The following is a 54444-nucleotide window of genomic DNA, read 5'->3' as shown; positions in this document are numbered from 1 at the left end:
AATCATGATAACATTAGACATAGGTTCGGTACCTTTTTGTGGAAGTTGGTAAAGCTATTCAAACTCCCAAAGAGTGTGCCGAACTTTTTCTCGTTAACCAAGCCCGCTCATAGTTTCTCCGCGAAAGTAGCGGATTCGCTACTTTCGCGGAGCGAAAGGCGACTATAAAAAGTCGCACGTTCCTTAGCTTGTCTTGCCGCCGGGCAAGGTGATCGCTGGGGCGTTGGGATCTGTTTCGTTTCATCGTCGGTAGTTTTTAGCGATTGGCGCGGAGATTCTGCTGCAGCGTCAGTCTTTTCTGAAACGGTTTGTGAGATCGCTTGCTTCTGCTAAATCGCAGACCTCGAAAGTCCTATTAATTTCGGCGCAAATCGTCACAACTAAAGTGACGATAGCGACCATCGTTGTGCCGACCGAGCACACATCGCGTTGATGAACGCTGTGCAATTGTAAAACCTTGCGGGTTGGGAAGATAAGGTTGGCAGCGACTTGGAACACTACGTGTCATTGAGTGGACGTCCGAAATCCCAGCTAGGAAGCAACCGCAACTCACTAATAGGCGCACATGAGTTTGCGATCAGCTTCGAGTACAACCTACATGCGCCCAATTGAGAGAACTTGAAAGATGAAAAAAATAGGGCGAAGACTCATCAAGGTTGCAGCCGTACTTTTGGCAACCACTAGCATCAGCGCCGCTTCGGCTGGCGATCTCTTTTGCGACAACGCATGTGCGGACCAGTGTGACAGCATTGATCTTTGCGAGTCCAGTTGCTTCGATTCAGAGTGTTGCGATTCAAATTTCTGCGACCCCAGTTGCTGCGATTCTGGCTGCTGCGATCTCGGATGTTTGGACTCGATCACGGCTTCGTTGAGAAAAGTTATTCAGCCGAGCGATCGGTGCTTTGATGATTTCATCAGCCCGATGATCGACTTCGTACACTTCGAAGATCCTCGCAACCTAACCGAGCTGCGTCCGATCTTTGTGACCCATCAAGTTCCTGACACCCTTGGCCCTGGCAACATCCCCGCCGGTGGTAGCTTGCAGTTGTTTGCAATGCAGTTTCGTCTTGCTCTTACCGATCGGCTAAGCCTGATTGGTGTCAAAGACGGTTACGTGATCGATAACAGTGAAGGGGCTCTCGACGGTCTGATCGCATCGGGCTGGGCGGACATTACCGCAGGCCTGAAATACAATCTTCTTCGCAACACGCAAACAGGAACTCTACTCAGTGGTGGGTTCACCTACGAAATCCCAATGGGCAGCGAGCAAACTCTGCAGTCCATCGGCGACGGCCAGTTCAATTTCTTTGTGACTGGTGGTCAACGATTAGCCAACGGCAACGCTCACATCCTCAGCTCCTTTGGTTGGCAACTTCCCGTGGATCAGGAAGTCCAGACGACGACAGTTCGCTGGAACAATCACTTTGACGTGAAGGTCACTGACACCGTTTACTTGTTCACCGAAAACTCCTGGACTCACTGGGTCAAGGATGCAGACGTTGGGTCGGCCTTCGGTGTTGGCGGTCAAGATCTTTTGAACTTGGGTGCAACTGACGTGGAAGGCAACAACTTGGTCACGCACAATGTTGGCACCAGGTACAAGCCCAGCCGACGCTTTGAAGCTGGTGTGGCTTACGAATTTCCGCTGACGGAGTTCAAAGATATTATCGAAGACCGCGTCACCCTGGATATGATCTTCCGCTACTAAGACGCTTAGCATCGCGTGAACAACTGGCGTAGTGGATCTTTCGTAGCTGGGCCCGCCAGGGTTCAGTCGGGTACAGCTCTGGATGGACTGAACCCTGGCGGGTCCAGCTACGGGAAACCGGGAAGTTATTTCGGGACAGCTCCTTCTTGTTCCCGCGATCATTAGCTAACGAAAAAACGCAGCACGGTTCTGGAAACTAACGTTTTCAGAACCGTGCTGCGTTTCTATTTCACTGCTGTTCGATCTGAACGATCACTCTACCTGAACGATCAATCGATCAAAGATTCTATTGTGGCACCGCGGGCGACGAGGGTTGCGGTGCTACGATCGGAGGATTTTCGTCATCGTCGTCGGCTAAGGCTGCGACCAAAGCAAGGCCAGCGATTCCGCCAAGAGCGCCACCTCCACCACCACCGAAGGGAATACCGCCTCCGCCACCACCGGCTGAGTAACCTCCGCCGGGAGCGAATCCGCCTGCGGGTGGACCAAATGGGCCGCCCGTGAATCCATTCAGTCCTGACACGGGAGCATCAACGCCCGAGGGTACCGCTTCGGTACGAAGAAGCGGATAACGTTCTTCCACTTCTTCGATCACTTGTTCGGTCATCGTTGGCGGAATCAGCACGACGGGAAGCTGTTCGTCACCCTGCAAAACAGAGACAAACGTTTGCTGGAATACGCCGTTTGACTTCGCGAGTTCCGACGTTTGCTTGGCCTCGAAAGCAAACGCTGCAAAACCGGCTCGTCCCGATGCCACGACACCGTGAACGCCACCTCGCAAGCCCTTGATTTGGAAACTTCCACCGGGGCCTGCCACAGTCGATCCAACTTGTTGACCCGCGTAGAAAATTGTGACCTGAGTTCCTTGCGTTGGGATCTCTTTGATCAGACTAATCACGCGACCGGACAAAACTCCGTCGGGGCCCAACGTCACGCTGTAGTTAAACGAACCGCCGACGCCCACGCTTGCAGGTGGTGCGTATTCAGAATTGACGTAAGGACGAATGCGATCGATCGAAGGGCGTAGGTTTTCCGGATCGATTTGAAGCATCGTCAATTGCTTCACTGGTGTGGGAGCCGCTAGGCCTGAATCCAGTGCGTCGCCATCTTCTTGCTTCTCGTCAAAGTAAAACAAAGTCGAACCATGCGATCCCTCGCCCGACGCAACAACCGCGTGAGGTCCAGGTTGAGCATTTTCAATCGTGACCTTACCGTCGATGTCAGGTTTGACTCGAGTCGTCTTTCCGTCGGGTCGAATGACCGACACCATGACATCGTCAAGGTCAGTCGCAGCCGAAGTTGCCGCCAACAAATCAAGCTGCAATTGCACTTCGCGGGTCGCAGTGAAGTAAGCCGTGTTGTCTTCAGGCAACTCGTCGATTTCGTCCTGCAAGAGGGTGCCGACAAGCTGCTGACCGACAGCCGCATTGCTGCTTTGATCGGCTTGGGCAACTGAACTGTTGCTAGAGCCGCAAATAGCAACGGCACAGATTCCAGACAGAATCACGAGGGGAGAGGGCAAGCTAATTTTCATGGTTGGATTCCCGTTGGTTCGGCCAACGTTGGCGAAGTGTTGAGGTGCATTGCCGGCGAGGCGACCCACCCGATTAGTCCAAGATTAACCGAGGCCATGATTCAGTCAACGATTTGAAAGCAAATGATTCAGAAAAACGGCTCATTTCTGGCTTCCGGCACCGTTTTGGTGTTCAGAAGAGCACTCGCGTGCTTCGTCGAGTTTTGGGGCCGCGGCAGCCGTAGAACGGAATTCATTCCGTTAAATGAAACCAACGTAAGAAGATACAACGGAACGAATTCCGTTCTACGTCGATTCGTCGATTCGCAGGCAACTCGATTAGTCCTGGTAATGAACTTTTCCTGAACCGGCAACGATCTTCCCGATCGGAAATGCTTCCACCCCAGACGAATCAAGAGTGGTCAGAACTTCCGCTGCATCGTCATCGCTGACGACGGCGATCATTCCGACACCCATGTTGAAGACACGACGCATCTCTGATTCGGCGATCTCGCCAGTCTGCTGCAGCCAATCGAAAATCGCGGGCCGTTGCCATGAAGACGCATCAATCATTGCATCGACGCCAGAGGGCAAAATGCGATCGAGGTTTTCTTCAATTCCACCACCGGTGATGTGCGCGAGTCCGTGCAAGACATTTTCACTGCTGCCCGGCTGACCATGCTGTGTTTGACCAGATTGGCCTAACACCTTGCGGATCGCCTTGGTGTAGATGCGAGTCGGTGTTAAACAAACTTCGCTGAGTGATTGACCGCCAAGCCCTTGCGGTGTATCGCCCCAGTTCAAACCGGCATCGCTAATGACTTTGCGAACCAGTGAATAACCGTTGCTGTGCAGTCCATCGGACGCCAAGCCTAACACCACATCGCCTTCGCTGATTCTCTTGCCATCGATCAATTTTTTTCGATCGACCACGCCAACAGCGAACCCGGCCAAGTCATATTTTTCATCGTCGTAACAATCCGGCATGATCGCCGTTTCGCCACCCAACAGAGCCATGTCAGCTTCAACGCAACCATCGCTGATGCCGCGAACAATTTGCTCCAACCGCGAAGGATCGTCTTTGCCCATCGCCACGTAATCGAGAAAGAACAAAGGTTCGGCACCCGTACACAACAAGTCGTTGACACACATGCCAACCAAGTCGATGCCGACGGTTGCGTGATGCCCGGTTTGCTGAGCGATGATCAACTTGGTTCCGACGCCATCGGTGCCACTGACCATCACAGGGTCTTCGTAATTCCTGGAAAACAACTTGCCTGCAAAGTCCAATGAAAACAGACCAGCAAACCCGCCGTCGCTTGGAATCACTCTTGGCGAGAACGTTCGGTGCATTAACCCCGGCAAGCGGCTCATTGATTCGGCGTAAACGTCCAAATCAACGCCAGCATCTTTGTAAGTCGCAGCCATTACTTAGGTACCTTTGCAGTTCGCAAGAACAGTTCTTCGAGTTGAGCCTTATCGACACCGCCTGGCGCTTCGGTCATCAGGTCCGCAGCCTTTTGCGTCTTGGGGAACGCGATCACTTCGCGAATGTTGTCTAGCCCGGCAAACAACATCACCCAGCGGTCAATGCCCAATGCAATCCCACCGTGTGGCGGAGCACCATACTTCAGTGCGTTGAGCAAGAAACCAAAGCGGTCCTCGGCCGTTTCCGCATCGATTCCTAGCAGGTCAAAGACGACGGATTGCGTCGCTGGATCATGGATTCGGATCGTTCCACCGCCTGCTTCGCTGCCATTGATAACTAGGTCATACGCCTGAGCACGGCATTTTGATGGATCGTCTTTTAGCAATTCCAAATCGCTGGCAAGCGGTGCGGTGAAGGGGTGGTGCATCGCGTTCCAGCTACCCGTTTCCTCGTCTTTGTCAAACATTGGAAACTCAGTCACCCAACTGCAATTAAGTGCTTCGGGGTCGATCAATCCAAGTTCGCTTGCAAGTCGGCGGCGAAGGCCGGAAAGTCCCTTGCAAGTGGTTTCCCAAGTGTCGGCCAAAAACATCAGAAGGTCACCGGGCTCGCCAGCCATCAGCGTCTTTATTTCTTCCAAGTGCTCAGGCTCAAGATTCTTGCTAATCGGACTCCAAAGCGTCCCATCATCTTCGACTCGGAACCAAGCCAAACCTTTTGCACCAAAATCATTCTTCACGTATTCCGTCAGCTCATCGATCTGGCGACGCGAATACTTCGTCGCTGCATTCTTGACCGGAATGCCTCGCACGAAATTGCCAGCGTCGGCGGTACCACGGAAGACTCGGAATTCGGTCTTCGCGGCGACGGAAGTGATGTCAACAATTTCCATGTCAAAACGCAAGTCCGGTGCGTCGTGACCGAATCGACGCATCGCTTCTTCGTAAGTGATTCGCGGCAGCGGCAGTTGAACTTCCTTGCCAAGAATTTCCTTCGCCGTCTTCGCCACCAAACCATCGATCAACCCAATGACATCGTCGCTATCGACGAACGACATTTCCAGGTCCAGTTGCGTGAATTCGGGTTGCCGATCAGCTCGCAAATCCTCGTCACGGAAACAACGAGCGACTTGGATGTAGCGATCGAATCCAGCCACCATCAAAATCTGTTTGTAAAGCTGCGGCGACTGCGGCAGTGCGTAGAACTTGCTGGGGTGAACGCGGCTGGGAACCAGGTAATCACGAGCACCTTCGGGAGTGCTTCGGCCCAAAATTGGTGTTTCAACATCGATGAAATCGTGCTCGGCAAAGTAGTCTCGCATCGCTTTGACGATGCTGCTGCGAAGCACCATCGCTCGCAACATTTCAGGCCGACGCAAATCAAGGAACCGATACTTCAACCGCAAATCTTCGCCGGGAAGATCGCTTTGGCTGGGCGTGAACGGCGGCGTTTCGCAAGTGTTCAGGATTTCAAAGTGGACGGACCGGACTTCGATGTCACCGGTGGGAAGCTTTTTGTTGGTTTTGCCTTCCAAGCGATCGGCGACGTTGCCGCGAATTAGAATCACGCTCTCGGTGGAAACGCGGCCAGCCTGATCGATCATTGCCGCATCGGCTTCGGGCGGCCCGACGACAACCTGAGTCAGCCCATAACGGTCGCGAAGATCGATGAAAACAGCTCCGCCGTGATCTCGCTTGCTTTCGACCCAGCCGCACAGCGTGACTTCAGTTCCGACGTCGGTTTTGCGGAGTTGACCGCAGGTATGGGTGCGTAGCACGAATGATTTAGGGGGCTAAACGATGAATGAGATGAATCTGAGAAGGGGAACCCCCTTTTCAAGGCATCAAATTCTAGCCAACGAACTTCAACCCAACGAGGGGCGGGCAACGAAGCCGCGATCGGTGCCAGCTTGGGGTGCCAGCCACGCTCGATCGTCGTGACATTTTGTTTAACCGCGTGGGCATCGCCCCGCGCGTTCGGTGCCGCACGACGCGCGGGGCGAAAAGTAGCATGGCGGCCCCCCGCCGTGGACTCACCCCGCGCGCTGTGGTGCCGCACGACGCGCGGGGCGATGCCCACGCGGCTAAACGAACTAATCCGTTTTTTCGGGGACCAAAACTCTTCACGGCGTTGGGTGTCAGCCCCAAGCGACAGCGAAATTTTGTTAGGCCCAGGATGTAGGCCGGCAACGAGCCGCTTCGGCGCTGTTCCGGCATGCGGTGTTGGTAGACAGCTTCGGCGCGGATTGCCGGAACTGCGTCGAAGACTCCTTGTTCCGGCATGCGCCGTTACACCACTTCGATCCTGTTGACAATTCGCATGCCTTGTGCCGACGGTCGCACGGATTCTTGTGCAAGCTGTTTCAAGTAAAAACTTTCCACACGCCCTTGCAACAGCACCGACTTGTCTAGAACGACGACCTCGATGACCCTTAATTTTTGGCAACCCGAATTTGCCAATGCTTCGGTAAATCCCAGCTTTTTTCTTCGGAACGACTCAGCCGTCCGCGTTTGGACCCAGCGTTTGTGCTGAACGGTGATCGAGTTTGCCGCAATTCGGTACATTCGACGGTGATCGTCAATTCTGTGCATTGCTAATCGCATCAATCGATCCTCGGCTGTTCGGAAGAAGGGGGTTACTTAAGATTCTCCGGTGACTCAAAACTCTGCGTTGATTGTCCCACTGTTTGACCGCTTTCGGATAACAAATGTCCCCATCGGTCGCATTGCTGATATCCGGTTTCTCGATCGCTCGTCTCTAAGTTGGCAAAACCTTGATGATTCGCAGGCAGCTTGTGCGAAAGCGCCGAAACATAACTGGTTCGGGTTTCCACATCATCAAACATCACGGGCCGATTTCGTTGCAAGTCTTGCATCGATTCAAGATGATGACGTTGCAAAAATACGATCAAGCCATCGATCATTGTTCGTACAATGTCGGGACCGGACCGATAGAGTTCCGAGGTCAACATGGCGACGTCCGCTCCCGCCAACAAAACTTTTGCAACGCCTTCGCAAGTTGATATGCCGCCGCTCGCAGCGATCGACATTGCAGGACATTGCAAGTGCAATCGCATGATCGGTTCAATCAATTGATTCGAAGTTTGAGGCGGACTTAGATTCCATTGAGTGCATAACCCCAGGTTATCTAAACAGATGTCTACATCGGGACTTCGCCCGTGCAAAACCATTCCCGAAACGCCAGAACAGCAACGCCTTGCCAGGTGCGGCAGACTGACACCGCCGCGATCGAACTTGACGAACAGAGGAACCGAAATCGATTGGCTGAAAGCCTCCATCGCCTCCACTAGCGAGTCTTCGATTTCACCCGAGCCAAAGAATTCGCGATCGTGACCAGGCTGAAGATTGATCTCAATGCCGGCGGCCCCAGCTTCTTGCAACTCACTGGCGTACTCAACACAGCATTCCGATGCACCACCATTGATACTCGCAATCACGGGAATCATTAGTTGGTTACTACTGCGATTGACGAGCGCCAAATAGGTCTTGGCGTCGATTGAATCGACAAACATCCTGCGGCGTTGCTCGCGAAAGAAACACCGATCGTCACGTTCATCATCAATCCAATTTGAAACTTGTTCCTCAAAGATCGATGGCAAAACGATCGCGCCCGCTCCCGCCGATTCAAGACTCAACCGAGTCTGGTCGTCCATCGTCATCGGGCATGCCCCAACCACGATGGGTGAATGCAGAAACAGGCCGCCGTAATTGACGGACAAATCAAGACTCATCGGATTATCCGGTGAAAGAGGAGAAGCGTTGGTTTTATAAGAGGGCGATGCTGGCTTCATTCACCCATTCGTGAATGAAGCCGCAATCACCTTTGCTTCTAGAAGTCGAGTCCGAGTTGCTGATTGACGACGCGGTGCAATTTCAGGGCCAATTATAACGGCAAATCACCAAGGTCTTATCACAGCAACAAGTTACGAACATTAGCTTCGCCAGCTGAGCTCAATGGCGCGTGCATCGGTGTCCAGATTTGGGACCGTTTTGTCTCAGACTGTGCATGTTTTGTGCAAGCATCTGTAAGCCGCGAAGCAATCATGCCAAGTGCACCAAAATTGATGCACTTGCCTGATCAGCAACGTCACCTATCAGCAACATCACCTATCAGCCGTCGCGACCGGCGATGTCGCTGCTTATCGCGGCAGATCTTGCCGGCAAAGGTTTCACGGCACCATTCTTCTTGGGCGACTTGGTGTAGTCGCTTTGGTAGTAGCCGTAGTAGCCGCCTTGGACGTTGAACTTCTGGCCGGAGCCGAAGGCGTTGAGCACGCAGCCGACGAAGTTGCCGCCTGAGGCTGCGATTCGTCGCATCGTGTTGATCACTTCGTCGCGACGAACGTTGGCAACGCGGACCACCAAGACTCCGCCGTCAAGACGTGACATGACTACGATTGGATCGGAGACCGCAAGTACGGGCGGCAAGTCAACAATCACCAGGTCGTACTGTTCTTTCGCCTGACTCAGAATCTCGTCAAGTTTCTCGGACTGCAGAAGTTCGGCGGCCATCTTGGGTGATGAGCCAGCGGTGATGACGGAAACATTTTCCGCGTCGGTTTCCTTAATCACATCGGCGAACTCGGCACGACCTTCTAGCACATCGCACAAACCGGCACCTTTAGCGACGCTAAAGTATCGGTGAGCACTGGGGCGACGAAGGTCGGCGTCGATGACCAGGACTCGCAGTCCAATCTGCGAGAACGAGACTGCGAAGTTTGAACATACGGTCGATTTACCATCGCCTTGCATGGGGCTGGTGAAACCAATCGTCCGCAGTTTGCCTGACCGCACTTCAGGTAACAGCACGGTCCGGCCCAATCGGAAAGCTTCCGCGTTGGGCGAATTTTCGACTGCGATCAATCCAGAGATTCCATCGCGGATCGAGTTCAGTTTGCCGACCATTCCAAGGTTTGGAAGGCCGATTGCTTCATCCAATTCAGCAGCCGATCGGAAACGACGATCTCGGAATTCATTGGCGACGGCAAAGAACAATCCGCCGAAAGTACCGAGCATCAATCCACCCAAACCACAAATCGGAAGCTTCGGCCAGGACTTTTCGCCCAGGCGTGGCACTTCCAAGAATTCGTAGAGATAACCGCTTAGTCCGCTGGCAGTGTCCAAGTCGCGAAGTTGCTGAACGACACCATCAAAGAGTGCTTCTTGGCGTTCAATTTTCTTTCGCAGGACCATGTCGTTAAGTTCGTACTCGATCAAATCCTTGGCTTTGGTTTCAGCGTCCGCGGCTAAGAAATTTAGCTCTTTGCGCTGTTCGCCCAGGGTTGCGAGGTCATGGTTCAAGAACCCAACATAAGCCTTCAATAACCCTGTTGCCGTCAGCGTGCTTTCGCCAAACATCGAAGCGGATTCGGCAAGGTTTTCATTGCTTTGCAGGAACTCCTTGACGCCTTCGATTTGTCCTTGAATGTCTTGCACCTTTGGGTGACCTGGTCCAAAGACCGCAGTCAGCCGTTGCTTTTCGCTGTTGAGTTGCAGCAGGTGCGTGATTTCAGCACGAGCTCCTTCCATCTTCGCAGGCATCGCCGATTTAAACTCGGCGGTGTTGCTGGCACTCATTTGCAGCCCAGCAAAGACGCCCAAGCGTTCAAGACTTTCGCTATCGATCAGAGCCAGTTTGTCGAGTTGATCAACAGCACTAGTGTTCGTTTCGTCAATTTCGTTTAGCGTGACTTCCACTCGCTTCAAACGAGTCTTGATCGACGATTCTTGGATGTCGATGTCAAGCAATTGCTCTTGGAGAGAACGGAATCGATCCTGGTAGATATTACTACTGCCTTCGCCTTGAAAAAACAGCGGCGCGTTCTGGCGAGCGGTCAGGTATTCTTGCTCCGCTGCAACAAGCTCTGTTTCCACCTCGTTCTTGGCTTGGTTGACCATTTGGTTGGCTTGGCCAACGACCTGTTCAACCTGACTGATGATGAATTCTTCGTAGCGTTTTAGAATAGCTGTTAAGACTAGCTGTGTATCTTCAGCGTCGGTGTGATCAAACAATACCTTCAAGCTGCGAGCAGTCTTTGCGGATCCGTCACCGCCTTTGACGATCGACAAATGCTCGATGACGTAATCAACCGAGTCTATCTTTTCGTTCAGGTGCGGCAGGATTGAATCCAGCTCAAGGAGACCGTTGGCCTCCAACGCTTCCCCGACAATCAATCGGCTTTGCAGCAGTTCGATGTGGTTCGCCAGGATGTCTTCATCGACGACGTTCGTCGCATTGCCCTCGGAACCCAAGCCAGCCGACCGTTCATTGATCAGTACTTTGGCCTGCGACGAATACCAAACCTCTGCGGTGAGTGCATACGCAATGCCGGCGGCCAAGCCCGCGAGCGACAAGGCAGCAATCAACCAACGCTGACGTCCAAGGATGGCGAAGACGTCAAGCGAGTCCTGCTCTTCCTCCACGCTGGGTCGAGCGTTTTGCCGGACTCGGGATGCTGAAATTTCGTTTGTGTTAGCCATTGAATTTGTTCGGGAAATTTACTGGGTACGCAGGAAGAGTTCAGATATAGGTTAATCAGGTGAATAATCTTCGCTTCAAAATTTGCCATCAAGAAACGTAAGCGACATCATGCAAGAGTCCAGCGGTACCACCAATGGAAATCCTGTAAGGATCAAAGGCTCCCCGCCAATCCGGCGATAGCATCGGAAAAACCGTTGTAATGGTAACGCACCCCCGCCGCAAAAATGAATTGACCAGCATTCGGCGGTCATGTGGCGATCCGTACCTGCTTTTGTCGCCTTGTCACGTTAATTAGACATTTGATGGCAGCAAGAATGCGAGACAAAATTCGACTTTGTCGAAAATTGCAGTGCAAATCCTGCCTTTTTTGCGTCCCCCCCTGATCGCAGAACCGCAATTTATCACCAGGGTTGCCACCGGAATCTGGCGACGCCGTGAATGCAGATTGGCGTGGAAGGGCTCGCGAGGTATACTTCGTCGCAGTGAGATGCTGAGCCATTTGGAGAGCCATTTGGATCAGTTGAACACGATCGAAGACGGGGGTGACCTGGATTCGACCGGATGATGAGAAGCGCTGACCTGCGTGTCGTGGTTGATCAGTTGGCCACGTAAAAAGCTGATCAAAATTTTTTAGTTGATAACGAAAGTTTCCAACTGGCAGCCTAATTACAGGCAGCCCGGGTTGATGGGGGCCACCAAAGTCGCCTGAATACCCGTCACAATTTTGGTTCGCTCACCGTCCTACGCGAGACGCGGTGAGTTAAAAAAGATTCGGTGTTAGCGGAACTGGGAGCCTGTCAGGCAGCGCCCAGCGAAGCGAAAAGGTTCTCCAAGCCAGCAATGGACTGAGTGAACTACAAATAGTCTGACTACACATCGTAGACGGTCACGTGGACGCATCGCGGGACGCGGGTTCAATTCCCGCCGCCTCCATCAATCGCCGCTTGCTGCCGCCCGCTAACGGGCGGTGACAAGCGGTGTCAGAAACGCCGCTTCTCGCGGCGTTTTTTTGTGCCTATCCGCTCGCCGGTTGTGCTTCCCAGTGTCACTCAATGAGTGTCACCCAATGAGTGTCACCCAATGAGTGTCACCCAATGAGTGTCACCCGATGACTGCTCGCGATTACTACAGACGCCCATTTTCCAGACAATTCTCCTGACACTTTTGGGATGGCGGAGCAGGCAGGGTAGCCAGGGCCTGGGCTGCGCAACTGAGTGCCTGATTGGGTTGAAATTGGTATTGGTGATTGTGGCGAGATTGGTTCTGTTATTTGCACTTTTTCCCGATCAAGGAGGTGCCCGTCATGCCAGCCAAAGAAATTGAGTTTAAGTCGCCTCAGTACAAGTTGCTTCACTGTGCTCGTGTTGGCCGCCAGAAATGGAAAGCCAAATGCATCGACGTCAAGCAGTCGCTCAAAGCGACCAAGCAGAACCTCGCCAACGCTCGCGATAGCCGAAAGAGATGGCGAGACGAGGCACGGCAACTACGCCAAGAGGTCACCCGACTCCAACAGCAACTCGAAGAATTAAAAAGATCAGACTGAACCACCAGAACCACCACCGAGTCCCGCTGCGGAGCACCTTCTTCCGGCACTGCCGCGCCACCGATTTTCCGTCAGCATCATCGAACTAACCTTGAACTGGGTGTTCGATGCGGTCGTCAGCTACCGGGCCTGCCCGAAAATCCTCACCACGCTTCAGCGAGTTTGTCCATCGCTCTGCCAAGCACCCGTGGCCAACACGGTTCAAAATTGGGTTCTGCGAATCGGGCTGCATGAACTGACTCGCCCCAAGGAGCAAGCCGACGACTGGGTGCTGCTGATTGATCACACCATTCAACTGGGCAACCAAAAATGTCTGGTGATCGTGGGAATTCGATTGTCGCACTGGAAGGCACTCGCGCGACCGATCCGGCTGAGTGACTTGTCGATGATCTTGATCGAGGTCGTCGACACGTCCAATGGCACCGTCGTTGCCGAGCAACTCGCTCGCGCCAGAGCATTGGTCGGGGGCGTGGTGGGAATCGTTTCGGATCAAGGTTCCGATTTGACTGGGGGAATCGCGCTGCTTGAGCAAAACTCGTTGCCCGAGAAGCCCAACGCGATCGGCTTGACCGACATGTCGCATCGAGCGGCGACGGCGCTGAAGCACGTGCTCGAAAAAGACCCGAATTGGAAATCGTTTCTCGCTCACTGCGGCACCACTCAGCCCAAAGCCAAGCAGACCGAATTGGGCTCGCTGCTGCCACCGAAGCTGAAAGTCAAAGCACGCTACATGAATCTGCAAACGCTTCTGGGCTGGAGTGAGCGGATGTTGGCTTTGTTGGATCAGCCTGCCGAGCAGCGTCCGAATGCTCAGCGACTGGGACGCTTGGACGAGAAGTTCGGTTGGCTGCTTGAGTATCGTCAGTCGATTGCTCGTTGGAGCCGATTGATGTCGATGGTCAACACGACGCTGGACCATGCTCGTCGTGAAGGCTTTGCCGCCGGTGGAGCGGAGCGTTTAGCTGGGCGTCTGGCAAACGAGGCAATCGACGATCAGACAAAGCGTTTTCGTGATGAAGTCGTCGAAGCGATGCGATCGAACATCGCCAAGCTTCCCCCGGGAGTTTCCCTGCCGGCGAGCAGCGAGATTCTCGAATCGTTGATTGGGAAGGGGAAGCAGCTTGGCGGTCAGCATTGCCGTGAGGGTTTCACACGGAATGTCCTCTCGATGGCTGCCACGGTTGCCTCACGCGACGAAGCGACGATTCGAGAGAGCTTCCGCAATGTCACGACCAAAAAACTGTCCACTTGGGTCGACAAGCAACTTGGAACGACCCTGACCGCTTTCCGCCGCCAAGTCCTGCCACGTTCGATAGGAAGCGATCCGGCCTAAATAACAAAAGCCCCATCAGATCCCAGTTGCGCAGCCCAGGCGATGCCCAACGCGGCTAAACGAAACAATGGTTTTTTGCCGGATAAAATCTCTTCACGGCGGGGGACTCCACGCGGCCTACAGAATCAAGTTCGTGGTTGCTATAGTTTGCGGCATGCTAACGACTCAAACTGCTGAAGTAATCTTTCTAGGAACCGGGACCAGCGTCGGGGTTCCGGTGATCGGTTGTGAATGTCCCGTCTGTCAAAGTGATGATGCACGCGACAACCGAACGCGATGTTCGATCGTGGTTGAGATACCTGCGACCGACAAATCCGAGGGCGGAACGCTCTTGATTGACACGCCGCCCGACTTGCGAATGCAGTTGCTGCGCGAGAAAATTCCGCTGGTCCATTCGATCTTGTTCACTCACGAACACGCGGACCACATTTTTGGCTTGGACGATGTGCGGCTATTCCCGTTTCGTCTCGGTGCTCCGGTGCCGCTGTTTTGCGAAGCCAAAGTTGAAGAACGAATTCGGCATTCCTTTGACTACGCATTCATGAATCGCAAGCCAACTCACCCAGGAGCAACACCGCAGCTCGTGTTTCACTCCATCGATTGTGAGAATGATTTCGAGGTGCTTGGCACCACCGTCACTCCGATCCGTTTAAAACATGGTCCGCACTTTGAGGTGCTAGGATTCCGGATCGGAGATTTCGCGTATTGCACCGACACGAACGAGGTACCAGATTCATCGCTCGCTAAACTGCAAGGAGTCAAAACGCTTGTGCTCGGAGCGCTAAGGCATGAAACCCATCCGACTCATTTCAACGTCGAAGAAGCGATCGAGCTGGGCCGCAAAGTGGGCGCGGAGAAGACGCTGTTGACTCATTGCGGGCACAATCTGGGTTACGCCGAAACCATGGCCGACCTGCCCGACGGTGTCGAATTGGCTTACGACGGGCTGCGATTAAACGCGACGATTTAGGCTGGGTTTTGCAGACTGTTCTCCGCCGCTTTCCACCGAGGTTTTGTCAAAACCGCGGAGGAAAAAGGCGTTTACAGTAGACGATGGACTGCTATGGCAGTCGTCGATTGATTTTGTTCACATCCAGGTGAGGCGCGGTGCCAACCGAATCTGGCAGACGCGCTTCCCAGGGCCGGCAGTTACGCTGCAATGCGCCATGGTAAAGCGGTTCGCTGGTTCGTTGCAGTTCGATTTCGGATCTTTCGTCAACAATACAATCTTCGGCAATGTGGCACGTTAGAGCAACAATAATCTCGGTGCGTTCGCGAGTGACGCGTCGTCGTTGGAACAGTTTGCCCGCGTACTTGATGTCACCAAGCCAAGGAAGTTTTTGAATCAGTGTTGTGTCTTCTTCGCGAATCAGACCACCGATCACCAACCCTTGATGATTGTCCAACAGCACCGATGTTTCGACCTCGCGAGTGCTCTTTCCGGGAACGCTTCCCGTTTCGCCGCTAAAATCTGGATCGCTTACTTCGGGTTTGACAAACAGCAAAATTCGATTGTCGCGGCTGATCGTCGGAGTAACCTCAAGAACGACACCCGTGTCAAGAAACTCGACCGATTCGACAACCGCAGCCTGTGTGGCGGTGGCGACGGTGTAACCGGTCTGCTCGCCAACCTGGATCCGTGCGTTTTGACCATTGATCACTTGGACGCGTGGTGATGCCAGCGTTTTGGAATCGTTGGTGGTTTCCAGGAAATCAATCAACGCGTCAATTTTTGATCCGCTAACGCGAGCGAAGAATAACGGATTGGTTTCATTGATCACGGGTGGCGTTGAAATGTCACCAGCGCCGATCGAAAAGTCACCGCCCAGGATCGATCCAAAGTCCACGCCGTGTCTTAAGTTGTCATCCAAGGTGACTTCCAAGATGTTTGCTTCGATCATCACTTGCCGCGGTGCGCGATCTGCTTGGAAGATGTATTTTTGTACTTGCAAGATTGCGGTGGGAATATCCAGGACAACGATCGTTTCCTGTGATCGTAGATTGTCGTTCGCGTCGACTTTGGTGATGAACGCGCTTCCGACGGGCGACAACAATCCTTGAACCGTGGGTTCAAGGATTTCTGCTCGAGCGAAATCGAGTTCAAACACTCGCAATTCGCGTGCGTCGGATGGCAACTTGGTGTCTGGGTAAACGTAGATCAATGTGCCTTCGCGTTGCAGGTTCAAGTTGCACATTTTCACAATGCCATCGAGCGTTTGCTCGGGTGACAAACCTTCGACGTTGGCCGTCACGGTGCCTTTGACTTCGGGTGCAACCAGAATGTTCATCCCGTAACCGCGAGCCAGCATTTCGATCACGCCTCGCACGTCGGCTTTGTCGACGTTTAGCGAAACGCCGTTGTTTTCCGGTTTCGCTGTGCCCATTAGATTGCCAGCGAGCAGTTCGCCAGCGTCGATGGGCCATTTTGCAGCAACGTGTTCAACCGGAGAATTTCCGTTGGGCTGTTTCTCTTCAGTAGATGCGGCCGGTGTGGTTTCTTCTACGCTGGCAACCGTGGTGCGGATGTTGGTGGCGATGACCGGAGCATTGATGGTTGGACTGTCGGTTGGTTCGTCTTGCTGAGGAACGATGACCGGTTTTGCGGCGGCGCGAATGATGTGGGCGTCGGCGACGGTGACGGTTTCAAGTTGATCGTTCGACTGAACCTTAGGAGTCGCCTTGAACGCGGCTACTGCGTTCTCCTTGGTTTTGATCGGCCGAGTCGCGGAGGTGTTGTTGGATGGGACATCGACGTGTACCGGAGACATCCATTCTTGAAAACTGTGAACGACTTGCTGGACCAACTGGGGGAGTTCATCGTATTCGATCTCAGCAGATTCGGCCGCGGGAACACCTGCATCGACAATTTGGTTTTGATCGTTTGGCTTTGCGATCGTTGCTGGAATCACGGTCACGGGATTCTTGGTGACTGAATCGGTTGCGACCGAATCGGTTGTGACTGGATTGTGTTGCGATATCTTTTTGGCAATTTCCTGGCGCGTCGCGACAGTTCGCCGTTTCGATACGGTTTCTTTTTTTGCAGTTGCGATGACAGCTTGGAAAGCTGGACGCAGTTCACTTTCGCGTTGAATGCGATCAAATTCTTCGATGCCAGCGTAGGCGATTGCAAATTCCGTTTCTTGTTGTTGCCACTGGTCCATCATTGATGGAACAACGATCGTTGAATTCACCAAGTCTGGTTCAGCCCCATCGGCGGTCACTTCAAAGACCAGCGACCCAACAATCCAAGCAATCGCAATCCAGACCACGGCAAACAAGTGTTGGTGATCAGTGAATTGCTGATGGCCGGGCCGATTAGATGAGCCCGTCGCAAGATCATGTTGTTCAATAAGTTCAGTCTTCATAGAACGCTCAGGCAAACAGCCAATCGGACAGTGTCGTACCAGAGGAATCGGTCGATTGGGTGGGGCCTGATAAGCCGCAAGTTCCGAAGTAACCGGAGGTAGGGGTCGGGAGGGCCAATGTTCGGAATTACACTACCAAACCCAAGTATCGGCAAAGAAGACGTAACCGGTACGGATTACCAGACGCAAAACAAAACGTCACGCTGATCGCCAGCAGGTAGCAGCCAGTAGGTAGGCCGGAACAAGCCGCTTCGGCGCAGTTCCGGCAATCCAGCGATGTTCATTGCCATTGCCGGAACTGCGTTAAGCTTGTTCGGTCCTACAAGAGCTAGTTTCCAAAAGCACGGCGGAATGCCGCGAAGTCGGACAAGCCGACGCTGCCGTTTCGATCGTAGTCCACTTCGTCGGCATAGTCCGCGTCGCCGTCGCTTTTACCGAACGTCGATCGGAACCTTGCAAAGTCAGTCAGCCCGACGTCGCCGCTGGCATCGTAGTCGCCATACTTAGCATAGAAACCGTCAACGATTTCCATCTCGGTTCCCATCGCTGATCCATCCTCGCTAAAGATCATGTCGCCACGAATCCGAAGGCGGTAAGCGCCGTCTTTCAGCGAACCATATTCGTTGACGAATTCAGACGAACCTACCGTGAAACCAAGTTCCACCACCGTCTTTCCTGCAGTATTCATAGATGAGGTCATGTTGACAGGGATTAGCGTGACTACTTCGCCTTCGATTCGTTCCACCTCAATGGCACCTTGGCTGATCGTTGCGACGCCATCGAGTTCTATTTGAACTTTTTCGATGACGGATTGGCTGGCCGGTGGCGTTGCGCCCGCGGGAGTGTTACCGAACTGCACCGATTCAAGTTCCAACTGCTCAGCAACTTGAATCCGAACCGTTGCAACATCCCATGAACCATCGCCACCGATAACGCGATAAGTAAAGGTGTCGGTTCCATGGAAATCGTCATCAGGGGTGTACGTGAACGTTCCATCGGAACCCAGGTTTGTGACCGTTCCATGGCTAGGCGTTGGTGCAAATCCGGGCGAAATGTCAACTGAAATGGGGCCCATCGATTGCATCACGTCATTGCCAAGCAGCCCCGGTGTTGTAACGACCAAAGGGGTGTCTTCAACGGTGTCAAAGAAGTCATCAACTGCGATTGTCGTGCCTTGAGCTACTTCGTTGTCCAGGATCTCAACTTTTTCTTGCAACACGAATGCGTTGGCTTGAAACTCAGTGTCTTCGGTGACCACGCTATGTGAGATAAACGCGCTGTGGTTTCCCTCCGAAAGCGAATCATCAACGGCGGTCACTTTGACTCGCTGCGGCACGTTCCAATTGCTCGCCGTAAAAATAAGAGACGATGTTCCGGTAACGTTGTTTTCAGCAACAATCTGCCCAGAAGTATGATTTAGATCAATCGAAACAATCTGAGTTGGCGGATGGGTCAAGACAATATCGTAATAGTCGGCTGCGCCATCTTCGCTGACGACCGTCTCGCCCCCGGTCGGAAGAATCATGACACCAGGAAGATCGTTATCGATCACGCCTACTGAAACTCTTGGCATGCCCACGCCATCGTAATTGGGGTCCGCACTGCTGCTTAAGTTACGAATAAACGCACGTCGGTAATTCTCTACTGCAGAATCATCTAAACCTCTGACGCGTACTGTTTGCGTTTGGTCCCAGTTGCTGGTCGTGAAGGTGATGAATTGATTTGCTGGGTTTGCACTATCAAATGCAGCGACCTGTCCATTGTTGCCTTCAAACGTCACCGTGACGTCAGCGGTCGGTTGAGTATTGAGCGAGATTTCATAGGTATCATCATGCCCGACAATTTCGCCGACGATCGTGCTGCCTGCACTCTCGATGACCGTCGCACCGAAACCGACAGGATCAACTTCGGTCAAGAACGCCGGATTGAGATCGAAATGGACCTTTCCTTGTCCCGTTGTTTCGTAGCCTCGGAAATCCAAGTGCGATTGAAGCAAGTAACCCGCGTTACCCGGCACGCCAAAGTTTTCGATCCAACCGCTGGTCATGTTGTCGAACCCGAACACACCGTCAATTCCTTCGTAGATATCCAGAATCAACCACTGCAAGTCTGTCCAAACAAGGTCGGGCCCTTGGTCGGTCGGGATGTGAACTTCATCGATTAAGAAGACCGGCGTGTTGGTCAATCCGCCAACACCGGTTACCTGTTCATTGCGCGCGAATGCGGCGTCTAGTTCGTTAAGCTCGCCGTCTTGATTGGAATCCAAACCCAAATCAAACGCCATTCGTGAACTCAAGATGCTGACTTGCGCACCCGTGTCAAACAACAAATTGCCCGACGTCACCAGATCATTGTTCTTCAATTCGCCGGTTAGGAAGGGAACGTCAGCCCACATCGGCGCGTCAAGTTCGGGATTTCCTGCTCGGTCCAAACCGTCTTGAGGATCAAAAGAGATACGATTGTCAACGCTGACGGTGTAACGCACTGCCGCGTTCTCACCCGTCGGATCATTGGCGGGTTGCCAGGGATCGGGCAACGTGTCGGTAAAGTCAGTTTCCATCAGGAAGTTAAAATCGCTGAGGTCCAACCAGGGCGTGAAGTCCAGCGTGGTCACTCGCTCAGTCATCAGCGGCATTCCCGCGATGCCGTAAGGGCCGGCAATGCTAACGTCGCGCGTCGGATCGCTGATGATTCTCGCATCGGTCAAACGAAGTCGCTCATTGGTCTTCGTTCCAGCAAAGTCGAACGTGTAAGATTCGCTGATATCGAATTCCTGAAAACCACCCACACCGATTTCAAAAAACTTACCGTCTGTTTCGTATACAGGCTCAGCATTCTCCATATCCTCAACGGCAGTTTGAAACGCCAGCGTCGTATTGGCCCCGGTGTCCAACAACCATAGATTGACCGTGTTGGGGCCCACAATGTTGGTCGAATTGGGTTCTTGAGTTGGGTCAAGATCGCCCGTCAAGAACTGAACCGTCACACGAGGTTGATCCCAGGCAACGTTGTCCGATGGGCCGACATCGACAAAAGGTTTTCCGCCAATCGAACTCGCTGAAAGCGGCAGCCGCGGTTCAAGCGATTCCATGCGGGAAACACGGTTAAGCCCTCGGTGGAGACGTTTTCTCTTGGAACCTTGGCGTGAACGCTTTCTTGAAGGAATACGCAATGGATACCGCCTAGCAGATTGAAAAGTACGAAGAGAAGAAGAGAGCTGCCGCAATCGCCAACAGCTATCTTCGGCCCGAACAACGGAATCCCGCTGTGGAACGTGCCGTAATGTAACGCACTTAGGACGCGTGTAAGGAAAGAAATACGCGCATTGAAATTTAAATAGGCTCGCAGGCCACTCTCTGGAGTGGGTGAATTATTCCTGGGACTCGTCCGCAGGACTCTCGAAACTCTGCTGCACCGATCGGTAGTTCTCCATCATCGATTCGAGCTGTTTTTGCAGTCGATCTAGGTCGCGACCGTTGTCGATCGATTCTTCCATGATCGGCCGCAGCCATTCCTGCATCAGATGGAATTGGCCTTTGACCAAGTCGGCCAGCACGCGAGGAACTTTGTGCTGGACCAGGACTTTTTGATCGGGCGGATTGGTGGCTTGCTGCTTCGCGATTGCGGCCAACTGATCGCTGGTTGATTGCAATGCCGATCGAACCGTATCGATGCGGGCATCCATGCGGTCTTCGGATGATGTGTCGGTGACCGAGACCGCTTTGCTGATCACTTGGCGAATCGATTCCAGGCCGTCTCGCATCGATGCCAACTGACGCATCAATTGGCCGGCCTGGTCGTCGCTGTCCAAGCCCGACATGCGAACGCTTTCCAGATACGCATATTTGATCGCGTCCCAGCGTTCCTTTTCCTCAGCCGACAAAATGCCCACCAACTCTTTGAACTTCAACACGTTAGCTTCGTTGTCAGTCGTCAACGTTTGAGCGTCCTGTTCATAGGCACTGACGATCAACGATTGCAATTCGGACTCGTTCATCACCGCGGCGACCTTCTCGGCCATCCGGTTCATGTTTCGATAACTACCCTGTAACTTAAACGGCGGTTCAGTGCGATAGGCGTCGGCTTGAGCGGCCGAGCGGATGTAGGCACGATTGACCTTCAGCACCACGTCGCGAACGCGAAGTAGTTTCCGCATCACTTCAAACATCTCGCGAACTTGATCGAGCGACAGGTTGCTTTCCAGTTCGATGCCTTCGATCGAATCTCGCATCGCAGCTTGAATAATCGCCCGCGCGTCTTCGGGCGGACAAGTCGATAACGGCGCGAGCGTCGGGTTGCTGGTAAGACTGTTTTCCAGGTAGCTGATCTCGAACGCTTCGGCCGAGTCGCCGATGATCTCGCCAAGATTGTAAACGTCGGCGCGGTTGGAAAGCATGTCGGGAACTTGGAAGCGTTCGCCACTTTCGGTGTACGGGTTGCCCGCCATGACGACGGCGACACGTCGGCCTCGCAAATCGTAAGTCCGCGTCTTTCCGTTTCGCACGCCTTCGATCTTTCGAGTCGCATCGCATAGCGAAATGAACTTCTGCAAAAATTCAGGGTGCGTGTGTTGAATGTCATCCAAGTACAGCATCACGTTATCGCCCATTTCGAGCGCCAAGTTCAAACGCTGGACCTCTTCACGCGCAGCCGCGTTGGGTGCTTCGTCGGGATCGAGCGACGTGACGCCGTGACCGATCGCCGGGCCGTTGATCTTCATGAACACGATGCCAAGACGGTTGGCGACGTATTCCATCAACGTTGTCTTGCCGTAACCCGGCGGAGAAATCAGCAACAACAATCCCATCCGGTCGGTGCGTTTGCCTTCGCCCGCCGCACCCATTTGCTTGGCCAAGTTGTCACCGATCAGCGGCAAGTAAACTTCATCGAGCAATCGGTTGCGAACAAAACTCGTCAACACTCGCGGCTTGAACTCTTCCAGCCGCATTTCAGTCCGAGCCTGATCGACGATGCGAGCCTTGGCATCATGCAACGCCCGAAACCGCGGCACCACGTCGGCCAAGTAACCGCGAACCCGCGAAAGCATTTCGTGATAGTTGATCATCATGCTGCCGGATTGGATTCGCGAATGATTCCCCGCCAACTTCTCCAACGTCGCCGAAACCGAAGACTTGACGACGTGGAAATTATTCGCAGTCGATGCGATTCGCCACGCAAGTTCGTCGCGGTACGACTGGGCCGGATCCGAAGTATCTTCGCCAGCGTGCTTTTGGAAGAACGCATCGGCCCAGTTTCGTGCGAGCACGAATTGCCGAACGGGTGACGATTCCTTTTTGATCGCTGCATCCAGCAACTTGCTGCGGTCCGATTCAGGCAGCGATTCACAAAACTGCTGATACAACGTCGCCGCTCGGCCGCTGAGTGTTGCGTAGCGATGCGGTGCAATCAGTTCATCAAACAAGTAATCGCTGACGGTCGCGGGAGTGACCTCACGCGGAAACAATCCGTCAAAGCCTTCCCAGTCATCCGTCGCCAGTGATTCCAGGCGATTGCGAAACTCTTTGGCCGGTTCCGCATGGGGGAAAGCGGAGGCGAGTTTCGCAAAGCCGCCAATCCAATCCGTCATCTGCTTGCGAACTTTGGTGTCCAGAATCGAATCGAACCATAACCGGGCGGCGGCGCGGACCGATGGGGCATGCCGCAATAGGCCAATCTCACCATCCATTTGAATCAGCGTTTGATAAATCAAATTTGCATCGTGATCGTGAACCCCTTTGGCGTAACCTTCGTCAAACCGTCCATCGATCGTGGGCGATTCACCACGCTGAAATGCATCGACCGCTAGAAATTCGGACCGGTAAAGATCAGCGTTCTCGCTAACCCATTCCTGGTCCCACAAATCCTTTGCCGCGATCAACGCTTCGTCGTGAAGCGGTTCAAAGAACTGGGTGCCCGTCAAATGCAGACACATTTCGCCGCCGCGTAGCACCGTGGTCAGATCAAGCGGTTGAGTGTTGACGGCGAATTTTTGGTTTCCCAAACGAATGATGTCGCCGCCGTCTTCGTACAGATCTTGCCGGTCACGCAGTTGGCGGTTGGCGTCTTCGCGAATCGTTTTCAGCCGCCCCTGCAAATCTTCCACGCGAACGGCATCATCGAGGTCATCCAAGTCTTCAATGATGCTGCGAACCTTTTCGACCATCAAATCGCCGGCAAAGTAGGCGGCGATATCATCGGGCGATTCCATCTTGCTGACGCGAGAGTCAATGCCCTTCAAGATTCGCGTGGCCGCCGACGCAAGTGACTCGGCGCGTCGATTACGTTTTTCTATCAGGCCGACTTTGCGAGATTCAAACGCAGCGTAAACATCCTCGCGGCGCTCGGTCAGTTGTGCGACAAATTCATCGAACTCCGCAAACCGACCTTCCAACTCTTCCAGCGAAACCATCACCTTGGTCAGGTAGCTGTCGCATTTTTCCGGTGTGTCGGACACGTCCAGATAGCCCGCGACGGTTTGTTCGAGCAGTTTTAATTGTGAAGCAAACTCTGCTTTGCCTTCGACGCTGACCAACGCCTGCGTGTGAGCCTTTAGCTTGCTGCGAACTCGGTTGACGGACGCAAACACGTCGGAAATCGAATCGATGATCTCGGTACGCTTGGTGGCATCGTCGATTCGCAGATTGCTGACGGTTTCGGTCAGCAATTCCAACTGGCTGCCAGCTTCGTCAATTGACTCTTCCAGCTTTTTCGCTTCGGCGACCGTCGCGACGTCATCCACTTCCTGATCCGCCTGGGCGACCCGATCGATGTAGGGCGACAATGATCCTGGCGTCAGCAGGAAATCCACGCAGCGGCGACTCAATCGTTCAGATTTTTCAACCGTTTGGTCTTCGAGTGACTGAACCAGTTCTTCATCGACGTAACGAAGCTCTTTCAGCCCCAGCGCATGACCGCGACTCTTACGAAGCGACGCGAGGGCACCGACGAAGTCGTCGATTGATTCAAACCGACCTCGTTCAATCGACTTTACCAGTTCGCCAATTTCGGTTTGCACTTCTTTGGTGCGAGATTGAGTTTCGTTGCGAACTCGAACCACTTTCTCAAACTCATCGACCGCAGCACCCGCGGCTTCACGAATCTTTTCGATCGGTTCGGACAACGTTTCCGTTTCCGGTTTCGCGATCCAGAAATACGAATCCAAGATGTCGGATGATTTCTTGGCCAGATCAACGTACAGATCTTCGTAGGCGTCGTCTTTGTCGATCAGTTGCAGCAGTTCACTGCACTGGGCCATGCCGCCGACGATTTCCTTGTTACCGATTTTGAACAGCAACGAATCGGTTTGATTTTCCGGAACGTAGCCTTCACCGGCGAATGGAGTTTGCCAAATTTGAATGGCATGATGCTTGGACGGTTCTTCTTGCGAGCGGAAACAGACCATTTCGCCCTGCGGAAAAAACGTCTGGCCGTGACACACCAGCGGCGTATCGACGGTTTGCCGAATCAGGTTGTAACGAAGTTGAACGTAGGTTCCGGTCGACGAGTTGTAGAAAAGATACAGATAGTCTTCGCCGTTGGGGGCGGCGATCGTGCGCTGGTAACGCATCTCGGTCAGGCCGTGATCAAACCGTTTAAATTCGCCGGTTTGCAAGTAGTATCCGCCGGGAAAGATCAACCCATGATCGCCGGGCAGCATCACGCAGGCGTGTTCGATCTCGTCCAGCCGCATCGCCGTGGCGAGCTTGGCGTTGTAAATCAGGTAGCGTGTTTTTTCTTCTTGATACGGCCGCACCTTCATCAACACCAAGTTGCCCAGGATCGCGTAATGGATCTCGGCATCGTCAAGCGTTTGGTCGGCGTCATCAACATCTTCGGCGTAGATGCCAGCACCAGAACCGGTGTTGTTTTCGACTTTGATCGTCAAGTCGCCGCCGACGGCTTCGACGAACACAATGTCGTCAATCGAAATGTGTGGGTGAGCGCCGTAGTGGTGCTGGTCACGCGTCGTGCGAGTCCAACGGAATTCATGCTGAGGCGGATAGCGAACTTCATGCTCACTGCGGTTGTCCAGGTATTCCAGTTTGTCTTCACCGACTCGCCATTTGAACGACTTGATGTCGCGAGCCGTCTTGCCGACCTGAAACACCATGTGCAGCATCGGGCCGTTTCGGAAGAAGCGAATGAAACGCGTGTCTTTGTAAAACCGATACAGGTCGTGGAAGTCACTGACAAAGCGATCGTCGCCAATCAGGTCCAACGGAACTTCATGGAACTGAAGATCCGTCATCGTGTAGGCGCTGAACACATCGGCAAGTTCGATCTCGGTTTTTAGTCCGAATTGAACGTTGTAACCAAAGATAAATTGATCACCGATCGCAACCAGGTCGCGCGGCGTGCAGTTGTGTTCCGTGTTGACTCGTTCGGTCGCCAACAACGTCGTTTGAATGTTGCCAAAAACTTCGGCACGAGATTCATTAAGCTTGCCCAGACGGGTGCGCAAATCCGACGCAGCGTCCCGCAACCGATTGCGAAGCACTTCGTAAGTTCCAGCGGCAAGCTTTTGATCAGTCACAGCGGATGGGTGGTGAGAGGGGGTGGAAAGGTTTTAACCACGGATGGCTTTCGCGGGACCACGGATGTGGCGCGTAGGGGCATACTCATCCGTGGTCCCGCGAAAGCCATCCGTGGTTAATTTCTTACGAAGTTTTGCCGTTATCAACCGTCCGATCAGCCAGCAACCGCGACGCTTTTTGATCGGCGACGTTGGCGGTACCTGCCATGCTTAGCAGGCCGGTCAACTGCGTCCGAACGTCGTCGGTTTTTGCCATGCCCATCAGCTTGGCGATCAGTGCCGCGATCGACAGGTCTTTTACGCCGTCGGTGTCCAGGTTGAACTGTTTGATCAGGCCAGCGAGTTGTTCACGGAAGTAATCCGCGTTGCCGTCAAAGAACGTGTCCTTGATGTCGGTTGCCACCTTGCTGTTGTAGACAAAGCGGTCGATCGCCTTGCCGCCCTTCACGGCGGACGTGATCTGATCAAAGAACTCTCCATCGCCACCGACAATGTCAATGCGAGCCGATTTCAGAGCGTCGCCAACCACGCCGGCTTGTGATTCGGCGATGCCGCGTTGAGCGTCGATGGCAGCGATTTCGACTTGCTTTTCCTTGTCAAGGTTCAGCTTGAATTCTTCGTGTTCCTTGCCGACACTGTCGAGTTGTTTCATCGCGTCTGCCTTCTCGGTAATCCCGATCGCTTCGGCGCGATACTTTTCCAGTTCCACGTTGGCTTCGGCCAAACCCTGCTTCTCGATCGCGGTCGCTTTGGCCTCGATCACGGTGGCCTCGGCTAAACCTGGTGCGGCCGATGCGGCGGCGTCTGCTTCGGCCAGCATTTTGGCGGCAGCCGTGTCCTTTTCGGCGGCGTCGCGTCGAGCTTCCGAATCGATGCGAACTTTCTCGGCCATCAATTCGCTGGATTCCTTTTCAGCCTGAGCCTGCTGGGTCAGTCGAATTAATTCTTCCTTCGCCTTCATTTCGGCAGCGGTGACTTGCACCTGCTTCAAACGATCGGCCTTGGCAAAGTCTTCAGTGTCCTTGATTCGTTCCTGTTCTTCCACCACAGCACGTTCGACGGCAACCCTTTCGCGGATGACTTCTTGAATGTTGCGTTTTTCAGTTTCGATCGCTTTTTCTTTTTCGACTTCCGCCACACCGACGACACGCAATCGTTCGGTCATTTCCAAATCGCGGTCACGATTGACGCGTTCCAGTTCGACGGCATCGGTTTTTTCCTTGTTCCGCATCGCGACCAGGATTTGACGATTCTTATTTTCTTCTGCTACGCCAACTTCTTCTTCGGTGATGATGCGAGCCCGTTCGGATTCCAGCTTTTGTTCTTCCTGGACCTTGGCGGCGCTGGCGTTTTCGCGAGCCGTGATTTCAGAAATCTCTCGCTTCTGCTTCTCGACCGCTTCGACGCGTTGTCGTTCGAGTGCCAGGATGGTTTCCTCTGCTTCAACGTCTTGCTTTTTGAGCGTCTTTTCTTTGTCACGCGTGAACTGGTTTTCCTTGACCTTTTCGGTCGAGGTCAGTTCGGTGATCTTTTTGATACCCTCGGCGTCCAGGATGTTGGTCGGCGACAGCAGGTTTAGCGGCGTTTGTTCCAGATAGTCAATCGCTGCGTCATCAAGCCGGTAACCATTCAAATCGGTACCGATAACTTTTAGGATTTCGTCTTTGAACTTGTCACGTTGATCGTAAAGATCAACAAATTCAAACTGCTTGCCGACGGTTTTGAGTGCTTCGCTGAACTTGGCGTCAAACAGTTCTCGCATCGTTTCCAGTTCGCTGCAGCGTTTTGCACCGATCGACTGGGCAACAACCTTCATTTCGTCTTTGGAACTGTCAACGCGAATGAAGAAGGCGACCTTGATGTCGGCGCGGATGTTGTCGCGACAGATCAGCCCTTCGCTTCCCTGGCGGCTGATTTCAAAACTCTTCAGCGTCAGGTCCATGAACTCATAGCGATGGAACAAAGGAACGACGAACGTGCCTTCGGCCGTGTAGACATCCAGTCCGCTGATGCCGGATTTGATGATTGCCTTATCGGGGCCAACCACGATGTAGCACTTTTTAAACATGATCAGCGTTGCGATGAACGCCAAGACCGCGATCCCGACGACGATGCCCCAAAACATGGGCGCGTTGAATGCGGCGACTAGATAAAGAGGGGTCACGATGAGGACTCCGAGGGAAGTGAAGTGACTTGGTAGATTCGTGTTTCGCGGTCAAAGCCGGTGATCAAGACTTCCGTGCCCTTCTTTAAGTGCGGGCCGTCGGTGCGAATGTTCAACAGCAACGGTGCTGCTTGCGTGCGAAACTTGGCTTGGCCAAATTCCGGCGTGGCTTCCAACGTGCTGACTTCGCAGGTTGCACCAACCAATCCAGTCGATTCGTACGACGGGCCGGCGATGAAGTATTGGATCAATGGCTGCGTGATCGCCTTGGTGGCGACCGTTGCAATGACAATGTTTCGGATCGATAGCAGGATGCTGGGCAGCCAGGTGGGGTCGTATCGTTTTTCATCAAAGGCATGCCACAACACGTAGCTGATCGCCCAATAAGAAAGCGTAAAGACTCCCGCCCAAATGATGACCGGAACTCGGCCAAAATTGGTCGCCCGGATCGATGCGGCTCCGATGCCCTGCCAGAAATCCCAGTCGGTTGGAATGGCATCGGCCGAAATGTCACCGGGGACGTCCATATCCAAGCTGACATCGGCGTCCAGATCGATCTCGGGAACGTCCAATCCAAAATCGATCAAGCCGAACATTGCCATGGCCGTGTAGATGATCAACATGCCAACCAAGATGGACGCAGGCCACAGGGGCCCGACGAACATTTGTTCAACGATGAAGTTCAGGGACTCGTTCACTGCATTCGCACTTAGATGAGAGGAGCGTGGATAAGAGGAGCGATTTTAGGAAAGCGGGTGGTGTTAGCTTAATCCCTGGGCACCGGGCGAACTGAAACAGGGCGCGGAAAAAGAAAATAACCACGGATGGCTTTCGCGGGACCACGGATGTGGCGCGTAGGGGCATACGCATCCGTGGTCCCGCGAAAGCCATCCGTGGTTAAATTCCGATGTCCTCGTTCCACAACTCCGCATGCTGGTCAATGAACGCTCTCATCAGCTCAATGCACGTCGGATCACTCACGACTTCCAGCGAAACACCTCGGCTGCGAACGTATTCTTCTGGGCCAGAAAAGGTCTGGTTTTCACCGACCACAATGCGGGGAATTTTGTACAGCAGCGCCGCGCCGCTACACATGTCGCAGGGTGATAGCGTCGAATAGAGCGTGGCGGCGGCGTAGTCGGCGGCGGTCAAGCGGCCTGCATTTTCCAAGGCATCCATTTCGGCGTGCAGGACGGGGCTGCCGTTTTGGACGCGGCGGTTGTGACCGCGGCCAACGATCTGGTCAGCGATCACCAGCACTGAACCGATCGGAATTCCGCCTTCGTCGCGGCCCAGAATTGCTTGGTCGATCGCAGCTTGCAAAAATGGGTCCATGTCATCTTTTCCGGTTGATAGCGGGATAAGCTTCGGTGTTCTATGTTAACAGACATGCTTGGACGACTCGTCACACGACTCTTGATTATACCGATTCGGTTTTACCAACGTGGCATCAGTCCGATGTTGCCGCCAACGTGCCGATTCACGCCGACGTGTAGCCAGTACGCAGTCGATTCGCTTGCCAAGCACGGGCCAATCGTTGGTCTGTATCGAACCGTCAAACGAATCCTCAAATGTCATCCCTGGCACCCCGGCGGTTACGACCCACCCTGATTCAATTCACACACATTTTCATGCACCAACATTCGATTCACTCGGTTTCTTTAGACGACTTGCCAGCGATCGCAGCTTCGATGGTGCAGCGGTTTCCTGCGCGGCTTGTGATCGGGTTGGTGGGGACTTTGGGTGCTGGGAAAACCACGCTGGTGCAAGCGATTGCCGTGGCCGCCGGGATCGATGTTGCGAACGTGACCAGTCCCACGTTCACGTTGCTGCAGTCGCATCAAGGCCCGCATTTCAAACTGCATCACTTGGATGCGTATCGATTGGCCGATGAAAACGAGTTCTACGATCTGGGCGTGGACGAATTGTTTGAAGAGCAGGCTTGGACGATCGTGGAATGGGCCGACCGAGTCGCAGAATTGATGCCGGAGGAAACGCTATGGATTGAGATCGAATTGACTGAGGCAGCCGATTGCCGAGAAGTGGTTTTTCGGACAACCAATCCAGCGGTGGCAGAAATGACGCATAAGTAGTAGTTGTACCACCTCCTTCTTGCCTGGCCCTGCTTGTCGTAGAGGATCTGGTTGGCAATGCTTGGAAAATGCCCAAGAATAGCGCCCCGATCGGACCCTGATCGTGCATAACCTTTGTCGGAACGTTATCTTTTCCGGTGGCAGCCATTTCCTCCAACCAAAGTCGCCATTTCCGTGCCTGAAAACGAAGAAACACTGTACGTCGCCAGTCCATCGATGTTCCGTAACCATCCAATTGGTTTTGCGTTGTCGGTCATTTTGTGCCCGGCCGTGATTGGTATTGTGATTTTTGTTATTTGGTATCTGCGTGCCCGCAGCACCGAATTGACGGTCACAAATTTGCGGACGCGATTACATCAAGGATGGCTGTCGCGAAGCATCACCGAAGTTTGGCATCGTGACATCCGCAACGTTCAATTGACGCAGACGTTTGCCCAGCGGGTTCTCGGCACCGGCCGAATCGGAATCAGCAGCAGCGGGCAAGCCGGCATCGAAATCGACGTCAGCGGCCTTCGCGATCCGGACGATATCAAAAAACTGATCGACAAGTATCGAGCCGCGGCAAAGAAGTAACGGACGGCTGCTGCGCAAACACGCAAAGTTGGCACCAAGTCGCTTAGTTTCACGCCGGAACTGCCATTCACCTCGAAGGGGAATTTTCTGTATACCGGGGATGTTTTGCTGTTCCGCACACCTCCCTGCACCTCCCTGCACTAAGTTGTCCACTGATGAATCGCGTTTTAGGCTGGATGATTGCCCTGACCATGTTTGCTGTTCGGTTGACATGCATTCGCCGCGTCCACAACGATCGCCGCCAAGAAGTGCTCGATAGCGGGCAATCGTACATTTACGGACAACTGCACGCGCACCAGATTGCTGCCGGGATGTTCGGTGAAGCTGGAACGGTTGCCATGGTTTCGCGATCCGCCGATGGCGATATCGTCGCCCCGATGTTGAAAATCTTTCGTAAACAATTGGTCCGTGGCAGCAGCGGACGAGCGTCCAAGGGTGGTGCAAGTGCGCTGCAGCAAATGATTCGCAAGGTCCGCGATGGGCATCGCGGCGTGATTGCGGTCGATGGCCCCAAGGGGCCGCGTGGGACCGTTCAAAAAGGCATCGGTTTGGCAGCCAAAAAGTCTGGCATGCCCGTGATGCCCGTGATCTTGGTTCCCAACCGCCGGATCATTTTGTCGCGAGCCTGGGACCGACTGCAAATTCCGATGCCGTTTTCATGTGTCAATGTCTACTTTGGTGACCCCATCCATGTCGGCGAAGATGACGATTTGGCCGCGTTTGCACAGAAATTGGCCGCCGTGCTGCATGATTTGGAAGCTCAGCATGATCCGACCGAACGATCGCCGCGAGTGATTGTTGAAACGGACAGCGGCGATCGCTCATCCGACCGCACATCCGACCGGCCCATGGCAGCCTGAATAAATCACCAGTCACGCTATACTGCGTGGCATGAATTCAAACGCCACACCTTCGCCGTCCAAATCGCCAGGCACACCACCGGCTTCTTCGCCCATCGAACTGCTTTCACCCGCGGGTGATTGGCGGTGCGCCACTGCGGCAATCGAAAACGGGGCTGACGCAATCTACTTCGGTCTCGATTGCGGCTTCAACGCTCGTCATCGTGCGACCAACTTCGGCTTGGCCGATCTGCCGCAACTGGGGCAAATGCTTCGCCGGCGCGGCGTTCGCGGTTACGCAACGATGAACACGTTGGTGTTCCCATCGGAAATGCCGCCGCTGGTCGAAACAGTCAAACGAATTGCCGAAGCAGGAATCGACGCGGTCCTGGTCCAAGACTTTGGCGTCGCAAGAATCGTTCGCGAAGTCTGCCCTGAATTGGAAATCCACGCGTCGACTCAGATGAGTTTGACCAGTGCGGAAACGATCGCCGTGGCCGAGCGGTTGGGTTTGTCGCGAGTCGTGTTGGCGCGTGAGTTGTCGATCGCTGAAATACGCAAGATCGCGTCGGCGACCGACATGCCGTTGGAAGTTTTCATTCACGGGGCCTTGTGCGTCGCGTATTCAGGCCAATGCTTGACCAGCGAATCGCTTGGCGGTCGCAGTGCCAATCGCGGACAATGTGCCCAGGCGTGTCGCCTGCCTTACGAGTTGATTGTTGACAACGAAGATCGCCCACTCGATGACGTCAAGTATTTGCTTAGCCCACAAGACCTAGCCGGTTACGCCGCGATCCCTGACTTGATCGACACCGGCGTTGCGTCAATCAAGATCGAAGGCCGCTTGAAAACTCCTGAATACGTCGCCAACATCACGCGGCACTACCGATCCGCGATTGATGAAGCGGTTGCCAAGGGAACGGTCACGGTGAGCGAGCAATCCAAACGCGAAATGGAACTGTCTTTCTCGCGAGGTTTTTCACCCGGCTGGCTTGAAGGGAACGATCACAAACGCTTGGTTCCCGGATTGCAGAATTCCAAACGCGGCATCGAGCTGGGCCGGATTCTTGATTTCGATAAAGATCGAATCGAATTACACGTCGCAGCACCGCTGGCGTTGGGCGACGGCTTGGCAATCGAAACGGGGCAGGACAGTCAAAACGAGGCTCAAAAGACAGGCGGTCGAATTTACGAACTGATCGATTCCAGTGGCGTGTCTTGCAAGAACGTACCGGCCGGTGTCACCGTCTGGGTTGGCTTCGGACGCGACGAAATCAATTGGTCTCTGGTCGATGTGGATCAAGTCGTCTTCAAAAACGATGACCCAAAATTGAATCGACGACTTCGACAAACCTATGAAGTCGTCGATCCAACTGCCCGGCAAACGATCGACATGACAGTGACCGCAAACGTGGGACAACCGCTGCAGGTCGTGGCAAAGCTTGGACGTGGAATCGAAGTATCCGCCAGCGGTGACACGCCGCTGGATGCTGCCAACAAACGTCCGATCGAAGAATCGATCCTTCGCGAAAAACTAGGCCGCCTTGGTGGTACTCCATTTGAACTGGGGCAATTGATTGCCCACGTCGATGGCGGCCCGATGGTGCCGATGAAGATGCTGAACGACGTCCGCCGCGAACTGGTCGGGCAATTGGAAAGCAAGTTAAGCGAACCACCCAAACGCTCCATCAACGTCCTGGCAGGCGAATCGCTGTTACAGCCGATTGCGTCGGAGCAAGCCGCGGAATCTGTTTCGCCGCAGTTGTCTGTTTTGTGTCGAACCGAAGAACAAATCGAGGCTGCTTGCAAGGCCGGTGCCGACTATGTGTACGTCGATTTGCACGACGTTCGCCGCTACGCTGCGGCGGTCCAGATCGCTCGTGGGCACGGCGTTCCGATCGCCATCGGAACCGTGCGAATGCAAAAACCCGGTGAAATGGGTTTGTTGAAGGTGCTGCACCGTCATCGCCCCGACGCCATTCTGGCTCGTAATCTTGCTGCGATGGAGTACTTTCGCGAATCAGACTTTGATGTCTTCGCCGACTTTTCATTAAACGTTGCCAACCATCGGTCTGCCCAATGGATTCGCGATTCCGGTGCGTCTCGAATCACCGCATCCTACGATTTGAACCGTGATCAATTGATGGATCTAATCGATTCGCTTCCGTCGTCTTGGATGGAAGTGGTTATTCATCAACACATGCCAATGTTCCACATGGAGCACTGTGTTTTTTGCAGCGTGATGTCACCGGGAACCAACAAAACCAATTGCGGCAGACCATGCGACGATCACATTGTCCAACTACGTGACCGAGTTGGCGCGGAACATCCGCTGCAAGCTGATGTCGCGTGCCGAAATACGCTCTACAACGCGACGGCGCAAAGCGGTGCCGAGATTACGTCGGACCTGGTCAGCGCCGGTGTGCGATGGTTCCGCGTTGAATTGTTGGAAGAGAAAGCCAGTGACGCAAAGCGAACCATTGAACTGTATCAACGGCTGATCGCTGGTCAGATCGGCGGCCACGAAGTTTGGAAACAACTGGATGCAAGTAATCGAGTCGGTGTGACTCGCGGCACGTTGGAAACCAAACGCAATCCGCTAGCGATTTTGTAGGGGAATCTCTTTCAGCGTTTCTGGTTGCGTCAGTTGATAAGTCTCGTCGTATAAATCTAACTGCCGCGATTTCCACACGGCTCCCTCCAGGTGTACTGGGTACGGCAGTCGAACATCCCACTGTCCCAGGTCTTTCATCATTCGCTGGATGCGATCGATGTTTTCAGACGCGACATCGTTTTGCTCTGAGATGTCTTCATCAAGATTGAATAGCATCGGCATCCGATCTGGCACCCGGACCAGCTTCCATGGACCACGACGCATCGCAGCGCTGATCGTAAACTTCCACAGCAACGTTTCATGAGGCGGCGAATCGACTTTTCCAGTGAGGTAAGGAAGCAGATCGACACCGTCAAACTTTGCGTTTGCGTCAATCGTTCCGCCCGCGGCAACGACGAACGTGGGGGCAAAGTCAAGCGAAGTAACGCTGTGCGAATACTTGGTTCCCGGCTTGATCTTGGCGGGAAAGTGAATGACGTAGGGAACATGCATCCCGCCTTCGAGCAGGATTCCTTTTTGACCATTCAGCGGCGCGTTGCATGATGCGTTCGCATTGACGGGACCACCATTGTCGCTGATAAAAACGGTCATCGTGTTTTCTGCAATGCCAGCTTCTTGGAGTGCTGTTTGAATCTTACCGACGTTGACATCCAAGCGATGCACCATCGCGCAGTAAGCTCGTCGCTTTTTCCCTTTGATGTGCTGATACAGCTTTAAGTCGGCTTCAGTCGCTTGCATCGGGGCGTGGGGGGCGTTGAATGAGGCAAACAGAAAGAATGGCTTTTCGCGATGACGCTCGATAAAACTGACTGACTCGTCACCAATGTCATCAGTGATGTAGGTAATCGCTTTTGGCTCTGCGTAATTGCACTCGATCGGCGAATCGTATCCAGTTCCCACGGGCGTGGGGAAATAGTAATGCCCGCCACCGGTGAATCCCCAGAATTCGTCGAAACCTCTTTTGAGCGGATGAAATTGCGGCAGCTTACCGAGATGCCATTTGCCAATCAGCCCGGTCTTGTATCCCAGTTCGCCCAATCGATCAGCGATCGTTCGCTCACCAACGGGCAGCCCGCAAAGCTGCGGATCCATCCCAGGCTGGGGAAGCCCCAAATTGTTGTCGTACCCAAAACTGACTTGATTGCGACCTGTCAACAAACCGGCTCGCGATGGACTGCAAACCGGCGAACTGACATACCCGTTTTCACAAACCGCACCGCCACTGGCAAGAAGATCCAGGTTTGGCGTCTTGATTTGCGTGCTGCCATGAAACCCAACGTCTGCAAAACCAAGATCATCAGCGACGATTAAGACGACGTTCGGTGGATTTTGCAAATCGCCGTTGCCAGCGATGACGTTTTGAACGATCGCAAAATCAAGGAAAACCTGCCAAAAGCAACTCAGAACCAAAATGAAAATGAATTGACGTTCGCGTTGAATTGCCATCGGTTACCTATGTGCCAAAAAGCGGGGATTGGGTCTAATAGTTTAACAGCCCTGCGACCAACTCAACTGCGACCAACTCGATGAAGGAAAATTGACTTGCAGACCAGTTTCACGGAAGAGAATCGATGCGGCATTCAGCTTGACCCAGACGCCCTTTTTCCGCTATTTCCAAGGGCGAAATGACGACGGAAGAGCCTATTGCCGTGCGTCGTCCTGCCCGTTGGACGGAGCCGATGGATGCGTCGATGACCGACGCGGACGTTAAGTGGCTGCGCAGTCGGCAACCGTTCGCCAGCATGGATGAGTCGGCGTTCCCGCGGGGTGCTCCGATCGAAGGCATTATTCGCGGCGACACTCGCCTGCATCGATGCGAACCTGGCGAAGTGATTGTTCGAGAAGGCGATTATGGCAACAGTGCGTTCTTGGTGCTGTCAGGGGAAACAAGCGTCCTGGTGGATTCATTGGATCCCAAGTTGTTGGGGCGACCGCCGGTTGAGAAGAAATCCTGGATCGATGCACTGGGTGAATACTTAGGCCAATCGTATTTGGGGCGATCCAAGTTGGTCGAAGCAAGGCGTCCCGATCAGGTGACCACTGACCTTCCTGCCAACGATGAACACGACAATCAAAATAATCCCGCGTCAATTCGACAAGTGGACGATCGCCCCGCAGTTTTCCTTCAAGATTTTGGCGGCGTTCTAAAAGGCAGCAACACGATTACGATCGGGCCGGGCGAACTGTTTGGCGAAGTTGCCGCGATGTACCGGTCACCGCGAACGGCGACCGTGATCGCCAAGACGGAAACCACACTGCTAGAAATTCGTTGGCAAGGGCTTCGTATCCTCCGTCGTGATCCATGCTTCGCCGACACGCTGGACAAACACTATCGCGAAAATTGGTTGACCGTTCATCTCCGTGAACTCCCACTGCTGCGCCATCTTCCCGAAGCCGGATTGGAACGCGTCGCGAAAGCGACCCAAATGCGTTCTTACGGACGGATGGAATGGAATGCCGATTACAAGAAAAGTCGAACGCTCCCCGTCGAACAGCAAATTGCATCGGAGCCGCTGGTAGCGTCCGAGGGCGCCATGCCAACGGACCTGATTATCGTTCGCAGCGGCTTTGCAAGGTTGTCTCAGGCCTACGGTGCATCGGAGCGAACGACCGCGTATTTGGGAAAAGGCCATCTATTTGGACTCGAAGAAGTGGCAACGAATTCGGCCAGGACCGACAACTCTGCGCCGCGAACTTTAAAGCATTCTCTTCGTGCCGTCGGGTTCCTGGACACGCTGCAAATCCCGGTCGAAGTGTTTGCGACCGAGATCCTTCCGTTCGTTCGTCGCAGTGAATTGCCCGAACAGGTTGCCGCTTTATTGCAAAACCAAGATGCAGATCGAAGCGGGAAAGAAGATCGACGCAAATCGAATCGAGACAAAGCGGTCGCTAAATCGGACTGGAATGACTTGCCGACTTCGGGTGGCCAGCGATTCCAACCAACCGGTCTGCTGGAATTTGTTGTTCAAAATCGACTGAACAATGGTCAACAGGCGATGGTGATCGATCTGCACCGCTGCACGCGATGCGATGATTGCGTGAGGGCTTGCGCGGCGACTCACGACGGCAATCCCCGTTTCACTCGCCAGGGAATCTCGCACGAACGGTTGCAATTCACCCAGGCGTGCATGCAATGCGATGATCCGGTTTGCATGATTGGATGCCCCACCGGTGCAATCACGCGCAATGACGAAACCGGCGTTGTTGGAATCCACGAATCGATCTGCGTTGGTTGCGGTGTGTGTGCGTCGTCTTGCCCGTACGAAAACATCAACATGGTCCAGGTCCAGGACCATGCCGGTCGGCCTTACACTGACATTGCGACGCAGAAACCGATTCAAAAAGCGACCAAGTGTGACATGTGCCAGGATTCGCCTAGCGGCCCCGCGTGCGCCGCTGCCTGCCCTCACGATGCGCTGGTCCGCATCGACTTGACTCAATCGAAACCGCTCCGTGATTGGCTCGACCAACGGGGGGCGACATGAGTTCTCGTTTGATTGCGATGCCTGAACAGATTTCGTTCGCGAATCGCCGTTTGATTGGTGTTGCGGTGACAGCAATTGCAATCATGTTGTCGCTTGCGTTAGTTTGGCTGATTGACATTCGCCTGGGTCATGCGTCGGTATTCAGCGGTTCGGTTTTGTTGGCGTGCCTGTTGGGGCTGATGCTGATTGGCGTTCGTCGCCGGCTGCCTATCTTGCCGCTTGGTAAAGTCAGCACCTGGACTCAAGTGCATTTGTACGTCGGTTTTTTCAGCAGCGCGATCTACTGGATGCATGTTCCAGCGATTGTCGGTGATGGTGTGCTGGAATGCAGTTTGTCGATTGTGTTTTTGGTGGTGACGATCAGCGGCTATTACGGACTCTACGCAAGCCGAACGCTTCCCAAACGCTTGACGGCGGTGGAGGGCCAGCATCGATTTGACCGAATCCAGTGGCACCGCGACCAGATTTCATCGAGCGCTCGCGAACTACTAGACGGACTTAGCGAAGCTTCCGCAGTCCGTGTGCTGGGGAATTTCTACACCAAGTATCTGTTCCCATTCTTTGAAACTCGACCCTCGTTGACTTATTTGATGGTGCCCAATGGAATCCGTCGCCGACGTCTAACCAACGGGCTGAAAGAACTTGATCGATACTTGGAAGACGAGGGCCGCGCATCGGCGGGGAAATTGATTGCGTTGGTCAGGCATCGCGACGATTTGGATTATCAATTGGCGATTCAATTGAGGCTTCGGGTTTGGTTGGTCGTTCATGGGACGATGTCGACGGTGTTGCTTGTCGCAAGTATTGTTCACGCATTCGTTGCACTTCGGCATCTAGGTTGATCCAACATGCGGCGTGACGACATCGAATTGGCAAACGCCAACGGACGCGACCGACCAGGCGATCCGTGGATTTGTTCGCGCAGCGGACAATCCGATGCGTGCCAATTTGGGCCTGACCGATCCGGGCGTTGCCCGCTAGCGGATCAGTGCCGCCCACGTCGGACTTGGGCTGGCCGCAAACGCCGGTTTTCAGTCGCGTTTTTGCTGGTCGTGGCTGCCGTTGTCGGTGTGCTGAGTTGGTTGCCACCGGACGAAGACGGATCGTTTGGCGGTTCGAACACCGTGATCGGTCAATCGATCAAGCCGGGCGAATTGACGACTCATCATGCTCAGATTCTGGCGACCACCAACGAAGTCGATCGATGCATCGCATGCCATCCGTCACAACAGTCTTCTGTTCTGACTTCACTGGTTTCGTGGGTTCCTTTTTTCGGCGCAGGTGCCCACGACGATCTGACGCAGACGGATCTGTGTCTGCAATGTCATCAAAATCAGTTCGCACCGGGCACGGCGATGCTCGCGCACAATTTGCCAGCGGAACAACGAGATCAAATCCGCTTGGCATCCACCGGCGATCGGTCACGTGATTGGCATGATTGGTTGCCGTCGCCGTCGATCGATCAGGAAAGCCTCGACTGCAACGCTTGCCACCGCGAACACCAGGGGCCGAATCACAGTTTGACTGCGTTGTCGGATGCTCAGTGTCAGACTTGTCACCAAGACCGATTCGGCGCGTTCGCGACGTCCCATCCTGAATTTGTCGATTGGCCCTACGGACGCGGTGGCTCGATTTCATTCAATCATCAATCTCACCAAAACAAACATTTCCCTAAATCGAAACTGCAGACACAGGATGGCGAATCAGTTCCGTCGTTCCAATGTGCCGCCTGCCACCAACCAACTGCCGACGGACGAATCACTCGGGCGGTCGATTACCAGGCAGCATGTTCTGCGTGCCACGATCAGTCTCTGCAAACCGAAGTGGCCGAAGGCATTGAGTTAGTTTCGATTCCAACCTTGCCCGATGAAGTGGTTGCTGGCTTGCCGTCGTGGCCGCAATCCGCGACCGGATTTTTTGATGGCAAGCTTTCGCCGCTGGCGCAACTTTTAATCCGAAGTGAAAGTGGTTCGCCGAGTTCAATTAACACGATTCCGGATCAGGATTTTTCGCGAATCGATCCAAACAGCCGAAAAGAAATCGAGGCATCAAAACAAATCGCCTCGCAATTGTATGGCTTGCTGACGGACCTGTCGCTGCGAGGACAAACAGGGATGCTGGAACGATTGTCGGCGAACGCTTCACAGCGAAATCGTTGGACGCCGGTCGTGCAATCGTTCTCGCCGCAATTGATCGACGGCGCGATGAGTCGTTGGTTTGATCAGCCGGTTGAATTGGCGGTTAAGGCGAACCGCCAAAAGAAAGACCGATCAGTTTTCCAAACGGTTCAGTACACGGATGCGTTAGATGATGAACTGCTTGGGCACGATCTAGCAGACGGCGACTTACTCGGCGGGGATCTGTTAGAAGAAGATTTGCTCTCAGGCGACGATCCGCTAAAGCCAATCGAATCTGCGAACCCATCAAAGACCAACCAACGTTTCGACGCAGAGAAAATGTTGGTCGCTGGTGGTTGGTACCGCGATGACATTCGTTTGGCGATCCGCTATCGAGCGGGCGGCCACGCCGATCCAGTTTTGAAGGCAACGATCGAAGCCGCGGCCAGCCTGCCGAACACGGATCTTGCTCGCCAGGGCTTATTCCAAAACGCGGCTGTCTCCGCGTGCTTGCGATGTCATGTTTCAGCATCCGAAACACCCGGCGCGTGGAAAACAAATGATCTAGCTGGCGATTCAGGTCAGTTCACCACCTTCTCGCATGGACCGCACTTGAACATCGCGTCGCTAACCGATTGCGTGGGATGTCACCGCGTCAAAGATGGTTTCGTTGCCGAATCCGCTGCCACGCAATCCCATTGGACACATCACCCGATAAACGATTTCGATCCAATTTTAAAGCAAGACTGCGCCACCTGTCACACCAAAGCAGCAGCCGGCGATTCCTGTGTCTTATGCCACCAATATCACATTGATGGTCGGTAGGCCGGATCAATCGCAGCGCAGTTCCGGAAATTGCATTGGATGGCGTTGGATCGGACGGCGTTGGATTGCCGGAACTGCGCCAAGCTTGTTCCGGCCTACGTTGTTACATCGCACCAAAAGTATTCGCTAAGCCGGAAATTCTTCGATCAGTCGGACCAACGTTTGCACCATCACACCCGTGGCCCCAGCATCGCGGTGCGGTTTGGCTGAATCGACGAATGCGGGGCCGGCGATATCGATGTGAACCCATGGGACGTCGCCAACGAACTGTTCCAAGAACTTCGCTGCCGTGATCGCCCCGCCCCATCGGGCTTCGCCGACGTTCTTGATGTCGGCAACCTTGCTCTTGATCTTTTCGTCATACAGTTCAAACATCGGCAACTGCCAAACCGGTTCATCTTCCTTCTTGGCCGCTGCGATTAGCTGATGACAAAGGTCGTCGTTATTGGTCATCAACCCAGCAACTTCGTTACCAAGAGCGACCATGCAAGCGCCGGTAAGCGTTGCCAAGTCGATCATCGCACGCGGTTCGTGTTGAATCGCGACATCCAAAGTGTCCGCCAAGACGACGCGACCTTCGGCGTCCGTGTTTAGAATTTCCACCGTCTTGCCGCTGCGAGTTTCGATCACGTCACCCAATCGGTAACACGTACTCGAAACCATATTCTCGGCCAAGCCGCAAAAACCGATCACGTTCTGTTTTAGCTTTAGTTGAGCGATCGCTCGCATCACGCCAAAGACGGTTGCTGCACCGCCCATGTCGCACTTCATCGCTTCCATCCCGGCACTTGGCTTCAGCGAAAGTCCGCCACTGTCAAACGTGACTCCTTTCCCGACGATCGCGATCGGTGCTTCGCTGCCGCCGCCGTTGTATCGCATCATCACCAATCGTGGCGGCTTGGACGAACCCGCGCCAACAGCCAAGATCGCGCGACAACCTTCGGCCAGCAATTTCTTTTCGTCCCAGACCTCAACCTCGATGCCAACTTCTTTGGCCAATTCGATCGCGGCATCCGCAAAGGTTTCTGGATAGATCTTGTCCGCCGGTTCATTGATCAGATGGCGAGTCACGTTGATCGATTTGCCGATGTCTGAACCCCGTTCAAAGGTCGCAGCATCAATCCCGCTGAACAGAATTTGCTCGGGCATTTTTGCCGCGGGATCGGATTGATAGATAGCCTGACCCTCCATCCCAAAAATCGCTCCGCTAACAACACGATCACGAGCGTCTGACTTGGCACATTCCGCAAGCGTGATCAAGACCTTACCGCGATTACGGTCCGACAATTTCCGAACCGCGGTGCTGGCCAGATCAAACGCTGCTCCCCGGCCGAGTTCCTCGTCACCGGTTCCAATGACCAAGATCATCGTTGGCAATGAAGCGTCCGCCGCGACCGGTTTTGGCGATGCAATCAAAGAAACCTCGCCAAGTTTTCCACGCAACTGTTCGGCTTTGACTAGTCCAGTGATCCAGCCGCCGGTCGCTTCGTCGATTTGCTTCAGCGTTGGCGACAGGCTTCCATCGGCTGAGAGCCCAACGACAACCGTGTCGATGGATGAATCAAGCGGTGAGTCAGTGATTGCGAGGTTTGTCATGGTTTGTCAGAAGTCATTTCGAGGAAAACGGCAGTGCCGTCAATGGAGCATCAGTTTCACTTTTCGACGCCGTTAGTCTAAAGCCAGATTCCCGGTTATCCTAGCCACCGAAACTTGTCTCACCGACAGCCTGACCGATTGCTCTCTGACCAGGAAAACCACCGCTCGTGAAGCACCGCTGCACAGCCGATGTCGTCAACGATCTACGACGCGACAACCGACTGATTGAAATTGACGATGAAATCGATCCGAACTTAGAAGCGGCTGAAATCCAGCGCCGCGTCTATGCGTCTGGCGGGCCGGCGTTGTTGTTCAACAATCTGAAAGGATGTCAGTTTCCGGCCGCGTCGAACCTGTTCGCCTCCTTGGACCAAGCTCGTTATCTGTTTCGGCACACGCTGGAAAACGTTCGTCGCTTGGTCGAGATCAAAGTCGATCCAGCGGCTCTGCCCAAGCGTCCATTTCGGTACGCGGGCGTTCCGTTTACAGCGCTGCACATGCTGCCGCGAAAAACTCGGTCCGGCGCGGTTCAGGCGAACGAATGTCGGATCAGCGATCTGCCGCCGATCAAGTGTTGGCCCGACGATGGCGGAGCGTTTGTGACGCTGCCACAAGTGCTGAGCGAAGACCCGACCGCGGTTGGGAACTTGATGCGAGTCAACCTGGGGATGTATCGCATTCAATTGACGGGCAACGAATACGACATCGATCAAGAGATCGGCTTGCACTACCAGATCCATCGCGGCATCGGCGTTCATCATCAAGAAGCGATGGCACGGGGCGAACGGTTGCGAGTCGCGATCACGGTCGGCGGATCGCCAGCGATGTCGTTGGCCGCTGTCATGCCGCTGCCCGAAGGATTAACCGAGTTGACGTTCGGTGGCGCGTTGGCTGGTCGAAGGATTGCAATGATCAAATCGAAGAAGGGTTCACCGCAACCGCATGCGCCGGTCTACGCCGACGCCGACTTTGCGATCATCGGAACCATCGATGCCGATTCGATGAAACCCGAAGGCCCGTTTGGCGACCATTTGGGCTACTACAGTTTGAAGCATGATTTCCCGGTCATGAAGGTCGAAAAAGTTTGGCATCGTGACGGTGCGATCTGGCCGTTTACGGTCGTCGGACGACCACCACAGGAAGATACAACGTTCGGTCAATTGATCCATGAACTGACCGACCCGATCATTCCATCGGTCATCCCGGGTGTCAAAGCGGTTCACGCTGTCGATGCAGCAGGCGTCCATCCGCTGCTGTTGGCGATCGGCAGCGAACGCTACATGCCTCATTTGAAAACCACTGAACCACAAGAACTATTGACGCAAGCCAACGCGATCCTGGGCAACGGACAACTATCGCTGGCGAAGTATCTATTCATCACCGACGATCCAGATGACCAGCTAAAGATTCACGACATCGAAGCTTTTCTGCATCGTGTCTTGCAGCGAATCGATTGTCGCCGCGACTTGCATTTCCATACCCGAACGACCGTCGACACGTTGGACTACAGCGGGACTGGTTTTAACAGCGGTTCCAAGGTCGTCATCGCTGCGGCCGGGCAACCGATCCGTGAATTGCCAACCGAAATTCCGACCTCTTTGAATTTGCCGAGTGATTTTGCAAATCCAAAGATTGTGATGCCAGGTGTTTTGGTGGTCAAGTCGCCAAAGTGTCGAACGGAAGAAGATCGCCGGCACTTGCAGCAATTCGCAAACAGCTTTGGAACCGAATCCCCGATCAATCAGTTTCCAATCGTGACGTTGGTTGACGACAGCGAGTTCGCGGCACGCAACTTAAACAATTGGTTGTGGAGTACGTTTACGAGAAGCAATCCTGCGATCGACATTGACGGCATCGGTTCGGCCATCATTGAAAAGCACTGGGGCTGCGCAGGATCAATGGTCATCGACGCGCGAGTCAAACCGCACCACGCACCGCCGTTGATCGAAGACCCACAAGTGATCGCAAAGGTCGATGCTAGGGCGGCGCGTGGCGGGCCGCTGGCGAAGTATTTGTGATCCTCTGGCCTTTAGGCCTCGGGCGTTTCCGCTTGGCCCGGCCGCTTACGCGCCTGCGGCTCACTTTTCATTTTCAAAATGTGAAAATCCCCGGACGCCAACGTGATCACGTAGACTTTTCAGCCTGATAGAGTAGTTGCATGACAACACTTCAAGAAAACTACCACACCGACAATCCGGTTGCATTGATCACCGGCAGCGGCGCACCACGCGTTGGTCGAGCGATCGCGCAGCACCTCGCTTCGTTGAACTGTCACATCGCACTGCATGCCAACACTTCGGTTGATGAAGCCAACGCGGCCGCGAAAGACATTGAATCGGACTATGGAGTTAAAACCATCGTCACCACCGGTTCGTTGGAAGACGAGAACGTGCCAGATCGGTTGGTTGCTGAAACGGTTCAAGCGTTTGGCCGCATCGACATCTTGGTCAACAGTGCCGCAATCTGGAGTCCCACTTCGTTTGAAGAAATCACTGCGAGCGAGATTCAGCGGTACTTCAATATCAACACGTTGGCGTCGTTCCTGTGTGCTCGCGCGGCAGGCGTTCAGATGGCGAAACAGACCTGCGGCGGATCGATCGTCAACATTGGTGACTGGGCGACGGTTCGGCCTTATCTGGAACACGCCGCGTATTTCCCCAGCAAAGGCTCGATCGAGGTGATGACCCGATCGCTTGCCGTGGAACTTGCGCAATACAACGAGTCAATTCGCGTCAATTGTATTCAGCCCGGTCCCGTGATGTTGGCGGACGACGTCAGCGATTCTAAAGCAAAAACGATCGCGTCAAGCACTTTGGTCGGACGTGTCGGCAAAGCCGAGAACGTCGCACATGCGGTTCAGTTTTTATGCGAAAACGATTTCGTCAACGGAATCTGTTTGCCGGTCGACGGAGGCCGCAGCATCTTCGCGCCCGACGGCATGCAGGTCGGGATGAACACGGGATAGAGGAAACGACAATAGTCTTCAATCAACGTAGGCCGGAACAAGCGGTAGCGCAGTTCCGGCAATTGCATTGGTCGTTTTATGAATCAGTGTTGGATTGCCGGAACTGCGCCGAAGCGGCTTGTTCCGGCCTACGACAATTCATCCTACGAAGACTAACCGATGCAAACTGGATTTCCGCCAGTCGCAAAGTCGCGGTAGAGTTGTTCGGCCGACGACGCGTTGGTCGCGACCTTGATCAAGCCTGGTTGTGAACCCACTGTAATGCGTCCGATATCTTTTCGGCCCAGTGCATCTGCTCCGTTTTGGGTCGCCATTGCGATCACCGAAGATGGCTGCAAGTCCGTGCGATGATTCAGCAAGAACTGGACTTCTCCCCAAAGGTTCAAGTCTGGATTGCTGGCTCGTGAATCGGTTCCTAATGCAACCTTGATGCCAGACTTCGCCATCTGTGCGACAGGATGACGATCAAATCCAAAGTGTCGATGGGTGCGTGGGCAGAAGACCACACTCAAGTTGGCAAACTGCGACAACGTATCAATTTCTGATTGCCGAAGATCGTTGCAATGCACAAGCAAACCGCGATGACATGCGGATAGTTGGTTGATCAATTCAACAAACGGTGACTTCTTTGAAGTCGTAGCTTGCGGGAAAAGCGATTCATCGAACACGCCTAGACGTTTTAATGATTCAGCCATTGGACCGGTTCCGTTGATCAGTAATTCGCGTTCGCTCGGCGATTCCGCAACGTGCATCGCAAGCGGTCGCCGGTGCTTGGCTGACCACCTAACACAGCGGTCGATCGTGTCGGGCAAGGTCGAATAGGGCGCGTGAGGACTGATCGCGGCGTGCTCCATTAATTGCGTTGGTCCTGAATTCGATCCATCGCAAATCGCGTGCGATTCTGCCGCGGCGAATCTTTCAGCGGACCGCTGGGCACTTAGCCCAATGACTTCGCAAAAGTGAATCGTCTCCAACGGGAAATCCAAAACCGACGGATCGATGTCTGGATACTCGATAGGCGGCGTCGTGATCTCACCGAGCAAGCGAACGCCAGCTTTTGCCGATTCGAGTATCCCCTTCCGAATTGCGGAAACACGTTGTGCCACCGTCGTTGCACCGCGAGCGGCGATGACCTGGCCAATCCAGTCCGCTAACTGGATTCCTGGCTGTCCAACCGGTTGATCAAACATGGAAAATTCAAGGTGCGTGTGAGCGTTGATCAACCCAGGTAAGATCGCGACATCACCAAAATCGGTTGCCTCGGTACCGGGCGATCCGCTTCCGATTTCAACGACGGTTTCGCCCTGTCGTCGAATCCAACCACGTTCGATCGGCTCGCCTTGAACGGGGACAATCCATCGAGCGGTCAGAACTTCTCTGCGCGTTGATGTTTTACTCATTCGCCGACCGTCGATGGCAACATGAACAATAAAACATGACGATCTACTTGCACGGCAGTCTCGCTAGAAAAGCTCTTGCCGATGTAGGGGATTTTCCCAAGCATGGGCGTTGGCGACTGCTGCGTTGTGGTAAGTGTTGCAGTGATAAAAGGATCGATAAGCAAACACTGGTTGGCTGATAAGGTTGCCGAGACATTGACCGATTGCGTTTGCTGGACGGGAACTTGAATCACGGGTGTCTGATCTAGAGCTGTCTTTTCCGAACTCTGCGGCAACTTGATTTGTTTAACGCTGGTGATCGCCGAAGAATTGATTTGGGCCGTAAACCGCATCGATTCTTTTTCCGATACGGCCAGCATGCGAATCTTCATGCCTTCTTCAAACGTTTCGACTGTGCCGCTTGCGGTGGACGCGTCAAAGCCGATGACATAGGGACGTTCGACCACGTCATTCATCTCAGCGACATTTCCGTTGATCAACATCATCGCGGGCGATCGCTTGATCGACGTTGGATCGGCTTGACCTATCTGGGAAAGGATTTGGTCGGAAACGGACCGATCAACGACTGCCATTGCGCAGGTCGTTGGCGAGCGAATCGCAACGGTGCTTTGGATCGCGTTGCCGATCGTCGCAATTTTCATCGTCGACGAACTCTCGCCAGTAAGTTCGATAGGCGGCAACGGATCGACTGAAGTTTGAATCGAGAAACCTGGGGCTCCGACATTCCGGTAAATCGAGTTTCTGGTTTCCTCATCGACCATCAGCTTGATGGTGGTGACATGAATTTGAATCCCGTGGTTGTGCGATGCGGTGACGACGCTCGCGTTGGATCGATGATTCAAATGCACCGATGACTTTGCGTGTACCTGATCGACACTGTTTGGATTCGTGATCGTCAATTGGCCTTGGGCTGTCACAGACATGCTGACCAAAATGAAGACCAATCGAATCGCTGAGACCATCCAAGGCGACCATGACGTTGCGGAGCGACAGAGGGTTTCAGCGGGCTTTTGCGTACGATTCATTCCCGTTTCGTAACAAAACCGGCATCCTGGCGTCAATCGGCCCGGGATGGAGGCATTAGAACGAGCCATCGCGGCAAACATGTTAAGTTCTGGTACCGAGTTTTCTGATCAGAATTCGCGAAACCTAGCATCATTCCGTTGGTTTCATCGCTGGAACGTTTAGTTGTTCACTTCTCTATCACATTCGTGGAAAGAATCGAAAATGAAATTCACATCTTCGCTCGTTGCTCTGATCGGCGTCACTTTGGCTATCGCCGCGTTTTGCCCTCCTTCTAGTGCCCAAGACGAAAGAGGCCGCAGAGAAAACGGACGTCGTGGAGGTGGCGGCTTTGGTGGTGGTGGTTTTGGTGGTGGTGGCTTTGGTGGTCCGGGGGGCGGCCCCGGCGGTGGTGATCCGATCAGCGGATTGCTTCGTAGCAAAGAAGTCCGTGAAGAACTGAAGATCACCGACGAACAGATGGAGGCGATCAAGAAACTGTCGGAAGCTAGTCGTCCCAAGCGACCCGAAGGCCTCAATTTCCGCGAAATGAGTGAAGATGATCGATCCGCTTTCTTTAAGAAGATGCAGAAAGAGCAAGCTGAACGAATTGCTGAGATGAAAGAGCAACTTGAGGAGGTGCTGTTGCCGCAGCAGATCGAACGAGCCGAACAGATTGCACTTCAAGTCCAGGGCGCTCGAGCACTCAGTCAATCTGATGTCGCTGAGAAGCTTGGGATCACAGAACAGCAACAGCAGGAGCTAAAGGAAGTGCGAGATTCGCTACAAGATGGCATGCGGGAAAAAATGCGTGAGATGTTTTCCGGTGGCGACCGCAACGGCATGCGAGAAAAGATGATGGAGATTCGCAAGGAGATGGAAGAAAAAGTTTTGGGAGTTCTGACATCAGATCAGAAAGCAAAGTTTGAAGAAATGAAAGGCGACCCATTCGAGATGCCTGAAAGAATGGGCAGAGGCGGCGGACGTGGCGGCCAAGAGGGGCGCCGCGGCGGCAAACGCAACCGCCCAGAAAGCGAATAACAGAGCCCGACGTAGCACAGAACTTGTTCCGTTTTCTGCGAACCACGCCCGCCATGCAACGGAATCGATTCCGTTCTACATTCCAGTTTTTACAAGCCGAGGATCACTGATTCTCGGCTTGTTTCGTTTACGTTATCCTTGTTCTTTATGAGCAACGTTAAACAACTTGACCACGTCGCCTTGCATGTCGCTGATGTAGAAATCAGCGTCGTCTTTTATCGCGACGTGATGGGCTTTCCACCACTCGATCGCCCCGCGTTCAATTTTCCGGGTGCCTGGTTTCGACTTGGGATCACCCAAGAACTGCATCTGATCGGCGATCGATCTGATCCCGTTCATTCTCATCACCGCGGCGGACATTTCGCGATCGCGGTGGATTCGCTAGACGAATGGGAAGCCCGTTTCGATGCCGCCGGTGCAAAGTGGTTGCCTCGCAAAATCCGACCCGACGGAGCGATGCAGACATTTGTTAGCGACCCCGACGGCAACTGGATCGAGCTGTGTGTTCATGTGTAAATCAGCAGCGACGATTGGTGGGGTTGGTTTGTTCGGGGAAATGGGTGGCGTTTTCAAGTGATACTCCGGTGCAAAGAAATGGTTGCATGAGCCAATCATTGGCACGCCCGTTGCATTATGGGGTTAACCAGATTGATCACCGCCAAAGTGACAGCCTGGTTTAGATCAGATTGGCGGCGGTTGATTGGCCAATAACGTTTTGAACACAGGAGATCTATACGATGAACAATCAAACACGCACCTTCGCAAATCAAGCACTTGATGCCGTGGGGCATGACTTGGAAGGACTCTTTGACCAACTTTTCTCACCCGCCAATGGAGCAAAACGACGTAGTTGGGCACCACCGGTTTCGGTTTGGGAAGAGGAAGGTTTGTTCGGCGTTGACATCGAATTGCCTGGCGTTTCGATGGACGATGTTGAAGTCACGTTCGACAAAGGACAATTGAAGATCGAAGCCAAACGGGAACGCCCTGATCACGAAGGCCGTAGCTATCGGCATGACGAGCGAGTCTGGGGCGAAATGTCTCGGTCGATCAAGGTGCCCGACACCGTCGATTCCGAAACGATCCAGGCAAGTTATTCTCAGGGGCAACTACAAGTTCGCCTGCAAAAACGCCCGGAAGTGCTGCCGCGAAAGATCGAAGTCAAAGTCGATTAGAAACCAGCGACAATGATTGCATCATGGCAGCGAGCGGCAGGTGCCGTTTGCTGCCATGTCTGGTTTGCGTTAAACGCTATCCCGGACCGCCAGCACGTCTTAACACCAACAGCGACAGTTCAGGTCGGCAATTGATTCTCAACAAGTGAGTGCCGCATAACCCGCGGCTAACGTGCATCGTCGTTGGCGGTTTGAAGAAGTCACCCGATGCGAAACGACTGCCGTGGTAACTGGGGCTTAGCAGCGGTCCCGCCAGTGGCAATCTTCCTTGGCCGCCGTGCGTGTGGCCGGCCAACATCAATTGGACGTCGTGGCGTCGTGCCCAACCGATTTGATCGGGACTATGGCTGACCAAAAACCGAAACTCTTCTTCACCCTTTTGCTGGATCACCGGTCGTTCATACCATGGATGTTCGTTGCCGATCATCAACGTCGGCACACCTCGAAGATTAGTTCGTAAACTACGGCTTCCCAAGTCCGTCCAACCGGCTCGATCCATCGCTTCGCGAGTTTGCCAAGAATCAACCACCCGCGTGTCATGATTTCCCAACACGTAATAGCAACCGTCGGTCGCCTCGGCTGCGCCAAAAATGTCGCCCAACCAGTCGATGCAGGATTGCTTGTCGATAATGTCGCCCGTGATCGCCATCAGGTCCGGCCCCCACGCGGTCGCTCGTTGGACCGCATAGCGAGCAAAGTCGGGATGCACGTCGCCGGTCAAATGAATGTCTGACAACTGGGCTATTTTGTAGCCATCCAAAGCCAGCGGCAAACCGACCACGGGCAATTCAATCGTGTCGATTGAAAGTTCAAACAATTGATTTAGCGGCAGGCGCGATTCAATCTTGCATTTCTTTGTTAGAGCCAATGGCACATTGCAAACGCGGTCCACGGAAACCACTTCACTTTTCTTTTTGACCTTCACCCATTCCAAACCAAAGATCGGACGAAAGATCAACCACGGAATGCCAAGCACGACGTAGGCAGCCAGGCAAACGATTCCATATCCGATCAAAGCCAAAGGCAACGACGCATCACCGTCACCGCGAATGACAGCCACCTGGCCCATCCATCGATCGGACAGTGCTTGTTGATTCAACCACCACACAATCGGTGGCAACAAAATCGTGTACAGAAACATCACCTTCACGATTCGCTTGACGGTCCGCCGAGCCATCCCGACGCCGTTGATGCGGTTGTACAGCGACAGCATCAAACCAAAGTGCCCGAAGAACACCGCGATCAAGACGATCCGCCAAATCGTTACGGAGATCACAGCGATTGAGAATCCGTTTGGGTGTCATCAAGCGAAGGCAGAGCCTTGGGACGCATCCAGGTTTGGTACTGCCAACGATTCGCCTGATCCGCTTCTGCATCCTGACCGGCAAAGACAGCGACGGCGGCCGTTGGCATTTGAATCGACTGATCGGCCAAGTGACTGGTGATCGAAGAGATGCCAGGATTGTGTGCGATGACCAGCAAGCGAGATGTGGACTGAAGTGCTTCGCCGATCAAATTGAAAATCGTTTCGGGACTCGAAAGATACAGGCTCTCGCAGACGGTCAACTTGGGTCGGTTTTCCCAAAGCGGCAACATCAAATCAGCCGTCTGCATCGTTCGCGTTGCAGACGAACAAAGAATCACATCGGGAACCGAATCAATCGAATGCAGCCACCTGGCCATCCGTGGTGCGTCACCTTTGCCGCGTCGATTCAGCGGTCGATCGTGATCCGAAAGAGAACGGTCGTCCCAGTCGCTCTTGGCGTGACGCATCAGCAATAGTCTGGATGAACTCAATGTTGTCTCTTATTTCCGTGGGGTGTGCCGATTTTGCCTCACAGATTCTATACTTCATGGCACGCCTGTCATCATGCGACCGGCATACCCCAACCTTTTAAATGCAAGAGAACACGATGCGAGATCGATTATTCACAAATTTGACGTTCTTTTGCCTCTTCATCGCGATCGGCTTGGTGACTGATTCCAAGCATTCCGCGGCCGACGAATGGCGCGGGTGGATGGGGAATGATCGCGATGGAGTCTATCGCGAAACGGGCGTAATCGATCAGATCCCAGAGGACGGCTTGGAAATCAAATGGAGAACGCCCGTGGAAGGCGGCTACGCGGGACCAGCGGTTTCCGATGGAAAAGTTTTCGTCTTCGATTACGTCAAAGCGTCAGGCTCGGCTTTCAATCATCCCACATCTCGGGTCAGCCTTTCGGGCAACGAACGGTTAATGGCGTTGGACCAGCAAACAGGTGAACCGATTTGGGAACACACTTACGAATGCGTTTACAACATTTCTTACCCCGCCGGCCCGCGTTGCACGCCCACGATTGACGAAGATCGCGTCTACATCCTCGGCAGCCAAGGCGATCTACGATGCCTGGATATCAACGACGGAAGTTTGATCTGGAAGAAAAGCTTGACCGCCGACTTTTCAGCGGAAGTTCCGTTGTGGGGTTTTTCTGCACACCCTTTGATCGAAGGCGACTTGCTTTACACGATGGTTGGTGGCGACGGACAAGCGGTCGTCGCGATGGACAAGATGACGGGTGAAGTGAAGTGGAAAGCAATCGACGACACAGCGGGATACTGTCCACCGTCAATCGTCGACTTCGGTGGCAAGCGACAATTAATGGTCTATCACCCGACCGCAGTTACCAGCTTGGACCCGACCGACGGAAGTCAGCATTGGACGATCCCAATCAAACCCAGTTACGAGATGTCCATCAATCGCCCCATGGTCGATGGAAACAAAATGTACGTCAGCGGAATTCAATACGCAGCCGTGTTGATCGAACTTAGCGGTACTGCGAACGACGAATCTAGCGATGATTCCATTACTGCAAAAGAAGTATGGCGAAGCGAAAACAATGAAGCCGTTCACTGTGCAAACTCAACACCGATGTTTGTCGACGGCATCATCTACGGAGCCGATTGCAACAAGGGTTCACTGATCGCGGTCGACGCGAACGACGGTACTCGTTTGTGGAAAACCTTTGAAGCAACCCGACCCGACGAAAAGCGTTTCATCAAGCACGGAACCTGTTTCTTGACTCGAATGGGAGAGACCGATCGCTATTTGATATTCACGGAACTGGGTGACCTGCAAATCGCCAAGCTCACGCGTGACCAATACGAAAACTTGGGCAGCTTTCACGTACTCGAACCGACCGGCGAAGCGTTCGGCCGCGATGTCGTTTGGAGTCACCCCGCGTACGCCGACCGAACCGCCTACATCCGCAACGACAAAGAGATCGTCGCGGTCAGTTTGGCTAAATAGAACCATTGAAAGCTCGACTTAAAACAATGAATCATTGATTGAATCGAGTTTAGGTTTGTATTCAGCTTCCCTCCGCGCAAGCTCGGCAGCCAATTCCGCTCGTTCCGATTCATCGGCGAGCGATGTTTGAAGTACGAGAAATTACACCATCCAAACGCCCGCCTGCCAAAGAGCGAAGGCCTAGCGTAAAAACCATGTTAGGCGATGTGCTGACATCACGCCAAAGCATCCATCACGCCGAACGCAGCGTTAAACGATCATCCAGCGTGAAGAATGAACCACAGAGGCACAGAGAACCACAGAGTCGATGTTGGACGCGAACAAATTCTCTGTGACCCTCTGTGTCTCCGTGGTTCAATCCAGTCAGCACCATCGGGCTCAGCTACGGTAAAACCGAAAAGTTATTTCGGGACAGTAAAAGTAGGCCGTAGCGAGTGGAGCGAGTTACGGCAGGGCCTCAGTCGCGTACAGCCAATCATGGACTGACCCCCGTCGTGCCCAGCTACGGCAAACCGAAAAGTTATTTCGGGACAGTTCCAAAAGTAGGCCGTAGCGAGTGGAGCGAGTTACGGCAGGGCTCCAGTCGCGTACAGCCAATCATGGACTGACCCCTGTCGTGCCCAGCTACGGCAAACCGAAAAGTTATTTCGGGACAGTTCCAAAAGTAGGCCGTAGCGAGTGGAGCGAGTTACGGCAGGGCTTCAGTCGCGTACAGCCAATCATGGACTGACCCCTGTCGTGCCCAGCTACGGTAAAACCGAAAAGTTATTTCGGGACAGTTCCAAAAGTAGGCCGTAGCGAGTGGAGCGAGTTACGGCAGGGCCTCAGTCGCGTACAGCCCAATCATGGACTGACCCCTGTCGTGCCCAGCTACGGTAAAACCGAGAAGTTATTCCGGGACAGTTCCAAAAGTAGGCCGTAGCGAGTGGAGCGAGTTACGGCAGGGCCTCAGTCGCGTACAGCCAATCATGGACTGACCCCCGTCGTGCCCAGCTACGGTGAAACCGAAAAGTTATTTCGGGACAGTTCCAAAAGCCAGCATCGCCTAACGGAAGGTTTTTACGACACCGCCGTTGCGATGCCATTCAAGTTCGAACGACCAAAGATTCTACCAATGAAGCGAGGCTTAAGGAGCGAGCGGGGAATAAGTGTCGGCTTTCGCCGGGGACGTCGTATTAATTACTGCCGGATTGGTGTCGTCACTCCTCCCGAGGGAAGTCGAACAAAGAAATGCAAATTGTCGTTGATCGATCCGCGATCATAACGCTGGTGAATAGTCCCGGAGGGCCGGAAGCTCTCTGCCGGGGATGTAAATCCCCGGTTGGCAGCTTTATATCTCACCA

The 54444-nt window shown here is 53.8% G+C and carries 36 protein-coding genes and 1 other RNA gene; 19 read left to right on the top strand and 18 right to left on the bottom strand.

Annotated features, from left to right (window positions below; translation table 11 throughout):
- The first annotated feature begins 922 nt into the window (after positions 1-922).
- Entirely contained in the window at positions 923-1708 is a 786-nt protein-coding gene (locus RC85_RS09830) for a hypothetical protein (protein WP_238383116.1), read from the top strand.
- 286 nt (positions 1709-1994) lie between these two features.
- On the opposite strand, the gene RC85_RS28240 is transcribed toward RC85_RS09830, so the two are convergent.
- The 6 genes from RC85_RS28240 to RC85_RS09795 form a co-directional block, all read right to left on the bottom strand.
- Positions 1995-3230 carry a hypothetical protein gene (locus tag RC85_RS28240; protein ID WP_200836753.1) on the bottom strand — a complete coding sequence of 412 codons (1236 nt, stop codon included), beginning with the start codon at positions 3228-3230 and terminating at the stop codon, positions 1995-1997.
- A gap of 330 nt (positions 3231-3560) precedes the next feature.
- Positions 3561-4649, bottom strand: a complete 1089-nt coding sequence (gene purM / locus RC85_RS09820; protein WP_068261836.1) for a phosphoribosylformylglycinamidine cyclo-ligase — start codon at positions 4647-4649, stop codon at positions 3561-3563.
- Positions 4649-6427: an aspartate--tRNA ligase gene (gene aspS, locus RC85_RS09815; protein WP_068261835.1), complete on the bottom strand. Its 1779-nt coding sequence runs from the start codon at positions 6425-6427 to the stop codon at positions 4649-4651. Before aspS ends, purM begins: the two co-directional genes overlap by 1 nt.
- Before the next feature lie 511 nt (positions 6428-6938).
- On the bottom strand, positions 6939-7253 hold the full coding sequence (locus tag RC85_RS09805) for a BON domain-containing protein (RefSeq protein WP_149752687.1): 315 nt from the start codon (positions 7251-7253) through the stop codon (positions 6939-6941).
- A 32-nt stretch (positions 7254-7285) separates the two neighbouring features.
- Positions 7286-8401 carry a beta/alpha barrel domain-containing protein gene (locus tag RC85_RS09800; RefSeq protein ID WP_068261831.1) on the bottom strand — a complete coding sequence of 372 codons (1116 nt, stop codon included), beginning with the start codon at positions 8399-8401 and terminating at the stop codon, positions 7286-7288.
- 379 nt (positions 8402-8780) lie between these two features.
- On the bottom strand, positions 8781-11150 hold the full coding sequence (locus tag RC85_RS09795; protein ID WP_084422523.1) for a polysaccharide biosynthesis tyrosine autokinase: 2370 nt from the start codon (positions 11148-11150) through the stop codon (positions 8781-8783).
- A 539-nt stretch (positions 11151-11689) separates the two neighbouring features.
- On the opposite strand from RC85_RS09795, the gene ssrA reads away from it, so the two are divergent.
- The 4 genes from ssrA to RC85_RS09775 all read left to right on the top strand — a co-directional run bounded on the left by ssrA (position 11690) and on the right by RC85_RS09775 (position 14997).
- Positions 11690-12087, top strand: a transfer-messenger RNA (tmRNA) gene (gene ssrA, locus RC85_RS09790).
- Between the two features lie 367 nt (positions 12088-12454).
- Positions 12455-12694 carry a hypothetical protein gene (locus RC85_RS09785; RefSeq protein ID WP_149752672.1) on the top strand — a complete coding sequence of 80 codons (240 nt, stop codon included), beginning with the start codon at positions 12455-12457 and terminating at the stop codon, positions 12692-12694.
- 91 nt (positions 12695-12785) lie between these two features.
- Positions 12786-14027: a hypothetical protein gene (locus RC85_RS09780; RefSeq protein WP_068261827.1), complete on the top strand. Its 1242-nt coding sequence runs from the start codon at positions 12786-12788 to the stop codon at positions 14025-14027.
- Between the two features lie 154 nt (positions 14028-14181).
- Positions 14182-14997, top strand: coding sequence for an MBL fold metallo-hydrolase (locus RC85_RS09775; RefSeq protein ID WP_068261824.1), 816 nt, complete (start codon positions 14182-14184; stop codon positions 14995-14997).
- 91 nt (positions 14998-15088) lie between these two features.
- On the opposite strand, the gene RC85_RS09770 is transcribed toward RC85_RS09775, so the two are convergent.
- The 6 genes from RC85_RS09770 to RC85_RS09745 form a co-directional block, all read right to left on the bottom strand.
- Positions 15089-17392: a type II secretion system protein GspD gene (locus tag RC85_RS09770; RefSeq protein WP_068261821.1), complete on the bottom strand. Its 2304-nt coding sequence runs from the start codon at positions 17390-17392 to the stop codon at positions 15089-15091.
- Between the two features lie 328 nt (positions 17393-17720).
- A complete protein-coding gene (locus RC85_RS09765) occupies positions 17721-20483 on the bottom strand; it encodes an Ig-like domain-containing protein (RefSeq protein ID WP_068261819.1) in 2763 nt (920 codons plus the stop codon).
- Positions 20484-20762: 279 nt separating this feature from the next.
- Complete coding sequence (locus tag RC85_RS09760; RefSeq protein WP_068261816.1) at positions 20763-25925, bottom strand: DNA repair ATPase; 5163 nt, start codon at positions 25923-25925, stop codon at positions 20763-20765.
- A gap of 124 nt (positions 25926-26049) precedes the next feature.
- Complete coding sequence (locus tag RC85_RS09755; protein WP_420821404.1) at positions 26050-27993, bottom strand: flotillin family protein; 1944 nt, start codon at positions 27991-27993, stop codon at positions 26050-26052.
- Between the two features lie 92 nt (positions 27994-28085).
- Positions 28086-28787, bottom strand: coding sequence for an OB-fold-containig protein (locus RC85_RS09750; RefSeq protein WP_084422522.1), 702 nt, complete (start codon positions 28785-28787; stop codon positions 28086-28088).
- Between the two features lie 199 nt (positions 28788-28986).
- Complete coding sequence (locus RC85_RS09745; protein ID WP_068261810.1) at positions 28987-29424, bottom strand: nucleoside deaminase; 438 nt, start codon at positions 29422-29424, stop codon at positions 28987-28989.
- Positions 29425-29478: 54 nt separating this feature from the next.
- Between RC85_RS09745 and yidD the strand changes: the two genes are divergently transcribed.
- The 5 genes from yidD to RC85_RS09720 all read left to right on the top strand — a co-directional run bounded on the left by yidD (position 29479) and on the right by RC85_RS09720 (position 34208).
- Entirely contained in the window at positions 29479-29700 is a 222-nt protein-coding gene (yidD, locus tag RC85_RS26145) for a membrane protein insertion efficiency factor YidD (protein ID WP_235033442.1), read from the top strand.
- Positions 29701-29720: 20 nt separating this feature from the next.
- Positions 29721-30182 (top strand): tRNA (adenosine(37)-N6)-threonylcarbamoyltransferase complex ATPase subunit type 1 TsaE, encoded by a 462-nt coding sequence (tsaE, locus tag RC85_RS09735; RefSeq protein WP_068261804.1) that lies wholly within the window; start codon positions 29721-29723, stop codon positions 30180-30182.
- Between the two features lie 174 nt (positions 30183-30356).
- Positions 30357-30755, top strand: coding sequence for a PH domain-containing protein (locus RC85_RS09730; protein ID WP_149752989.1), 399 nt, complete (start codon positions 30357-30359; stop codon positions 30753-30755).
- Positions 30756-30910: 155 nt separating this feature from the next.
- Positions 30911-31615: a lysophospholipid acyltransferase family protein gene (locus RC85_RS09725; RefSeq protein WP_084422518.1), complete on the top strand. Its 705-nt coding sequence runs from the start codon at positions 30911-30913 to the stop codon at positions 31613-31615.
- A gap of 31 nt (positions 31616-31646) precedes the next feature.
- Positions 31647-34208 (top strand): U32 family peptidase, encoded by a 2562-nt coding sequence (locus tag RC85_RS09720; RefSeq protein ID WP_084422517.1) that lies wholly within the window; start codon positions 31647-31649, stop codon positions 34206-34208.
- Here the strand turns inward: RC85_RS09720 and RC85_RS09715 are convergent.
- Positions 34194-35654, bottom strand: a complete 1461-nt coding sequence (locus RC85_RS09715) for a sulfatase-like hydrolase/transferase (RefSeq protein ID WP_084422516.1) — start codon at positions 35652-35654, stop codon at positions 34194-34196. The genes RC85_RS09720 and RC85_RS09715 overlap by 15 nt on opposite strands.
- A 203-nt stretch (positions 35655-35857) precedes the next feature.
- Here RC85_RS09715 and RC85_RS09710 point away from each other — a divergent pair, with 203 nt between their 5' ends.
- Genes RC85_RS09710 through RC85_RS09700 form a run of 3 tightly spaced genes read left to right on the top strand, consistent with a single transcriptional unit; the run spans position 35858 to position 40635 of the window.
- Complete coding sequence (locus RC85_RS09710) at positions 35858-37693, top strand: cyclic nucleotide-binding domain-containing protein (RefSeq protein ID WP_238383115.1); 1836 nt, start codon at positions 35858-35860, stop codon at positions 37691-37693.
- Positions 37690-38535 carry a hypothetical protein gene (locus tag RC85_RS09705; protein ID WP_084422515.1) on the top strand — a complete coding sequence of 282 codons (846 nt, stop codon included), beginning with the start codon at positions 37690-37692 and terminating at the stop codon, positions 38533-38535. The genes RC85_RS09710 and RC85_RS09705 overlap by 4 nt, the downstream gene beginning before the upstream one ends.
- Before the next feature lie 6 nt (positions 38536-38541).
- Complete coding sequence (locus tag RC85_RS09700) at positions 38542-40635, top strand: hypothetical protein (RefSeq protein WP_068261795.1); 2094 nt, start codon at positions 38542-38544, stop codon at positions 40633-40635.
- A 126-nt stretch (positions 40636-40761) separates the two neighbouring features.
- Here the strand turns inward: RC85_RS09700 and RC85_RS09695 are convergent, their stop codons facing one another.
- On the bottom strand, positions 40762-42231 hold the full coding sequence (locus RC85_RS09695; protein WP_068261792.1) for a leucyl aminopeptidase: 1470 nt from the start codon (positions 42229-42231) through the stop codon (positions 40762-40764).
- A 167-nt stretch (positions 42232-42398) separates the two neighbouring features.
- Between RC85_RS09695 and RC85_RS09690 the strand changes: the two genes are divergently transcribed.
- Complete coding sequence (locus tag RC85_RS09690; protein WP_068261789.1) at positions 42399-44249, top strand: UbiD family decarboxylase; 1851 nt, start codon at positions 42399-42401, stop codon at positions 44247-44249.
- A 140-nt stretch (positions 44250-44389) separates the two neighbouring features.
- Positions 44390-45196, top strand: coding sequence for an SDR family NAD(P)-dependent oxidoreductase (locus RC85_RS09685; protein WP_068261785.1), 807 nt, complete (start codon positions 44390-44392; stop codon positions 45194-45196).
- Positions 45197-45348: 152 nt separating this feature from the next.
- Here RC85_RS09685 and RC85_RS09680 read toward each other — a convergent pair whose 3' ends face one another.
- Together RC85_RS09680 and RC85_RS09675 are read right to left on the bottom strand one after the other, a co-directional pair.
- Complete coding sequence (locus RC85_RS09680) at positions 45349-46596, bottom strand: amidohydrolase family protein (RefSeq protein ID WP_084422514.1); 1248 nt, start codon at positions 46594-46596, stop codon at positions 45349-45351.
- On the bottom strand, positions 46593-47621 hold the full coding sequence (locus RC85_RS09675; RefSeq protein ID WP_160148216.1) for a hypothetical protein: 1029 nt from the start codon (positions 47619-47621) through the stop codon (positions 46593-46595). Before RC85_RS09675 ends, RC85_RS09680 begins: the two co-directional genes overlap by 4 nt.
- Before the next feature lie 202 nt (positions 47622-47823).
- Here RC85_RS09675 and RC85_RS09670 point away from each other — a divergent pair, with 202 nt between their 5' ends.
- From RC85_RS09670 to RC85_RS09660, 3 genes are all read left to right on the top strand, one after another.
- The gene (locus RC85_RS09670; RefSeq protein WP_068261780.1) at positions 47824-48639 is read left to right on the top strand and encodes a Spy/CpxP family protein refolding chaperone; all 816 of its coding nucleotides are present in this window, start codon (positions 47824-47826) and stop codon (positions 48637-48639) included.
- A gap of 147 nt (positions 48640-48786) precedes the next feature.
- Positions 48787-49155, top strand: coding sequence for a VOC family protein (locus tag RC85_RS09665; RefSeq protein ID WP_068261846.1), 369 nt, complete (start codon positions 48787-48789; stop codon positions 49153-49155).
- Between the two features lie 221 nt (positions 49156-49376).
- Complete coding sequence (locus tag RC85_RS09660) at positions 49377-49814, top strand: Hsp20/alpha crystallin family protein (RefSeq protein WP_068261776.1); 438 nt, start codon at positions 49377-49379, stop codon at positions 49812-49814.
- A 76-nt stretch (positions 49815-49890) separates the two neighbouring features.
- Here the strand turns inward: RC85_RS09660 and RC85_RS09655 are convergent, their stop codons facing one another.
- Complete coding sequence (locus tag RC85_RS09655; RefSeq protein WP_068261773.1) at positions 49891-51090, bottom strand: metallophosphoesterase; 1200 nt, start codon at positions 51088-51090, stop codon at positions 49891-49893.
- Complete coding sequence (locus tag RC85_RS09650) at positions 51087-51611, bottom strand: SixA phosphatase family protein (protein WP_149752991.1); 525 nt, start codon at positions 51609-51611, stop codon at positions 51087-51089. Before RC85_RS09650 ends, RC85_RS09655 begins: the two co-directional genes overlap by 4 nt.
- Before the next feature lie 116 nt (positions 51612-51727).
- Here RC85_RS09650 and RC85_RS09645 point away from each other — a divergent pair, with 116 nt between their 5' ends.
- Entirely contained in the window at positions 51728-53101 is a 1374-nt protein-coding gene (locus tag RC85_RS09645) for a PQQ-binding-like beta-propeller repeat protein (RefSeq protein WP_235033443.1), read from the top strand.
- Positions 53102-54444: the final 1343 nt, after the last annotated feature.

The organism is Rubripirellula obstinata (genome assembly GCF_001642955.1).
GTDB classification, from domain to species: domain Bacteria; phylum Planctomycetota; class Planctomycetia; order Pirellulales; family Pirellulaceae; genus Rubripirellula; species Rubripirellula obstinata.
This window is presented reverse-complemented; position numbering and strand designations above follow the sequence as displayed.

Bases quoted from the DNA above. Each gene is read 5' to 3' on its own strand.
- RC85_RS09665 (WP_068261846.1), top strand. From the start codon at position 48,787: ATGAGCAACGTTAAACAACTTGACCACGTCGCCTTGCATGTCGCTGAT.
- purM (WP_068261836.1), bottom strand. From the start codon at position 4,649: ATGGCTGCGACTTACAAAGATGCTGGCGTTGATTTGGACGTTTACGCC.
- RC85_RS09700 (WP_068261795.1), top strand. From the start codon at position 38,542: ATGCGGCGTGACGACATCGAATTGGCAAACGCCAACGGACGCGACCGA.
- yidD (WP_235033442.1), top strand. From the start codon at position 29,479: ATGCTTGGACGACTCGTCACACGACTCTTGATTATACCGATTCGGTTT.
- RC85_RS09725 (WP_084422518.1), top strand. From the start codon at position 30,911: ATGAATCGCGTTTTAGGCTGGATGATTGCCCTGACCATGTTTGCTGTT.
- RC85_RS09685 (WP_068261785.1), top strand. From the start codon at position 44,390: ATGACAACACTTCAAGAAAACTACCACACCGACAATCCGGTTGCATTG.
- RC85_RS09755 (WP_420821404.1), bottom strand. From the start codon at position 27,993: ATGTTTAAAAAGTGCTACATCGTGGTTGGCCCCGATAAGGCAATCATC.
- RC85_RS09785 (WP_149752672.1), top strand. From the start codon at position 12,455: ATGCCAGCCAAAGAAATTGAGTTTAAGTCGCCTCAGTACAAGTTGCTT.
- RC85_RS09775 (WP_068261824.1), top strand. From the start codon at position 14,182: ATGCTAACGACTCAAACTGCTGAAGTAATCTTTCTAGGAACCGGGACC.
- RC85_RS09670 (WP_068261780.1), top strand. From the start codon at position 47,824: ATGAAATTCACATCTTCGCTCGTTGCTCTGATCGGCGTCACTTTGGCT.
- RC85_RS09705 (WP_084422515.1), top strand. From the start codon at position 37,690: ATGAGTTCTCGTTTGATTGCGATGCCTGAACAGATTTCGTTCGCGAAT.
- RC85_RS09675 (WP_160148216.1), bottom strand. From the start codon at position 47,621: ATGAATCGTACGCAAAAGCCCGCTGAAACCCTCTGTCGCTCCGCAACG.
- RC85_RS09765 (WP_068261819.1), bottom strand. From the start codon at position 20,483: ATGGAATCGCTTGAACCGCGGCTGCCGCTTTCAGCGAGTTCGATTGGC.
- RC85_RS09770 (WP_068261821.1), bottom strand. From the start codon at position 17,392: ATGAAGACTGAACTTATTGAACAACATGATCTTGCGACGGGCTCATCT.
- RC85_RS09830 (WP_238383116.1), top strand. From the start codon at position 923: ATGATCGACTTCGTACACTTCGAAGATCCTCGCAACCTAACCGAGCTG.
- RC85_RS09680 (WP_084422514.1), bottom strand. From the start codon at position 46,596: ATGAGTAAAACATCAACGCGCAGAGAAGTTCTGACCGCTCGATGGATT.
- RC85_RS09745 (WP_068261810.1), bottom strand. From the start codon at position 29,424: ATGGACCCATTTTTGCAAGCTGCGATCGACCAAGCAATTCTGGGCCGC.
- RC85_RS09695 (WP_068261792.1), bottom strand. From the start codon at position 42,231: ATGACAAACCTCGCAATCACTGACTCACCGCTTGATTCATCCATCGAC.
- RC85_RS09660 (WP_068261776.1), top strand. From the start codon at position 49,377: ATGAACAATCAAACACGCACCTTCGCAAATCAAGCACTTGATGCCGTG.
- RC85_RS09645 (WP_235033443.1), top strand. From the start codon at position 51,728: ATGCGAGATCGATTATTCACAAATTTGACGTTCTTTTGCCTCTTCATC.
- RC85_RS09720 (WP_084422517.1), top strand. From the start codon at position 31,647: ATGAATTCAAACGCCACACCTTCGCCGTCCAAATCGCCAGGCACACCA.
- RC85_RS09800 (WP_068261831.1), bottom strand. From the start codon at position 8,401: ATGAGTCTTGATTTGTCCGTCAATTACGGCGGCCTGTTTCTGCATTCA.
- RC85_RS09805 (WP_149752687.1), bottom strand. From the start codon at position 7,253: ATGCGATTAGCAATGCACAGAATTGACGATCACCGTCGAATGTACCGA.
- RC85_RS09715 (WP_084422516.1), bottom strand. From the start codon at position 35,654: ATGGCAATTCAACGCGAACGTCAATTCATTTTCATTTTGGTTCTGAGT.
- RC85_RS09795 (WP_084422523.1), bottom strand. From the start codon at position 11,150: ATGGCTAACACAAACGAAATTTCAGCATCCCGAGTCCGGCAAAACGCT.
- tsaE (WP_068261804.1), top strand. From the start codon at position 29,721: ATGCACCAACATTCGATTCACTCGGTTTCTTTAGACGACTTGCCAGCG.